Raw genomic sequence first — 56,355 nt, forward strand, 5'->3', positions numbered from 1 at the left:
CGGAGCCGTATACCACAAGGGCGCGGTCTAGCAAGACGGAGGCGACGCCGCCCACCACGTCCAACAGCCTCCTCTCCGACACGCCGATCAGTTGTCTCTTGACCAAGCCTGGGTTCGCGAGCGGCCCCACGATGTTGAAGACGGTGCGGAAGGGCAACTGTCTTCTCACTGGCGCGACTTTTGCAAAAGCCGGGTGGTACCGCGGGGCGAAGACGAAGGCGAAACCGATCTTCTCCACCATCTCAGCTGCCTTCTCAGGGCCCACCTCGAGGTTGTAGCCCACCGCCTCCATAAAGTCCGCGCTCCCGAAGAACCCCGACGCCGACCTGTTCCCGTGTTTTAACACCCTGGCCCCCGCCGCCGCGGCGACCACAGCGGCGAGCGTGGACAAGTTTATAGTCCCCGCCCCGTCGCCCCCCGTCCCCGCCGTATCTATAGCCTCAACCCTAAGCGGCACCTTAACCGCCACCTCTCTAGCCGATTTTACAAAACCCGTCACCTCCTCCGCCGTCTCCCCCCTACACCTCATCGCGGTGAGAGCCGCCGCGACAGCCACATCGTTTAGCCCCCCGGAGAGGATCTCACGCGAGAGGAGGTAGGCCTCGTCAATATTAAGCGAAACGCCGTTTGCAAGTTTTTTTAGTATATTTACCACCCCGAAGCCATATTGTTAATCTTCGGGGTGTTTATATATTTTCTCCCACTCAAGAGCCTTTTCATACGCGTCAACATCAAGAAGTCCATGACCAGACATGTTAAACACAACTACAGAGCCTGGCGGGAGTTTTTTTGCCAAATATATCACAGCCCTTACCGCATGTGCCGATTCGGGAGCTGGCAAAACGCCTTCTGATCTTGCAAAAAGCAACGCCGCCTCCATAACCTCCTCTTGGCCGTAGGCCACTGCCTCCACGTGGCCCAGCCGCTTAAGCAAAGAGAGGCTGGGAGCGGCGCCGTGGTAGCGCAGGCCCGCCGCGTGGACAGGCGGGGGGACGTAGTCGTGGCCTAGGGTGTACATCTTAATCAACGGCAGTATCCCCGTGGCGTCTGGGAAATCGTACCTATACTCCCCCCGCGTCAGCTTAGGGGCGGCGGCGGACTCCACGGCGAGAAACTTGGTTTTTCCAAACCCCTCCCCCCTGAGCTTAGCCCCAAGCATCGGGTATGTGAAACCGCCGAAGTTAGACCCCCCGCCGACGCAAGCCACCGCGTAGTCCGGCTCCTCGGGCAACTGTCTCATGGCCTCAAGGCCTATGACTGTCTGGTGGAGGAGGACGAACTCCATAACGCTACCCGGCAGATATTTTCTCCTCTCCCCCGAGAGGACGTACTCCACGGCCTCAGATATGGCTATGCCGAGGGACCCCGGGTGGTCGGGCCGGAAGTGCCTCCTGCCCGTCTCGGTCACCTCGCTGGGGCTTGGGTAGACGGTGGCGCCGTACGCCCTCATGAAGACCAGTCTCTGCCTCTTGCTGTTGTAGGAGGAGCGGGTCATGAAGACCGTCGCCTTGAGGCCGAAGAGCGCCGCGGCGAGAGACACAGCCATCCCCCACTGCCCCGCCCCCGTCTCAGTAGCCACCTCCACAGCCCCATCCGCCTTTGCGTAGTAGGCCTGAGCCACCGCGGTGTTGAGCTTGTGGCTACCCACCGGCAGAACCCCCTCGTACTTGTAGTATATGTGCACCTTAGTCCCAAGCGCCCGCTCAAACCCCTCCGCCCTCAGAAGGGGGGTAGGCCTCCCCACCCGCCTATAGACCTCTCTCACCTCCTCAGGTATGGGCACCCACCTCTCTGCGGTGAACTCCTGGTCAATCAGCGCAGAGGGCAGGATCCTGGTGAGAAGAGCGATTCTACTCTCCCCCTCATCTGGGTCCTTAGGAGGAGCGAGGACCCCGGGCAGATCAGCGGCGATGTTGTACCAGCGGTCTACCACCCCGACATGGCGTAGAGAAAGCCACGGATATATAAATTTATATGTAACGTGTGGCAGACCGCCGCCGACACGTGGATACAGGAGGAACCACTGCGAAAGCCTGTTCCGCACGTGGTTCCGGCCGTATTCTATATACTATGAGTTGTTCAAAACGTCTATGGAGTCCAAAACTAGGAAAATACCGCTGGCGTTGATAATAGCAGCGGCGGTGGTAGCGGCCTACGTTGGGCTTCTAGTGGCCGTCTCGTACTACATGTCACAAGGCGAAGAAAGCCACGTGGACCACGGCGTGGGAAACGTCGGCTGGCCCCAGGGGATCCACACGACGGAGGTGGGCAACCAAACCGCTAAGAGACAGAGAAAGGGCTGAGGCCCATGATGATGCCGAGCCTATTCATAAGAGCAATAGTCATAATGTTGCTCATAGCGAGCGGTGTGATTATGGCCATCTCCGGCATAGTGCTGTACTTCGCGCCCTCTGGCCCGGGGTCGGGCAACGCCGTGATACTAGGCGCCACAAAACACTTCTGGAATAACCTACATACCTACACGGGCTTCTCGATAATAGGCCTAGCAACGGCGCATGTGATACTAAACCGCAGATCGCTCCTATTCTACACAAAAAAACTACTTTTTTCCTAAACACAGCCTTGTAGAAGGCGTAAATCGCGGTCTGTCCCTAGGCGTCGCCTAGGGACTGCCCATGTCTTCACAGAGGGCTCTGCACTCTCAAGTGTGGCGTCATGGGGCATGGGGGACGATGGCACAGTCCCCTCTTTCAACGCAGTGCTCGGAGCAGAGCTCCAGCGGCTGGAGACTTATGTGTATACGTAAGCCCCTACGGATTAACGGTCATGAAACCGAAATTGGCCTAAGACAGACGATGCCGCGCGGCCTACGGCCGCGTTGTTTGTAATTTAGCGCCTCTCGCCAGCGGTAGCGCCCAGTATTAAACGTCGCTGCGTTTAATGTCTAAAAACCTTTCGGAGGGCCTTGGAAATCTTGCCGAGACAATTCTTAGTATGTTTATAGTCCTAGTTTTTTCACTCTCTTGTGTTAGTTAAGATCTGCGGCGTGGCAAGGCCAGAGGATGTGGCGCTTCTAGACGGCCTTGTGGACTACATCGGCTTCATAGTGGAGCCCTCCAGCCCCCGGTCGGTGGAGCCTAGGCGGCTCGGGGAACTGGTGCGGCTGGTTAGAGAGAGCAGGCCCGTGCTGGTGACGGCTTCTCTCCCGCCGGCCGAAGCCGTAGATCTGGCGGCGTCGCTGGGGATCCCGGTGGTCCAGCACCACGGGTCTCTGGGCGACGGCCACTTCAGCTACGCGGAGGAGAGGGGCGTGGCCCTCGCCCCGGTGGCGGTGTACAGACGGGGGGCCGATCTGAGAGCCGCCGTGTCACAGCTCCTCTCCAAGCCCCACGAGTACGTCCTAGTAGACGCAGAGAAGGGGAGCCGGGAGAGGTACGAGGGCGGCCTCAAGATCCCGCTCCAGGCGCTGGCCGAGGTGGCACACATGGGGAAGGTGGCGCTCGCCGGAGGCATCACGCCGGAGAACGCCCACCTCGTCGCGGCGCTGAGGCCCTACATGGTGGACGTAGCAAGCGGCGTGGAGTCGTCGCCGGGGGTGAAGGACCCAGGAAAGGTCAAAGCCCTCCTGAGGGCTCTCGGCCGCCTCTCCGGCTGAGGAGAACTTCGCCGCTCTCCAGCCTAATCTCGACAATACGGTGGTAGGGGATGTACCTCTCCCTCCCGCCCACCGAAACGACAACGCCGTTGGCCCCCACCTCCACCACGTCGTCGGTGGAGAGCACCTCCTCGCCGCCCGGCGACCCCCTGCTTATGAACCAGAAGTAGGCCCGCCGGCCGCTCCACTTAACCCGGTTAAAGATTTGCCTCATTGGGTTACCCACGTAGAGCCTGGGGAAGACCTATAAATAGGTGTACACCTGGATGCCCAGCGCCTCGGCGGCTTTTCTACCACGCTCGTCTATGTGGGGCGTGACCAAGGCCAGCTTCGGCTCTACGCCGGTGGCGCGGCGGTAGAGCTGGCCTATCCGCCACAGCTTAGCCACGTCGCTGTCCGTAGCGGAGGCCTTAACCTCCACGAGTATATGCACACCGTCTTTAACCAACACGTCCACCTCCACGGGCGAGGGGAAGCCGAACACCAGCCCCTCCCCGTCGAAGTAAGACCACCGCACCACCTCCCCAACCCCCAAAACATCCTCCACAATCCCCCGCACCGCCTCCCTAAAAGCCTCCTCCGTCTCCACCCCCCAGCGGGCGCCCAGAAGGACAAGCCGCCTATCCAACCTCTGGAGACCCCGCTCAAGCGCCTCAAACCTCTTAAAAGCCTCACGCCACCTCCTTTCGTTGGCCCTCCACCGCCTCTCGTTCATCCTCCACCTCCGTTCGTTTTCTCTCCACCTCTTCTCTTGTTCTTTTATGTAGGTTTGGAAGTCCTCCCTCAGCCTCCTCAGCTCCTGTAGCACCTCCCCCAGCCCTATGAGGCCGGCTACAGCCAGCCTGAACTCCTCATCCTCCCGAAGAAGCCTTAGGAACTCCCTCTTCAAGTTGTCCACGAAATATGCCAGAGGTATAAAAATAACTTTATCCGCTGGTTATATATTTCCAGTTGCCGCCACAAGTATGGATCCCAGGGGGAACGTCTGGGTTAAGCTCCTTAGGGAGAAGGCGCAGAAGATATACGTGGTGGAGTACCACTGAGTGTGGATTTCGAGGACTTCCTGAGGAAACTGACCGCGTGTAGGGCCTGCCCCCGTCTCGTTGAGTACAGAAGCTCGTTTCCGCCCGGCTACTGGGCCAAGCCGGTGCCCCCGTGGGGGAGCGGCCCCATAATGGTGGTTGGTCTCGCCCCCGCCGCCCACGGGGGGAACCGCACTGGCCGGATGTTCACCGGCGACCGGAGCTCCCAGAACCTCTTCAAGGCGCTCTACGAGGCGGGCCTCGCCTCTAGGCCGTACAGCATCTCGCGGGACGACGGGGTGGAGCTCTACGGCGTATACATAACCTCCGCCGTCAAATGCGCTCCCCCCGGCAACAAGCCCACCGCCGAGGAGGTGAAGAACTGCAGCCGGTGGCTGAGGGAGGAGGTGGAGATAGTCAAGCCCAGGGTGGTGGTGGCCCTGGGCAGAGTGGCCTGGCGAGCTGTGTCCGAGATCCTCGGCGTCCGGGGGGAATTTAGACACGGGGCGGTGGTCGAGAAAGACGGCGTGTACCTAGTGGGGGCCTACCACCCCAGCCCCCGCAATATAAACACCGGGAGGATCGCTGTGGAGGAGCTCGCCGAGGTGTTCAAGCTGGCGAAGAAACTGGCTAAGGAAGAGATACAACACTCCTAGGTTATGTCTTTTATAAGGCGCGTATACGTCTCTCTCTTATGACTACTGGAAGTTTATTTTGTCCACGTTTTACAACATGGAGCGGGTGTATGTAGTCGAGGTATTCCACCCGGCGAGGTTGGTGTTGAGGGGGCCTGTGGTTCTAGAGAGGGAGGGGGTCTACGGCAGGGAGCACTTCGCCTGGCTAGGCCCGGCGGCTATGTACATATCTAGGAGACACTTCGCCTTGAAGAGGGCTGGGGGCGCCCTCTACATTCTCGACTTGGGTAGTACCAACGGCACCTACGTAAACGGCGTAGACATAAGGGGGGAGGGGCTCGTGGAGCTGTACAGGGGAGACGTGGTGAACGTGGCGGGGGTCGTGGAGTTTATCGTTGAGGAGGAATAGTTATTAACTGGCTTTTATCGTGGCTTGTGGCTAGAATCGCCAGATACTACAGGGAGTACGGCCTGAGGATCGTCAAGGGGCTCCTCCAGTACGTCTGGGACGACGGGGGCAGGCGCTATCTAGACTGTAACACCAACCACGGCGTTGCCTTCCTAGGCCACGCCAACCCCAAGATAGTGGAGGCCGTGAGGAGGCAGCTGGAGGAGGTGTGGGCCGTGCCCCTCAACTTCTCCACCCCCGCCAGGGAGCGGTTTATAGAGGAGTTCTCCAGACTCCTCCCCGCCAAATTCGGCGTTGTGTTTCTACAGAACACGGGAACAGAGGCCGTGGAGACCGCCGTCAAAATCGCCAAGAAGATAACCAGGAGGCATACCATCGTCGCCTTTACCAACAGCTTCCACGGGAGGACTATGGGCTCCCTCTCCATAACCTGGAACGAGAGGTACAGAAAGGCCTTCGAGCCCCTCTACCCCCACGTGAGATTCGGCAAGTTCAATGTCCCCACAGAGGTGGACAAGCTGGTGCAGGAGGACACCTGCTGCGTGGTGGTGGAGCCGATACAGGGAGAAGGCGGCGTCAACCCCGCCACCCCCGAATTCCTAAAGGCCCTCAGAGAGGAGACCCAGAGGAAGGGCGCCCTCTTCATAATAGACGAGGTGCAGACGGGCTTCGGCAGAACAGGCGCCGTCTGGGCCTTCCAGAAATACGGCGTGGAGCCAGACATCTTCACGGCAGGAAAGGCTGTGGCGGGAGGCCTACCCATCGGCCTGGCGGTGGCCCGGGAGGACTTCGGCGACGTGTTTGAGCCCGGGGAGCACGGATCTACCTTCGCCGGAAACGCCGTGGTCATGGCGGCCGCCGCGGCCGCCTCCCGTCTCCTCAGGGAGGAGGACGTCCCGGCCAAGGCCGAGAGGGCCGGCGCCGAGTTGGCCAAGGCGCTGGGGGAGGTGGAGAGCAGACTCGCCGTTAGGGTGAAGGGGATGGGCCTCATGCTAGGCCTAGAGCTGAGGGTCAAAGCCGACCAGTTCCTCCAGCCCCTCCTGGAGCGGGGGGTCCTCGGGCTGACCGCCGGCGTCAACACCCTGAGGTTCCTCCCGCCGTATATGATAACTAGGGAGGATATAGAGCTGGTACACGCCGCGGTCTCCGAAGCCCTCAAGAGGGCCCAGTGAGGAGACGCCAGCTGTTCACAGCCGCCGGCGCCCTACTTCTGGCCGGCGGGCTCGCCGGTGGCTTCTACACTGAGGTCACCACACTGGAGCTGGGCCTAGGGAGACGGGCGGCCTTCCTCTCCGACCTCCACATCCACACTCCGAGGAGACTTGAGCTCCCGCCCTACGACATCCTGTTGATAGGTGGAGACACCTACGACGAACTCACCGCCGATCTCGCGGCAGTGACGGAGACGCTACGCCACCTGCCCAAGCCCAAAATCGCCGTGTTGGGAAACCACGAGCACTGGGCCTCCCGCTGGATCCCCCTCCGCCGCGGCGTTGCGGCGCTAGAGGAGGCAGGAGTCTACGTCCTCGCCGACGACTGGGTTCAGATAGGGGGCCTCCGGATATATGGACTGGACTGGAGAGACGACCCCAGAGACTACCCCCCGGTCAAGGACGCAGACGTTGTGCTGGTCCACTCGCCAGACGCCTTCCATTTGGCTGTCGGTGGCCTCTATCTCGCGGGCCACACCCACGGCGGCCACTTCTGCTTGCCCGGCAACGTCCCCTTGTACACCAACAGTCGCTTTGGATACACCTGGGGTCTCTACAGGAGGGGCGAGGCACTCATGTATGTCACGAGAGGCGCCGGGGAGATGACGCCAAGGGTTTTCTGCAGTAGAGAAATTGTCCTACTTACCTAAGCCACATACAACACACCACAGCGCCGGCGCTTGGAGAAATGCTCATCTTATCAATGGGGCCACCCGCCGTAGGTAGAGAGTGATTACTACAAAGTCGGCGAGGATAAAGGCGTGCATTATAGTACAATAAATACAGACGGCCTTCAACACGGCGAACTCCAGATAGACGAGATAGGGCAGTATGGCGAGGCCGAGGAGACGCCACCAAAAGACAAAGCGGGCGGCCCGCCTAGACAGAGTTCTGTACAGCCACAGAGCCGCCCCGATGTTTACTACAAACCAGACGGCAGCCGCCGCGTCCAGCGGGACGGGGCCTATGTAGGCGTAGCGGCTAGTCAACACTTTGATACAATCTAGTGTGACCCCCGGCAGAAGCTCTACATTGGCGTAGCAGCCGGGCGGGAGGGTGCCGAGGAGGTAGAAGAGGTATATCACCAGTAGAGACGCCACAAGTCCGCCGATGGAAAAAGCCACAAGAAACACAAGCCACATATCCACCACTTGGCTAATAACATGCATTTTAAAACTGTACTTATGTGCAGAATTGGCATATATTTAGGAGACGAGATAGACATGTGAAAATATACGAGATAAGAGTACGCCGCGCCCTAACCCCCTCCGGGCTACCGGAGTACGACTACGCCCTCAACCCCTACGTCGGCTGTCTCCACGGCTGTCTCTACTGCTACGCCCAAGACTACACCAAGGGGCCGCCCGGCGCCGCCTGGGGCCACATCGTCTACGTAAAGGCCAACCTCCTGGAGGTCCTCAGGCGGGAGGCCGCCCAGCTCAAGCCCGGCGTCGTGGGGCTCTCCACTGTGACAGACCCCTATCAGCCCCCCGAGGCCAAGTACAGACTGGCCAGAGGCGCCATCGAGATATTGGCGGAGGCGGGCTTCCACATCTCGGTACAGACCAAATCCCCCCTCGTGCTGAGGGACCTAGACCTCTTCAAGAGATACAGGGAGTCGGTAGACGTGGGCATCACCATCACCGCAATGGGAGACAAAGCCCTGGAGCTGGAGCCGGCCGCCCCACACCCCACAGCCAGGGCAAGAGCCGCCGCGAGGCTAGCCGAGGAGGGGGTAAAGGTGTGGATCTTCCTAGGCCCAGTGGTGCCGGGCTACAACGACAGCCGGGAGGACCTCGCCGAGGTTATAAAACTCGCAGCCTCCATAGGCGCCGAGCTTATATACGACAGATACAGGCCCAAGCCCAAGGCACACGCGAGACTACCCCCCGCCTACAGACAAGAGGCCGGCACGCAGTGGTGGACACAGGTAAAGAAAACCATAGAAGAGCTCTGTAGAGAGGCCGGGGCGAGGTGTCTAGACGTGGAAGAGGAGTGGAGAGCTAGACGCGGGCGACCTCCCTTAGAAGCCGGGCTAGATGGGGCGCCCTAGCCTCCAGCTTTTTCACGGCCGTTTCTACGTCGTCATAGGGGTCTACGCCGTATCTCACGAGCGTATACGCATGAGCCCCCAACACGTCGACCACCACCATGTGTACGACATACATCCAGTTTAAAAAATCCTCCGTAGCGGCTTTCAATTATGCTTCGGCGGCTATTGTGCGGCTAGTTTTACCTGATGGATATATAACTGGGCACTTCTCTTGACCTGTGTTCTATGTATACGTTAACAAGAGAAAGCAGAGAGTATTGATAACTAGAGAAAAGATTAGAGATCCCCACTGGAGACTAGCTGGGACACACTCGACAGTCACAGCGGCGAAAAGACATGCAAGATTTATCGCCGACGCCCGCGACTACATACTGGAGTGGGACCTGCTGACCTTCTAGCCTTTCAGCTTCTTCTAAGTAATGTAGGGGCGGGTAGTTCTCACCTCTTCGCATATCGAAGACAAAACCGGAGACAATATTGACAATTTGTCATCGAAGTGTTTGGACGCTATTTTTAAGAGCTGGAGGGACACGTAATGCTTGCGAGGGTCTCGAAATTCTTACAAAGACTATATCAGTCCATTTAGTCTATAATTTCAATAGCAGTGTAACATAACTTTTGAAGAGACAAATCGTATGTTTGGTGAGGATATGTTCCAATGTTAACAGCATACGCTTTTACAACATAAAAGAGTCTAAATTTCCACTACGTCGCTTTGGCAGCCTTGGCGCTTATTTCAGTACATTAATACCGTAGTTATTGTAGCGAGAGTTCCTCATTTGTGTTATATCAAGGGGTATCTATGTCTTACTTACCTACGGCGGCGGTTTACTACCGCAATCTCGGGAATTTAGGAATAATAAATGTTTTGTAGGTATAAATGCATTAAAAATTACATATGACGTAACTAAATGCTTTGTCTTAAGACATAACAGAGCCGTCTTGAATTAATCTATCATGGATTCTCCTGGCTAGATCGGCTAATTTGATAAGTCCTCTACCCTCTAGGTCCAAAGTGAACAATTCAGCCCACCTCCCGTACCTTTCTATACTCCAACGCCTGAATTTGAGAAGGAGCGGCAGGTAGAGCACAGCCTGAGGGTTTGGAATTACAATCCATAGCATATTCACGCGGCCATACCTACTCTCTACCACTTCTCTAAGTTTATGAATCACAGCGCCTGTTCCGTACAAAGTCTCCACCTCGACGGCTAAATCTCTGTACGGCCCTTCGCACTCCACATACACATCAACTCTAATACTGCCCAGTCCGCGCTCGGTATCGACACAACTCAGCGCTCTTTCCCACGCAGTCTTGTCGTCATGTTCTGTCTGTTTTAACTCTTCTGATATTTTCCCCGCTAGATAGCTTACGACAAACGCTTTAACGAGGTAATGCATTTTAGATTCACTGCCGCTATCATCACTAGGTTTAGTCCTTAGTAATATGTCAAACACCCCTGTAGCTCTTTCTAACTCCTTCCAGAACCAATCCTCTAGGTAAACTATACGTTCATCAAGATCGCCATATGGCTTGCCAGAAAGAGACGACATTCCCCACATGGCGTCCGCCAATACATTGAGAATCTGAATGTCCTCTCTTGCTAGGGCTATTTCTATAGGTCTTGGCGTGTCGGACATCCCCTTTTTCCAGAAGTTTTTGACCTCTCTTAACCTCTCCCCGCTCCCGTAGAACACGAAAAAGCCCAGACGTTGTGAATAAAGCTCTCTCAACCTATCAAGAATGCCGTCTCTTATCAACTCTATTCGAAATCTTCCACCCCGCAGATCAAATACAAAGATCCTACCCCCGGCGCTTACGTCTACCGGCATGATCTTTTCAAGATCGTCCGAGTTGCTAATGTGTTTGGAATTTGTAGGGAGACTCCCAGCTCTGACCAAATATATCTCTCTTAACACTCTCTTAAGAAATTCGATATAGTCTTGCGACTCCCTCTCGGCTAATATCACAAGGGGTCTATCGGCTAAGATTGAGCTCAGTCTCAAGACGGGGTTCCGCGCGTAAAGGTCCTCAAAGAAGCTGAAGAGCTCTATATCGTAATCTCCTCCAGACGCCTGCGGCACCCCCGTCGTCGAGACGCGTGGAGCTGAGATCTGAGGCACGTCGGAAGACAGAGGAGACAAGAAAAATGAAGGTTTCTCAGCCCAAGAGACCGTAGCCGGCTGAAGATGTGGCTCTGCCGTTTTGATCTCAGGTACTACGTCATTAAGAGCTAGAGGGCCGAGCCTCTGAGCCTCTTTGAACACGACATCGACAAACGCTAGTTTAGGGGCTACACCGGGAAGTTGAGGAAGGTCAGTCGCCAGGTCGGGAACAGTTATGCGAGGCCTCTGGTGTATCTTCACCACGACGGGCTCTAAATATAGAGCCTTTTCACCGAGTTGAGGCACCTCTGACGTCAAAGAGAGACTATATGTCTGCGGCGACCTAAAGGTCACCGCGGGCATATCAAAGTTCAATGCCGTATTAACTACTACTCTATCGCCAACTCTTTCAACAGTAGCCGATTTAAAGAACTTTACAACTCTCTCGACTTCTCCTTCTCTCAATTTAAGCCAAGCTAAGATTATAGTCTCGTCGCCGCGCTTACCGCGAATCTCTACTTGGACATAGCGCTGAGAGGACATATCAAATAAATACGTATAATACCCCGTTTTTCAAATCTTTTGTCTCAAGCCGGGCCAGGCCTAAAAACAATAGCTGAGAGAAGACCTCAAGGAAATTACTATAACTGATAGTTCTAAGTCTTAACCTTAGTCGCGCGCCGTCACGCGGTCTAGGATTTTCACAGAACGAAGTTTTACATCCTTTAACAAAATCCCCATCTGAATCCGAGATATTTACAATGCTTGCTTTTACTTCCAGTTTAAAACCTAGATAATATATCAATGGACTTTTATCTAGTTGTTTTTCTATATATCCTGTTGCATAAGAAGAATGATAATAATAATACGCTAAGTATTCTGTTGAAAACCTATCTATATATGAAGAGTAATGGGTTACGTATTCTCTCAGCTCATCTCTTGACAAGTTATAATCTCTTGACAAGCGATACATTAAGTCGTATACTACGTCTAACAAGCGTAAGACTCTATTGCCAACGCTGTCGGCTGTATGGCCTACTACTGCAAGCTCTCTATCTAGTTCGCCGCCTAAGTCTGGCACTAGCTTGACTGTTAGCTTTATGCCAAATCTCTCCATAAGTGCCTTTGTCTTATCGCTAAAGAGCTCTTCGCCATACATAAGTTTCAGATATGGTCTCGGTGTTGAGCCTAAAGACTGTAGGAAGAACGTAAACGGGTTATAGAGCGGAAGTATGCCAACTGCGGCGTTTATAACATCAACAAACGCATTAACAAGATCTTGGGCATCCTTAACATCGTACTTTTCCGCATTTACCCTCATATTAGTTCGCAAATATAGATAATCCAATAAGTTATATATTTCTATTATCCACTCCATTAGCGTGTGTTCTGACTTAATATGCTGAATACGGAACCCTTTGGCCGCTTCTTCCAGTAATGTGTGTCTCGCTTTAGCTAAAAGTCTGTTTCTGTTATCTATGTCGGCCTTAAGATCGTCGCCCAGCCCTATTCCCAACACTTGCCGATAGAAATAGGCCATTGAGTTCTTCGGTATACACTCTTCCCTCATTACGCCAGATTTTACACAGTCTTGACTTACGCCTCCTAGGAGGATTCTTAGGGCAAGTTCTCTATGTGGGCCTTTGAGCACTTGGCCTAGGTCGTCTGAGAGTATACGCAAAAGGTTTTCTCGTGCGCTTACAAAGCCCAAGACTTTGGCGTACAAATCTCCCAAGGTTGTATATTTGATGTCGCAACCCGTAGCGCCTCTTGGCAAAAGATGACATCTCCACCAATTCTCATCCCAATACTGGATATCCGGCACCTTGGTTTGCGAAGGCATGCTCATGTCTCCTCAGGAGGCCCTTCCATTAGCCGCGCCCCCTCAAACCCCCTAAGGTTGAGAACCTCCGCCATGAACTTAGGCGCCGTATACCCTGTAGGCAAGACGCTGTAGAGCGCCAACGGCCCCTTCTCATCTCTAGATAGTGCGACCACGCCGTCTATTAACAAGCCGCCGCGATTTTCGCCAAAGAGCATCCCTGAAACGGCGTCTAGTATGAACACGTAACTAAGGGTATAGGAGAGCAGAACGCTCAGCGGAGCATAGAACCCGCCCTCTCCCACTGCGTAATCTCGATAGTATTTAAATTCATCGTCGTAAGCCGCAAGAGACCACACCTCTACATGTCTCCCGTCCTTAAACAGCTTGATTATAATATTATAGATCGGCGGCTCAAAGAAGTCGAAAATATAGGATTCGTCATTTTCACACCACCTCCTCCAAGCGGTTGGCTCGTGTTCACACGCGTCAACACGTAGGGCCTCCCTTGTCCACCCTAGTTTATCTAGCAACACTCCCAAGTCTACAGGCTTTGCGAAGTGTCCCCTTATGCGGATTGCATCGATATCATCCATAATATTGCCTACCTTCTCACGAACCTCGTGAGCCCACATAAGGTCGGCCAACTGCGGCGGCTTCTCCTCCGTCGAGGGGCCGAAGTCGGGGTTCCAGCCTTCGAAGGTCGCCCTTGTGAAGCCCAGGGCGGCTACCCACTTAGCGAGTTCGGTTTGAAACTCCGCTATATAGTACTGGGTCTTTTTCAATTCTTCCAAGCCCTTCTCAGTAAGCTTGTAACACCCCCTTTTCTCCTTTTCTAGAAGGCCTTTCTTTATGAGATTTTTCAGCAAATTCCCGATAGCCCCCTTTGATCTGCCGAGTTTCTTTCTTACGTCAGATGGCCTTAGACAGTTGCCATTTTTTGTTGCGTTGTAGGCTAGTTCGAGAATGAGCAAGCTTGTCCTTATTTGATACATGGAGACAAGTCCCGAGAGATCTTTTAAGTTTTACGCTAGAACTTTAAGTTCGAATAACCTAGAACTTTGATTTTTGCTCAAGTTCTAACAAAAGTAATAAATAGGCCAGTATAGAAAAATTTCATGCCGAAGTGGGAGATTCACAACGAAATCTGCAGTCACATACTGGGCCTAGACAAGCGCCTGTGCAACAGAGTGAATGAGCTTATTGACGCGTCCACCAAGTATCACGACATATTGTGCAGGCCGCCCAGCGATCCTATTACTGATCCTATTAATAGAATGTTGGTTATACGCATAGGATATCCTCCTTGGACTTCTGCCTGTGAGCTCTTCAAAGAAGACAAGCTCTGTGGACGCAGTCTCTGGGACTGTCTGAGGGCGGGGATCCTACACTGTCTCGCAGACAGGGCCTACGAGTCTCTGAGGAGAGGATGGCGTATGGATTTAGCTAAGGCAAGCCCGTCGGAGTACGTCGCCGATTTAGTAGATCGGTATTTGGCTGATTTGATGTATTACGAAACATCTCTTGGCGGCGCTTTTCGTTGCGAAGCCTATGAACTCACATCAGTAGTGGAAAGCGTGGTGAGATCTCTATTGGATAACGCAGAGTTCTTTGTCAATACGATCTTGAGAGAAGCACAAAATGTGGGAATACGAAATGTAGAGGGCGTTAAGAAGGCGCTAGAGAGATGTCTAGGGAATTCTAAAAAGTTTGTGTGTATGTTTTTTGAAGACCTCATGCCAGGGTTCCGCCCTTTGCCATTGACGGCGGCCGCTAATAAAATTGAGACTATGCTTGGGCGCGGCGAGAAGGTCTGTATAAAATTTATAGCTGATGACTTTTTCTTACAATGCGACCCTGCCAAAACTATATGTTTTAGTAACCTAGACGAATTACTGGTTCAATGCATCCGCCTGTCTGTAACATAGAAAGCTTATCATTTTCAATATCCACATGATGTGCCATTTTCCGTAAGACCCCACCTTCCAGGGATCTTAAGAGTACCAAGACATCACGTCATGTTTTGACTAACCAGCGGCAGACTCGCGTTGATCTGGTACCGCGCCACCTCCCGCCCGTAGTACTGAGGCGGGAGGTCAGGAGAGACCACCACCTCAGCCGGCAGATCCACACACTGGCCCGCCCCAACTCCGGAGGTCTGTGATTCTTCTTTTTCCGTAGGCGCGGTATAGGGCCCAGCCGAGGAATCCTCTTGCTATTCCGCCGCCGGGGAGCTTTACTGTGGCTACGCAGCGGCTGTGGCAGCCGAGGTCGGTGAGGGCGACGTAGGTGTAGACCCAGCGGAGGAAGGGGGCGCCTAGCTTGGTGAGGCCTAGGGTTCTGCCGTGTTTTACGGCGGATTTGAAGAGGGAGAGGGGGCGGGGGTAGAACTCGTAGGTGGGTTTGCTCCTCCTGTAGAGGGGTGGGGTGGCGAACCTCAGGGGGCTGAGGAACTCCAGCTTGAAGCACTGCTCCTGGGGGAGGTCGTGGTGGGCGTCGCGCACCTCCACGGCCTCAGGGTCTAGCCTGGCGCCGAAGAGCTGTAGGCCGCCGGCGGCGGCCGCGGCGAATTGACTGGCCATGTCGTCGTCGGCGAAGCCCATCCTCACCTCGACGGGGTCTCCGGGGGCTACGGCGGCTCTCCAGAGAACCGGCCTCCCCCTGTGTAGGAGGGGCCACACGGAGAAGGGCTTCACCTTAGCGTCGTGTAGGTCGGGCCTGCCCAGGGTCTTGAGGACGAGGGACTCCACGACTGTGCCGGAGAAGCCCGAAACGGCGAAGGCCGACCGCCCTGGCCTTTATAATGACGATCCTCATGTCTAGGAAAAGGTGGGGGTAAATAACTACTGGCCCGCGGCGGCCTTCAACAAGTCTCTCACCTCCTTCTCGAAGGCGTCCATCTCGCTTGCTATCCACAGGAGGAGGATGAAGGCGGCGAAGGCGAGGTGTGGCACGAAGAGGAGGACCAGGGCGAGGGGCCAGGGACCGCGGGTCGAGACCGTGCCCCTCCGGCAGTCCACCCTTACCTCCACGGGGATCAGGCCGTACCTCTTCCTAACGGCGAGGTAGGGCCCCACCCACGCCGCCTCCGCCCCAATTACGGCGAAGGCGTCCCGGAGAGCCGATAGGTCGCCGGGGCAGACAACACGCCTACGCCTTTGCAACAGGCGGATGACTAAGACGGCGGCGAGGACGGCGGCGGCAACCCCGAAGATTATAACGGTTGTCGGGCTGAGCCACTCCATATATATATCAACTAGCACTCCTCTTTATAAACCTAATGGCTCCCCTCCCGTCTCCCTGCCGCGCTTTGGCTCGGGGGCTATGGCCGGGGGCTGGTTATGTCTTCTCGCGCATATCTCCTGACGACGCTTGGGATCTTCTCTATGAGGTCGCTGGCGGTGATGTGGAAGCCTAGCTGAGCGGCGGCCTCCTCGCCGGCTAGCCCGTTGACGAAGGCCGCCACGGCCGCGGCCTCTAGGGGGTCACGTGTCTTGGTCATAAACGCAGCGGTGAGGCCTGTGAGTACGTCGCCTGTCCCGCCGACGGTCATGGCGGGGGTGCCGGTGGTGTTTATCTTGACCCGCCTCCCGTCTGACGCCACGTCGTATCTGCCCTTGAGTAGTATGACAGCGCCGATCCTCCCCGCCCACTCCCTCACCGCCTCGGCCCTCTCCCTTAGCCCCCTCGGCGGCTCTACGCCTGTCAGCGCTTTGAACTCCCCCGCGTGTGGGGTGTACACCACCTGGGGCCCCCCCACCGGCGACCCCCCGAGGGCTTTTATGGCGTCTGCGTCGACGACAAGCGGTTTTTTGACCCGCGCGGCTATTTCTTTAACCGCGTCGGGGGTCTCGCCCTCCAGCCCCAGCCCCGGGCCGATGGCCACCACGTCGAACTTCTCCGCCAGCCTCAGCACCTTCTCCACGTGGCGTAGGGAGAGCCTAGGCCCCTCCAGCGGGACGGCGATTATGTCTGGGCTGTAGGCCTTAGCCGCCTGCGCCGCCGGCTCAGGCGCCGCGATAACCGCCAGATCCACGCCAGACCTCAGCGCGGCCAGCGCCACGTACATAGGCGCCCCCGAGTACTCGAGGGACCCACCCACCACCAGCACCCGGCCGTGGTCTCCCTTCTTCGCGTCGGCCCGCCGGGAGAAGTCTAGATAGGCGAAGTCCCCCGGCCCAACTACCACCTCAGCCTCCGGCGGGATGCCGATGGGCTCCACCACCAGCTCCCCCACGTACCTCCGCGCCCCCTCAGCCAGGAGGCCCCTCTTTGGCTTGTGGAAAGTGACGGTGAGGGCGGCCCTAACCGCCTTGTCCCGCACCTCCCCCGTGTCCGGGTCCAGCCCGCTGGGGACGTCCACAGCCACCTTCGGCGCAGGAGCCGCGTTCATGAGGTCGACCGCGGTGGCGTGCGGCTCCCTAAGCGCCCCCCTCACCCCAGTCCCCAACACTGCGTCTATAATTACATCCGCCCAGAGGAACCAGTCCTGAAGTGCAAGAAGCTCCAGGGGAGTCGCCGCCAGCGCCAGCTCCACCCCCCACAGCCTCCTCACAGCCTCGAAATTCGCCCTAGCCAACTCCTCCCTAGGCTCCCCAAGCCCCACCACCCTCACCCACAGCCCCGCCCCGTGGAGATGCCTAGCCGCCACGTAGCCATCCCCCCCGTTGTCCCCCGTCCCACACACCACCAAAACCCTCCTCGCCCCCGGAAACCTACCAACGACATTCCTCGCCACAGCCGCCCCCGCGTTCTCCATCAACACAAGCCGCGGCACCCCAAGCCACTCCGCGTTCCTATCCACCACATACATCTCAAGAGAGGAGATAGCCTCCATATCGTCTACAATACACACAGATAAAAACATACCCTCCCCAAGTTCGGCAAAATTTGCTATATGCTACACAACGCCGTGTGTCAAATAACCGGCGCTAAATACGATGGCAACGTCTCAAAATTTTTCCTGATCTCAGAGGAGGAGAGCTACTAAACCAGAGCTGGCGCGGGGAGAGAACACCTTACAAAATGCCGGCTAATGGCTGGTCAGGGTGTTTTGTATGTCGTAAGGTTTTTATGGTGGAGGTTTTGTCTTAGTGTGGCTGTAGTGTTGCCTGAGAGGTTGGTTAGGGAGGCAGAGCGGAGGGGTATTGACGTGGGGGAGGTGGCGCTGGAGGCCCTGGCTAGGGCTCTGGAGCTAGATCCGGCCGACGTGGCCGCCGCGCGTGTGGAGCTGGCGGAGAGGTTTCTCGCCGAGGCGGAGCAGTACGTCGAGAGGGGGGACGCGGTGCAGGCCAGCGAAAAGCTCTACAAAGCTGTGGAGGAGTGCGTCAAGGCGTTGGCGGAGGAGCTGGGGGTTGAGGCGCTTGGGGAGGTCAGGCGGAGGGGCCGGTGGGATACTTGGCTTCTGGGGCGGGCGGCGAGGGAAGCGGCGGAGAGACTGGGAGAGGACAGAGTTAGGCTGGCGTGGAAAGACGCCTATGATATACACGTGTGGGGCTTTCACGAGGCTAAATACGACGTTAGGGACGTGAAGGCGGCTCTGCCTCTGGCCAGGTGGCTCGTCGAGTTTGTGAAGAGCCGCGTGGCCGGCCGCCCCTAACCTGCGGGGGTTCTCCCGGCGTATGTTCGCGGGGTTGTGAAGCCCCTGAAAATGCGTTGAAGGTTTGGCCTTAACGGTGTTGACACGGGAAGTATCAGTGTGTTTAAAAATGGTGAAGGGGAAGGGACTAGCCCCTGGGAGGCCCGGACTTGAGGAGGTGGGCCGAGGCCAGGTCCAGGTGGGTCACGGATTAGATGTTTCCTTTGAGCCCTTTTCTCTGTCGTGGTTGGCTTCCTTCTTACGAAAATGTGTGTTCTGAGTGGGAGGGCCATGTGCCTTCGGCGGTGAGGGGTTGTTCTATGGAGGGCTCCGCGCCTGGAGGGGGCCGTGCCGTCGTTCACCATGTCCGACGAACCTGCGGTGGAGGCGCAGAGGAGGGGAAAGCCCCTAGGCGTGTGCGGTCAACGACTGTCGGCAATGAGCGCCCGGGACAAACGGTACACAGTGGTGGGGAGATACCGAGGTCGACGTGGTCACATCGCCCGACTTCAGAGACTACGGGGTCAGATACAGAGAGGATCGCCCCCTCGAGCTGAAAGCAGAGTGAAGGAGGTAGTCACGTTGACCAAGAGAGGGGACGGTGGCCGTCCAAGGCTTTCTCGCGGGTCTCTAGACGGCGTCCTTGCGCGCTGCTTAAGGTATTTATAAAGGTGGTTAAGTATGTGTACGTGGAGGAGGCTTGGAGAGCCCTCAGGGCGGCGTATGAGGAGCTCGAGTGGTTTGGGAAGACGGGCGACCCCGCGCTTTTGAGAGACGCGGCTGAGAAGGGCTGGCTTGCCGTGGTGAAGGCAATCGAGGAGCTGTTGAGGGCGTACGGCGTGGAGGCTAAGACGTACAGAGAGAAGAGAGACGCGCTGAAGAAGCTGGGGCTGAGGGATCTGGTGCGTAGCTTTGCGGCTATGTCGCAGTTGCTCCACGTCGACTGCTATCATGACGGCATGTGCGACGAGCAGTACGTCAGAGAGTATCTGAAAGACGTAGAGGATATCCTGGACGAGGTTCGGCGCCGGTTGCAGCGCTTAAGGGGCCTGTAGGGGGGTGGGGGCCGCAATGTTTTAAACTGCGCCACATATCACAGATATGGACGTGGGGAGGCGGGCCCTTCTGTATCTGGTGGTGTCACACTGGCGGAGGTGGGGGGAGGTGTGGGGGAAGAAGAAGGTGCAGAAGCTGATGTTCCTAGTGGAGCACTGGGACGGGGGGAGGGGGGTGTCCAAGTCGCTGGGCCTCACTGGGTACAGGTTTGTGGTGTGGCTCTACGGGCCCTACTCGCCTCAGGTGGATGAGGATTTGGAGTGGCTTGTGGAGGAGGGGTACATCTCGGAGAGGGTGTACGGATACGACTCGTACCACAGCGTGGTGGCCGACGGCGAGGTGGTGAGGCTGGGCTTCTACGACGACGACGAGTCGCCCAAGGTGATATACGTGTACCGCCCAACCCTGCGCGCCAGGTTTGTGAGGATAGGGGAGCCCCTACGGGCGAGGATAGACGCCGTGGTGGACAAGTTCGGCCGCTATACTGCGAACGAGCTTGAGACCCTCACGACAGCGATGCTGGGCGTCGAGAAGAGGAAAGCACTCGGGAAGGCAGTAGACGAAATAGTCCAGCTAGGCGGTGGAACGCGTAATACAACCTAGCACTTTTTACCCGGGTGCATACGGCTGCCCGTGGAGTTGCTACTCCGGGGGTTAAACGTGGGCGGCTTCGCCCTGAGGCCCACCTACAAAAACGAGGATAGGATCAGGGCTGTAGTGGCCATCCTGGAGCGTGGCGAGTTCCGCCTGGAGGATCTGCTCGCTGTGGCGCAGTACGACCTAGCCAGCATGCGGGCGCCGGGCTGGATCAAGGAGAAGGCGGAGCGCCTCGCCCGTCTCCTGCGGCGCCGGGGGCTCAAGACGTCTGCCAAGACGGTGTTTAGGTGGACCTCCTCAAGTTGGCTGTTCTCCCTCGCGATCTACCGCCACCTCACCGAAAGGGGGCTCCCCGGCTACTTCGCCGTCGAGCCCTACGTCGGCCTTAGCGAGGCGGTTTACCCCTTCGACTACGCCCTGGTGAAAGAGGACAGGGCTGTCCCAGTGGAGGTGAAGCGGCTGGCAAGCTGGGCCAACCTAGAGCAGTACATCGGCGACTTCAGAGAGAAGGCCCAACGAATCACCACGGCAGTCCTCCACCTGCACTTGACAGAGGAGCTCTGCCACCTGACGCCGCCGGAGGGGCTCAGAGCCCTGCTCGCACTAGCCAACACGGGCCCCGAGACGAGAGTCATCCTCACCTACCACTGCGGAGACACCTGGAGCCTAGAAGACGTCTCCAGACTCGCGGAGGGACTGTAGGCCCCCCGTCGAAACACCCAGCCGCCGGCTACCGAGGCGTCCATGCAAGCGGGGTTGAGCCAGGGCGAGACGCGCCGGCGTTGAGCGCGGTTGCCGTGGAGCGTCTTGGCCCGGCCGCCGGCGGAGTTTAAGTCGGCGCTATGTACGGCGGACGGCCCCGGGCCTGCGACGGTTAAGCCAGCGCCCTCAGCGCTATAAGCAAGGCCCGCGCGACGTCCCCCCTCGCGGAGCCCTCGTCGTAGAGCTTTAGGAGGGCCACGCCGGCCTTCCCCAACATCCTTACGGCTTGTTGGTCGATTCTGTCGCTTTCGCTGTGCGCCAAGATCTTATGTGCCCGGCCTCCCGCGAGTTTTTCGCAAGCCTCGAGCTGTGTAGGTGCATCCTTTACGTCGCCGATGGTTAAATGGCCTCCTTTCAACTCCACTAGGTAGACAGCGCCGATGGGTAGCGTGATGCATACGACGTCGCATCCGGCGTCCGACAGCGCGCCTTTGTACCTCATGCAGCAGACGATTGGGCTCGACCTAACGCACGCTGCGTTGCAGTTGGGCATATAGCTCTAGGGCCTCTCCGCTCAGCTCCTCTATCACGGAGGAGATGGACTTTATCTCGGGCACGCCCCCGCTTCTGTCGACGGGTAGCTCCTCCAGCTCGCCGTCGTGTAGGTAGTACAGCCTCAGGCTCTCCACCTCCCCCTTCGCGTAGAGGTGGGCCAGCTTCATCACCACTAGGTCCGAGTGGGTTGTCACGAAGAGAGGCCTCCGCCGCGCCTCCCGGGCCAGCAGCTCGGCCACCTGGACCTGCCTATTGGCGTGCAGGTTGATCTCGGGCTCCTCCACCACCGCCAGGTCGCCCCTCCTCACCATGAGGCCCAGCAGGAGCCCCGCCACCTGCGCCACGCCAGACGAGGCAAAAGCCGCCGGCAGCTTCAGCCCGCTCGCGTATTCATACACAATCGCCAGGGTCCCCCTGTCCACGGCCACGTCGCCGTCGAGAAGCGCAGTCTCAACGCCGCCGAACTGCCCACCCACTCTCTCCACCGCGCCGCTCCTAATGAGATTTATCACGTCGGCTGCATACAGCGACAGAGAAGGCTTGAAAAACTGCCTGGGAAGCTCCTCCCTAACCACCTGGCTAATTCCGTACAGCCTAATCAACGCCTCCACGACTCCGTAGAACGCCGTGAGGAGGGCAATCCTCTCGGCGGGAATGTAGACGGAGCGTCGCATGGGGAGAAGCCCTTTAAAGCTGAGGCTCGCCCCGCGGGCTGAGAACGCCGCCCACTCGACGTCCTCTACAGCGCGTTTTACGAAACTACTGGATATGTTTACCTCAACGCGCGGCCTCTCTCCCCTGGGAAGAAGCGCCTTAAAAGAGACCTCCAGCGATGGTGCACTAGCCTCCACAATCGCCTCCTCTTCGCCGTATGTGACAAAGTCGCTTGTCCCCAACACGGATTGCAACTCTCGCTTTAAGGCTTCTCCTGTAGACATCTTCGACATCTCCAGTGCAACCCTCTCCACCTCTTCCAGATGCTCCCTGAGACACTCGGCGCCGGCCCCGGAGCACCTCCGCATACCCACCTCAGACAGGGCGTGGTGTGCAATAGCAGGCAAGTGGAAGAAGACGAGGTTGTGAACCGCGTATATGAGGGAAGCCAGCCACGACTTACCCACGTTATTCGGGCCTATGACGGCGGTGAGGTCCCCCGCCACCAGCTCAGCCCGTCTCACCGGCCCAAAATTAGACACAGACACCCTAACCCCACCGAAGTATGTAGCCACGTCCACACCCACCTACGCCTAAAAAACATTTCCCCCGTAGCTATGGAACCGCCAACCCCAGCCCCCGCGGGCTAAGGCTCTGCGGAGGGCCGTTTGTCTCGGCGGACTGCCGGCCCCGGGGGGTCGCCGGCATAGAGGATTGAGTCGAGAACCTTGTGCGCTGTGGCGTGGGGAACACTGCTATATACCCCCGGCAACTTGTAGATGTGATTGAGGTAATTGTTTTGGATCTAGACAGAGCTCTGAGGTTTGCCCGCGGCGAGGGAGAGCTGGAGTGGGTGGGCCGGGGCGAGCTTGCGGTGGTCTACGCCGCTGGTCTCGGCCCCGTGGCTCTTGTCGCTCCGGCGCAGGGCGGCCGGAGGGCGAGGGTCAAGGCGGTGCTTAAGTGCATCGCGGAGGGGCGGGGTGGCGGCAGGCAGTGTATAGAGGGGGCCGGCAGGGCGCTGAGCGCCCGTTGCGGCAGGCCTGACCCCCCGCCTTCGGGGGCGTGCTTCTGCCACATATACAGGCTTTTCGAGGTGAGGGGGCAGGAGTACGACCCCTGTGAGCTAAAGGTGCCGGATGATCTGCGGGACGTGCGGGAGACGCTTAGGTTCTTCGGCAGGCTTATACAGGCCGTAGTTTACAGCCAGTCGCTGGACAAAGACGCCGTGGCTGAAGCCGCGTGCCGCGCCTTAGAAGGGCGGGATCTCTACTGCGACAGGGAAAAAAGGGCCTACGTCAAACCGCTCAACGACCTCCGGAGACTGGGGATCCTCACTGTTGGAGGCGGCGATTGGAAGAGAAATGTAGCCGCCAGACTAACCCCCTTGGGGGAGTTCATAAGGCGGCTGGGGCGCGGCGCGGATGCCGTGTTGGCGGGGTCGGCGCCATTTGTCCTTTGCCACAGCGGCTACGCCGCCGGGAGTCTCCATGTCGCCGAGGCGGGGTACTGCTTGGGTCTGCAGAGCGCTGTGGGCGACTCCCTCCTGGAGACGGCCCTCGCCAGCTACTGGAGGTATGTGAAGAGGGAAGCCGCCTACCAGCTCGTCCCCTATGGTTGCCCCGTCGACAAGATTCCTCTGATGCATTCAATAAATTCCTCTTCCGACTTCTCATAGTCCGGGTTTACTCTACTGAACCGAATTTCTGCCTGCGTCGAGTCTATGTTGGCTGACACCGCGGGGCATCCGCCGGCTTGATGTGGTGGCTCCAGCGCCGCCACGACCCCCCTTAGTCTGTGGTCTCTGGCCACGTCTGCTAGATATGCCACAAGCCTTATGGCGTCTGCCCTCCTCAGTCTCCTCTCGTCTAGACGGCGGTATTTAGCCTCGACGACAATCAAGTTTCTCCCGCTCTCCACAACTATGTCAGGCCTGGGCGCTATCCCTGCGATCCTCCGTATCAGCTTAGACGTAGGCGCCTTGTTGAAGTACACCCTGCCATCGCCCTCTACGTCTACAGCAATCCCGCCCCTCAGCACTTTCGCGGCGAGCCCATCCCTCTTGAGCGTTCTCACGGTGAGGGCTAGGACGTAGGTTTCATATAGCTTCGTGCTGGGGATCAAGAAGAACTCGGACCCAACTCTTCTAGCGATGGCGGGTAGATAGAAGTAGTCACCTGGGTCGAGGTCCTCCACCCAGAGGTGTGGGATCTCCTCTTCGGCGTCTTTATGGAGCACTTTTAAGGCGGACTCCAGCGAGGAGATATAGAGTTCAAGCGCCTTTCCTACCCCCTCGGGCAAGCCGGACGTGTACCTCAGTGCTCCACGGAGGAATTGGCTCAAGTTGCTTAATGTCAAGAGCACCGAGCTGGCCAACCAGACGTTGGGCACCGAGATGTTTTTGACAAGGAGCTCTCTGTCTCCTCTGACGATGAGCTTGCCTGAGCTCGCCTCGACGGCGGCCCGGAAGTACTTGGGCTCCCGCTGTATCAAGCCTCTGGCCTCCCAGATGATCCTCGTGATGCGGACTATGTTAGGCACGTTCGTGGCGACGAGGCTCTTCGAGAGCAAATATAAAGGGTAGACGTCGCGCAGAACCTCGTCGGTTCTCTCAACCATTCTGTAGTAGCGGCTTACCCTCGGCTTTATCACTAACTCAACCCCGCCTGCGTATCTATAAACGCCGACCCAAAAGCCTGTGTGCGCTCTGTCTCCCACAACGTCAGGTCTCGGAGTGTCCAAGGCTATCCCGCCTACTGCCCCCCTTCTGAAATAGCCGAGGGTCGCCCGCATGTCAAGCACCGCCTTCTTCAGCTCCTCTACCGATACGCCGGCGTCACATCCCTCGAGCGCCTCGCTTAAGGTCGGCGTCTCGCCCTCAGTTAAGACGCACCGGCGCATGTCACTCAGGCAGCTCTTGGAGTAGTGCGTCAGCGATCTTATACGATATGGAGGCCTTTCCGAAGATCTCCTGGACTCGCCTGGCGAAGTCGGCGAATAAGGCGCGGGATTTGTCGTTAAACGAAAGCAGTGCCCTGAAGCGTAGCTTGGGGACTGCGGAGGAGAATTGTGAGAGAACTAGGGAGGAGTAGGCCAAGTCGGCCAGGGCCTCTTCTCTCAAGTCAGACAGAAGGTGTCTCAAACTTACGTAGACCACCAACAGCCGGGCCAAATCGGTTAAGACGGAGGGGCCGAGCTCGAGGCCCAAGTCCTTGGCTACGCCCAGCGTCCAAGCGAGCAGTCCGCCGAGACCGAGCTTAGACCAGAGCCCCCTCACCTCCTCTTTAATCCCCGCGCGGTCGCTGAAGTTGAGCTTGACCAGCGTGGCTATGTCGCCTTCCACGGCGTCGCTGGGAGATAGCTCCTCGATTGCGCGGTCGACGAAGCGGTCTAGAGCTTCGTCAAGTTTCTTGGCAAACACGCCCCCCTCCTTCGGCGAGATCTCCCGGAGGCTGGGCTCGTAGTCCTCGTAGAAGGGCAAGACGTAGAGATAGGCGAACCTCCTGAGGAGGGCAAAGCTGAGCTTGAAGAGCTGCGCCCTATCCACGACATTCATAGTGGCGAATAGGCGGAAGGAGTAGGGCAAGGGCAAGCCCCCCAGCCGCCCCGCCAACTCTCTCAACCTATCGACTACGTCACCAACACCCCCCACGCACTCCTCTACAGCCGCCCTATCCTCCAGCTCATGCGCCTTAACCACCGGCACCCTATATCTATACGCCAGGTCAAGCGCCGTGAAAAGATCTCCAAAGATGAGATCCACATTCGCCCTATTCAACTCGTCAAACACCACGTGGCACGGCCCCACTCCCCTCAGTAGAGAAACCCACGACCGAAGCACCGCGCAGCCAAACCCACCAAACACCCGCCTAAGCCCACCACCAGCCCTCTCAAAACGCACCACAAGATCCTCAAACGAAAGGCCATCCCTACCCACCACAAGCACAGGCCCACACCCAGTCATAAACCCCGCAGACTCAAGCGCAAGCCTAGTCTTACCAACCCCAGGAGCACCCACAAACAACACATTCTTACCAGACACCAACAACAACGACACAAACCCCCTCAACACCCCCACCACCACACAAACCAACAACCACCCATATATTAACATAGACCCCCAAAACACCCCCCAGAAGCCGCCGAACCACCGCGCCGAACACCCCCACACAGAAAGGTGCGGCCAGGCGAGAGCCGCCCAGACCACCGGCCAACGCCATCAAAGGCCGTCCACGCCCCGACACACGGGGGGATCCACCATGTAAGGAGCGCAGAAGAGCAGTGTATAAACGTAAAGGTGGGTGGGAAACCGAACGCCGGCTTGAGAAAGGGCTATGAAAAAACATAAAGCTGAAGTAATAGAAAACCAAGCATTAGTAGACAATGAAACACAGTACAAACTTGATAATCAAGATAAAGTCATATAGCTACACATGCCAATTTCTAAAAGTCACAAATTTCGTCGGCTCACCGTAAGTCAAGCACATGTGAATCATCGTGTAGTTGTTTCTTATCTTTTCTTTTGATTTCTGGTTCTTTCTGTTCCGCCGCGTTATGACCAAGATATTGTACCAGATGTTTCTACTATACTTTTGATTTCTGGCATCCCGCCGGCTGAGGTTAAACCGCAACCTGCGCTTGTCTATGCGCTTGAGTTTCTACTATCTTTTGATTTCTGGCCCAGGCGGAGGCCGTGAGCGCAGTCCTCATGCCACGCGTTTGAGGTTTCTACTATCTTTTGATTTCTGGATCGTAGAGATAAGTGCGGCACTAGAAGATGCAATGATGCTGTTGTTTCTACTATCTTTTGATTTCTGGGTCTGAACAGGGTCTTCGTGGTGGTGCCCCGCCACATAGCTGTTTCTACTATCTTTTGATTTCTGGCAGAGCCGCCGGGGACTGCCCCCCCCCGGCGACCACTCGAAGAGGCCGTTTCTACTATCTTTTGATTTCTGGCCTGGACGTCATATACATGTGCCAGGGAGGGAGAGTATACGGTTTCTACTATCTTTTGATTTCTGGGCACCTCCTGCGGTGGGCGGTTAAGCGGTTGCAGAAAGACAAGTTTCTACTATCTTTTGATTTCTGGACAGCCCGGCGTGCCCCAGTCTTTGTCGACGCAGACTACCGCGTTTCTACTATCTTTTGATTTCTGGAGTGCGGCTCCCAAGTCCACGGGTCGCGGTACATGTTGCCGAAGGTTTCTACTATCTTTTGATTTCTGGTGCCATGGGGGGACAGTCGTCGTCCTCTTCACGTCTGATGGATATGTTTCTACTATCTTTTGATTTCTGGTCGACGACATCCGCCACAGCGACGGTGGCGGTTAGGGGCATACAGTTTCTACTATCTTTTGATTTCTGGGCCACTTACAGGCGTGATTATTGCGAAAGCGCCTAGGTGGTCTAGGTTTCTACTATCTTTTGATTTCTGGGAAAAATTGGTAGTGAAGGGGAGGATGGCCAAAGAGCTTATGGTTTCTACTATCTTTTGATTTCTGGGGCAGTAGTGAAAACCAGGGGTTAATAAACGTTTCGCCCTTGAGGTTTCTACTATCTTTTGATTTCTGGGGTCTTGGGGAGCGGCACAGCGGCCAACTCCGCCAAGGCCCCCACGTTTCTACTATCTTTTGATTTCTGGCCTCATCTCCCGCAGGGCGTGGTACCTCGCGATGGCGGTGACTAGGTTTCTACTATCTTTTGATTTCTGGCTGTTGACCTTCCCGCTGTCTAGAAATGAGTACGAGGGCCTGTTTCTACTATCTTTTGATTTCTGGCAATCACTGAGCTGACGACTGAGTAATCGCGGAGATAACATTGTTTCTACTATCTTTTGATTTCTGGCGTTATCCGAAAGGAGGATGCTGTAAAAGTAGCGCGGTATCTTGTTTCTACTATCTTTTGATTTCTGGAGCTATATTCCTACTAGTTGAAGCGCGTAAACTCATTAAGAGTGTGGTTTCTACTATCTTTTGATTTCTGGACCAACTATCCTTATCGGCTGTCCCACGGCGTACCTCGGCTCGTTTCTACTATCTTTTGATTTCTGGATGCAGTACCTCGAGACTACGCCGCGTGTCTCGCCGTGATTAAGGTTTCTACTATCTTTTGATTTCTGGCTTTGCCACTGCTTCAAATATCACCTTTGGCAAGCCTCTGTTTCTACTATCTTTTGATTTCTGGGCGGACATAGTCGAGCCAGACGAGCGTAACTCGATAACGTTTCTACTATCTTTTGATTTCTGGCCACGTGATTATTACACCGAGGATTTAGCAATGATGTTACGGTTTCTACTATCTTTTGATTTCTGGGCCTGGCAACAGAAGTGGCCCCCGTAGTCGGGAAAGTGCTGTTTCTACTATCTTTTGATTTCTGGGTGACAGCTGTGACCCAGCCGCTTGCCCACGTGCCCTGTAAGAAGTTTCTACTATCTTTTGATTTCTGGTCGTGGAACGTGTCGAAGCTAGGTGAACATGCCCTGTAGAGATGTTTCTACTATCTTTTGATTTCTGGGTAGTCAACTGGCTCAGAGGCCTCATTTAAGCCCAACTTAGTCCTGTTTCTACTATCTTTTGATTTCTGGTACATCTGGCGCGCACGCTGTTGCCGGGGCTGTACATTATGCAAGTTTCTACTATCTTTTGATTTCTGGTCTAAACTCTACGCTCATGCCACCTCCTCGGGTTTGTTTTTCAGTAGGTTTCTACTATCTTTTGATTTCTGGCTGGCATAAAGTTCAACTGAACGGGGGCCATTGGGTAATCGTTTCTACTATCTTTTGATTTCTGGTCAGGACTGGGACAGGGCCCAGGCACCGACGCAGGCCAGGGCCCGTTTCTACTATCTTTTGATTTCTGGGCCGATCTTCTACGCCGTCTTACCCCAAGCCGATGTTGGAGCTGGTTTCTACTATCTTTTGATTTCTGGCGCGCGTAGTCCACGTAGCCGAAGAAGTCGTACATGTGGGGAGTTTCTACTATCTTTTGATTTCTGGGGCTTGTATTTTCGGATCTTTTGGGTTTTTAAGTTTTTTCGTGGTTTTTTGTTCCCTCGGCGGTCGCTTTTCCACCGCCCTTTACATTCATACATTCTCCTGTCTGAGAGACGGCGTGCGCCATTCTTCGCCTTTACGATCGTGACAACGCCTCAGAGACGGCGTGACCCAGCGCCGTTCTTCGCGTTTGACTGTCAAGCCTCTTGTCTGAAGTATATTGCGTCCTTTACCGACATATATGGGAATGTTTTAATGTGTGGGTTTTGTGGCTGGTGTGTATCTCTACTTTGGCCGTGTGAAGATAGGCCCTCTCGTTGGCTACTTGTGGCTTTTGGGCAGGCGGCTGTACCTCAAGCTGGGCTGGCGCCCTCGCGACACTGTCTACCTCGGCTCTGTGGACGATCTTCTTGGCGTCGCCGTGAGGGTTAGGCGTCTCGTCCCGAGGCCCCTCCCCGTTAGGCAACTCGTCGCTGCGCTGGTGGACGCCCTCAGGAAGGCCTACTACGTGGCGAGCCGTTGCCGGGACTCGCCGCGTTGGAAGATACGCGCCTGGGAGGCGGCAATGGCCATAGAATACGCCGCCACCGCCCTCGCCATGTACTGGCCAAGCGCGGCTAAGAAGATACTAGACGACGGCTAGGCGTGGGGGGCTTGGGGAGGGGGGTCGTGGGTGGGCTTTGGCCGCTGTGATGGCTCTAGTGGGGGGTTGTGGTGGTGCGTGGAGGTGGCGGCTCTTTTAGCGGTTGGCTGTATCACGTAAGCGGTTGTGTGGCGTGTCTTGGTTCCCGAATTTCTGAGGGGTGGAAGCATTACCTGTGCTGTATGGAGGGCGTGGTATCTAGGGGGGCTGTTCAGTGTTTTACAGCTGTCCTGCTAGGTGGCGGGTTGCGTGGCGCTTGGCGTCGTGGGGCTTTTGGCGTATTTGGCGAGGATTTCGGCGGGGGGCGTGAGCATGATGTCTTCGGTGGTGGCTAGGTCCTGTGCCATTTTTCTTATGTTTATTTCGGCGGCGGCTGTGGCGCCGTGTTTGTCGCGGTGGATGTAGTATGTTTTGACTCCGGCGGCGCGGTCCCAGAGGGCTGAGACGAGGAGTGGGTTGTGGGTGGCGAGCACCACGTGGACGGTGGAGGTGGCCTGGGCTATGTGGTCGGCGAGCAGATCCAGGAGGAGGGGGAATATGTGCGCCTCGGGCTCCTCCAGCGCGACGACGAGGCGCCCCTCTAGGCCGTAGAGCTTGGCGTAGCTGGCGGCGGACCTCAGGGCGGCTAGGTAATACACCAACCGGAATAGGGTCTCGGATACGGAGGGCGACGTCACCTCGTAGTCGTAGTCGTAGATGGCGATGGCGCCCTCCTTGGACACCTTGAGCTCTATCTTCTCGCCGAGCCTTTCCGAAAGCGCCTCGTTGATCTCCCTCACGACGTCTGGGGTGTATCTGATGACTCGGCGTATGTTCCAGCCCAGGTCGCTTAGGATGTTGCGGGGGGTGAACCTGCCCTGGGTGGTTAGGTAGTCGTAGAAGCCGCAGTGGCCCTGTCGGCACCCCGTGGCCGGCAGGCCGTATCTGTCGTATCCGTAGAGGCGGGTCTCCACGAGGATGTCCTGGAGGGGGGCCAGGTCGCCCCCGGCGGTGAGGTACTCCATATTTATCTCGGCTGTCGCGTCTCCTGCCTTCACCTGTAGCCTTAGGCCTCGCCTGTAGTGGATGGAGACGGAGTATTTGGGCGTCTCCACGGTTGGGGTCTTGGTTAGGTCGTAGTTCCGGAAGAGGGCTCTGGGCTCTGTGTACCTGGCAACCAGTCCCAACGGCTCCAGGGCGTTTTTATCGCCGCCGTATTCCTCGTCAAGGCGTAGGAGCCTGGCGGGGTAGCCCAAGACGGCGAGGGCGTCTAGTATGTTTGACTTGCCCCCCGCCGGGGGGCCTATCAGTATGGTGAGGGGGGCTACCTCCAGCTCGGCGTGTGCGACGCTTTTGAAGTCTCTGATGACCGCCCGCATGTCTCTCCCGCCGCCCCGGTTTTTATATGAATCTCGGCGCCGTGGGGCGGCTGCCGGCCTCCGGCGGCTTCTCTAGGGGTTCTGCCCCCTTTCCTGCCTTAGGAGGTGTCTGCCCTTTCTGGTGAGGCGGTAGTAGACGTGGCGTTTCTGCACCTCGTGGCTTGTGGCGGTCCGTTTGTGGGTTTTGCCGCTCTGCCCGCTCGACGAGACCCATGGCCTCCAGCTTTTCCAAGATCTGGAGTCTGTAGGGGAGGTCTGTGTTTACCGCGGGCTTGAGGTGGCGGAGGACGGCCAGCTTCTCCACTGGTGGTGGCCGGCTTGTACAGGTTGCCTCCCGCGTCGCGCCGCGCTGGGGGGTTGGCTTGGGCCGCCGGGGGGTTGGGTGTGTTTACTCTAGTTCGCGGGGGCCTTGGGCTTTTTCGAGTTTGCCCTGGAGTAGGGCTTGGAGTGCCTCTTCTATGGGTATTAGGCCTCTTCTCGGCGGGTAGTAGTACACCTCTATGCCGGCGGCTTGTAGGTGTCTATATGCGCCGTGGCCTACCGAGAGGGCTACTACGGCTTGGACGCCTCTTGCCTTGAGCATCTCCACCACGGCTCTCCCGCGGCCGCCGCCTTCTTGGCCCGGCGGGTGGGGGTTCTGGAGCACCTCGACTATTTCGTATCTGCCGGCTTCGGTTCTGGCTATTACGAATTTTGCCGCCATGCCGAAGTGTGGAGACATGTAGTACTTACCTCCCGACTCTACGGCTGGAACAGCCACTAGCATGGCGGACTGTCTGGCCGGGTTTTTAAACACTGCCGCCGGGGGCCAAGGGGTGGTAGAGAGGAGGTGGTTTATGTTGTTGCCTGAGGGGGTTCTGAGGTCTGTGGGGGTGGTGGCTTGGTGATGGGTCTGGGGCGGCCTGCGGTCTCTAACGTGTGGGTGGTGTATGAGAGGGTGGCTTTCGGCTGGTGAGTTTTTAAGCTGTTGGTGTCTTTGGGTTGTGATTGTGGTAGTTTTTGGGCCTGCTGGTAGTGGGAAGACTACGTTAGTTGGGGAGTTTGGGAGGTATCTGTCGGAGCAGGAGTTTAGCGTGGCTTATGTAAATCTGGACTGTGCTGTTGAGTCTCTGCCCTATAGGCCGAATTTCGACGTGAGGAACTACTTTACTCTTGTAGACATAATGAGGAGGTTTGGCCTTGGGCCTAATGGGGCTTTGGTGAAGAGTATGGAGCTCCTCCTAGACCTCGTTGGCGAGGTCTCTTCTAAGTTGGAGAAGCTCGGCTTGTTATACGACTATGTATTTGTCGACACGCCTGGCCAGCTCGAGCTTACGTTGTTTCACGACGCCGTGGTGAAGCTCGTCGAGTCTTTCGCCAGGAGGGGTCTTGCGTTGTTTTTGACGCCGGCGGATATGCTCAAGAGGCCTAGAGATTTAGTCTTTCTCAACCTCATGGCGCTGGCAGTTAGAGTGAGGTTTGAGATCCCGCTTGTCACGGTCTTGACGAAGGCCGATTTGTTAGATAGAGAGTTTGTAGAGAGGCTACGCGCCAGGGTTGCGCAGGGGCTTGGCGGGCTTGAGGAAGACCTCGTGGCTGAGCTAGCCTCTATTGTAGATAGGCTTGAAAAGAAGCAGAGGCTTATCAAAGTCTCTGCCATAACTAGAGAGGGTTTTGACGACTTGCAGACAATTCTACACGAGGTCTTCTGTACCTGCGGCGAGTTGACTTAATAGCGGTAGATTTATTAGACTGTGGCAATTGGGAACCATGGATAGATTTTGGCCGTCGACAACGGCGTTGAGACGGCCTAGGTTATGTTAGCGGCTAGGCTCTACGGCCCGCGCGACTTGCGCGTCGAGGAGATTCCGGCGCCCAAGCCAGAGCGGGGGTGGGCGCTGGTGAGAACGCTGGCGGTGGGGATCTGCGGCACAGACAAGGCCTTCTACAGGGGGACCTACCGGCTGTTTAAGACGCCTCTTGTACCGGGCCACGAGGCGGTGGGGGTGGCGGAGGGGGGCGAGTTGGACGGGAGGGTGGTGGTGAGCGAGATCAACTTCGCCTGTGGTAGGTGTGAGATGTGTAGAGCTGGTCTCTACACGCACTGCCCCTACAAGAGGACGCTTGGGATAGACTTCGACGGGGGGATGGCGGAGTACTTCGTGGCGCCTCTCGAGGCCCTCCACCCCGCCGAGGGGCTGGACCCAGCCGCCGCCACTCAGGTAGAGCCGCTGGCGGCTGTGTTGAACGCCCTTGCCCAGGTGCCGCCTCCGCCGGGGGCGAAGGTGGCTATCCTGGGGACGGGGAACGTGGCCTACCTCGCGGCGCAAGTCCTCCGGGGGTTCGACCCCGTAGTGGTGGCTAGGCGGGGGAGCGCCAAGGCGCACCTCTTCAGGGGGCTGGGGCTGGAGGTGGTGGAGTTGGGCGAGCTGGGTGAGTACATGGCGGAGAACGCGCCGCTGGGGTTCGACGTCGTGTTTGAGGCCACTGGCGACCCCTCTGCGATTAATACGGCTATAGAGATAGCGAGGCCCCGCGGCGTGATACACCTAAAGTCCACCCCCGGCTCCCCCGCCCCCGCCAACCTAACGCCGGCGGTGGTCAAAGAGCTGAGGATAGTGGGCACTAGATGCGGCACATACAGAGAGTTCAGACACGCCATCAAGCTCATTAGAGAAGGCATCGTGAAGCCCCTCATCACCTCCGTAGTAACGGGGATACACAACGCGAGAGAGGCTTTCGAGAGGGCCCTCCAACCCAACGAGGTAAAGGTAGTACTGAAGCCCTAGCCCCCGGACCGGGGCCCCCGGCGCCCCCAGACCCACCTCCGCCGCACTGTATATGCCTATAAAGGCAGATTCCTACGAGGCCGGGGGAAGCCCGATGAGGGGGGATGATGTACCTCCGCTAGGCCGACCTCTGACGAACAGCGTGCAAGCCGACCCCGGAGGGCCCCCGCCGGCCCTACAATCTATGATTTCTAGCTTAAAAATCTTCCGCCTCTGGCGCGTTGGCGCGAGGGGTGAGTGTATTTAAACGTGGTTTATGTCGCATGTGATGTATGTGTTTGTTAGGAAGGTCGTTGTTAGGAACTTTAAGAGCATTGGGGAGCTGGAGCTTGAGCTGAGGCCGGGGGTAAACCTCCTGGTGGGCCCCAACGGGGCTGGGAAGTCCAACGTCTTGGAGGCGATTAGGTTCGCCAGGAGGGCTCTGGTGGAGGCGACCTCGCCGTATCTCCCACATGTGCCGGACTACCTCTCGCCGCTTGACGTAATATACGGCCGGGACCCGAGGCGGGAGGTGGCGCTGGGTCTGGGCCTGGAGCTCTACGGCGAGGTGGGCGGGGAGTGGCTGTCGGCCTACGCGGAGTTCACCACCTACCTCAGATACAGGCCGCAGCCCTACGAGACGATTGAGCCCGTCCGCCACGTGGTAAAAATCGGCGACACCCAGGCGGAGATAGACAGAGGAGGCATCGCCATCACAGCCCCAAAGGAGCACTTCGACAGAGCGCTGAAGTGGATCGAGGAATATGCGAAGCGCATACCTTTCAAACTAGCCGAGCCCAAGGAGGAGGGCGGCAGGACAGTCGTCTCGTATAGGTGGGACATGGAGGCGCCGCTACAGCTCGAGGGCCTTAGACACGTGCTGTGGCCGGGGCCGAGGGGGAGGGCGTCGGAGGACTTGCTGGCGTGTAGCCAAGTCGCCGGGGGGACTCTCCTGCCGTTCCCAGTCGCGTTGGGGAGGGCCAGGAGGCCAAGGGGGATCCGCCTTGGGCTGCCGCCGGGGTTCTGTCTGGATGATGTCTTGGAGGCCGTGAGGGGGGCTCTCGGGAGGGTGGTCTTTCTCCGGCATGTGGAGAGGCGTGCGGAGCCTGTGCCTATCGCCGGCGGGGATGTGCTTGATGAGCGGGGGCGGAACGTGGCCGCGGTGCTGTTTAGCTACAGGGGGAGGTTTGGGAGGAACCCGGAGTCTGTCGACAGAGCTCTGGCCGCCCTCTTTCCGGGCGTCGTGCTGGAGGTTAGGCAGCTTTACAACAGCGCTCTTCTTGTCGCCAGGGAGGGGGATGTGGAGCTCCCCCCCTCCAACATCCCCGACGGTCTGCTTAAGCTGGTGGTGCTGATGCTGGCAGTGGATCTGGGCCCCTCGCTGCTCCTCGTGGACGAGGTGGAGAACAGCATGCACGCGAGACTCCTGGAGTACGTCGTGGACGTGTTTAACGGGCTTGGCGTGCCGGTTCTCCTAGCCACGCACTCGCCCGTGGTTGTGGACTTGGTGGACCTTGAGAGGATCTACTTCCTGTCTAGAGGCCCCGAGGGGACTAGGGCTGAAGCTGTCCAGAACCCAGAGGAGCTGAGGAGGAGGCTGAGCGAGGCCGGGATTGCGGTTAGCGACTACTTCTTTTACACGAAGAGGTACGGCGGGTGATCGTCCCCCTACCTCTCTCTTGGCACCTCCCCGGGGGACTTAAGGGCCCGCCCCGGGTGCGCCGGGGTGAGGGGGCGGGTCATCCGGGGAATGTGGCGTTTGGTTTTGTAATAGTTTGACGCCCCCGTCTGCCGCCCCAGGGGCCAGGTGTCGTTCATGAAACAAGAAAACTTACGAGGTTAAAAATGTGATGGTCGCGCGCTTTCTATTCGTGGAAGACCACCACGGGGTCGAATTCCACCGAAGGCTTATAGAAAAGCTACAGAACTCTGGCATAGTACCTCGTAGCTTGGCTCCTAAGATCGAGAGGATACCGACCGGCCTCTGTAATTCCTCCATGGGGAGAAAAATTGTTGCGAGGTTATTCGGGTCAGAGCGGTGGCGTATATTATTCGTCATAGACTCTGAGGGGGAAGATAAGGGAGCGGCGGCCGACAAGAGAGTTCTCAGGCATTTAAGAAGCCACGAGTCACTCAGGGGTAGGCTGGATAATGTAAGAGTTGTGGTGGTTCATCCCCGTCATGAGAAGTGGCTTTGCATGGGGTTGGGCGGAGGTAGCTGTAGCGCAGATCCAGAGAGTGGGCTTGATAGAGTCCTCGGAAGGGTGTATAAGAAAGACGATTTAGGTAAGCTAGCTGACCGTATAGATGTGGAGAGGCTACTGTCGGAGGGCGACTTTAGGGAATATGTCGAGGGGCTTAGATGGCTTTTGTCTTCTTAGCCGCGTTTAGAGGTGTGGTGGCGTATAGATATTTTTAAGGTTGTTGTTTATCGTGTTGCTTGAGGTTGGAGAGGATGGCGTATATGCCTATAGGGTTGGGGGTGACGTGTTGAGGGGGCGTGTGGTGGCTGTGGCGACGGCTGACGACATTATAAAGGCGTCGAATTTGGGCTATACTTTTGTTGCGGCTAAAGTGTTTCTACCTGAGGCGGTTGAGGAGGCTGGGAAGAGGGGGATTAGGCTAGTGAGCATCGAAGAGATAGCCGAGCCGCTTTCTGTCTTGTTGGTCAATCTGTTGGCCAACAGGAGGGGCGACATGTTGATAAGGCTTTTCGACCAGTTGATACCGAGCTTTATGACCAGGACTTACTACTACTATGAGTATATGGACTACAATCGGGGCGACGTCTATGCGACGTCTTTTAAGGCCACGGTCAAGGTGCACGAGAGGTTCTACAGCGAGGTGTTTGGAGATCTCGTCGAGTTGTTAAGTGAGCTGTCTATGAGAATGGGCAAGACGAGGGGAGTGCAAGTGGAGTTTGCCACAAGGAGAGAGGCGAATAGCCACGTGGTTTCTCTAGAATTTACAGTAGAGAGACCTTCCAAGACGCAATAAGGCGCGCCGCCGTTCAGACACAAGTCGGCGTATTTAGTTTTCTGTTGGGATACTTGAGAGCTTTTCTGCCGGCGTGCTACGGCCTATTTCGTTGTGTTTATATAGGACATCTTTCTACGAGGCGTGTTGTTGGATAATGGGGTGAGGCTGGTGTTGGATAAGTTTGCCGCGCCTACGGCGGCTGTGGTGGTGGGGATTGGGGTGGGGTCGCTGTTTGAGGGGAGGGAGAGGAGGGGCATAACCCACCTGCTGGAGCACATGTTGTTCCGGGTGCCTGGGTTCGACGTAGATGAGGCTGTGGAGTCGCTAGGCGGGTCTAACAACGCCTATACAGAGCGAGACGTCCTCCTCTTGGTTTTCGAGGGGGTCTCCGAGTCGGCTGTTGGGTTGGTGGAGCTGGCCTTCCGGCTGTATGCCAACGAGCGGTTTGAAGAGGCCGACTTGGAGCGGGAGAAGGACGTAGTGCTTTCTGAACTTAGACAGATTCGGGAGGACCCCTCCGACTGGGTTGGGGAGCTGGGGATAAAGGCGCTTTTTGGCGATTCGGACTGGGGGGATCCGGTGGGGGGCACGCCGGAGGCTGTGGAGTCCATCTCGCTGGGGAACCTCCTGGAGTTTAAGAGGAGGTGGTTCACGCCAGGGAACACTTTCGTAGTTCTGTCAGGTGGGTTTGGGGAGGAGGCTGTCGCCAAGGCGGTTGAGCTTTTTGGGAGACTTGAGGGGGAGGCTCCGCCTAGGCCGAGGCCTACGGCGGGGTCTGGCCCCAGGAGGATAGTGGAGAACCGGGAGGTAAACGGGGTGTATTACGCCAGGGCTGTGAGAGTGGCTGTTGGAGACCCTGCAGAGGCCCTTGCCATGCTCCACGGGGCGGCCTTCCATCTGGAGTCTGGGACGAAGTCTGTCCTTTTTAGCCTCTTGAGGACGCTGGGCATCGCCTACTCCTATTACGTAGATTACGACGTGGTGGGGGACGTGGCCTATTTGGAAGTGGTGGTGGAGTCGGCGAGGTCTCTAGAGGAGGCGAGGAGGGCCGTGTCGGAGGCTTTGAAGCCGAGGTCGCCGCCTCCCTACAGGCTTAGGTACTTCGACTACGTCTGGAGGGTTGCGTGGAGGAGCCCTGCGGATAGGGCCGTGTCTATCGCCGAGTATGTGGCGAAGGGTGGGAGGCCGGAGGAGGCCGAGGCGGCTTTTAAGAGGGCGGCTGAAAGAGGCACTCTCTGGATTACGCCTCTGGAGGAGGCCGAGGCTGTTATAACACCAGAAAAACTTATATAATGGCTCAATCTCCACATTATGACTTCAAAAACTACTCTCGCCATAGCTATAATAGCTCTGTTTTTAGCTGTAGCGGCTTTTATACAGAGCTATTACGCAGTCCAGGGGGTAAACGATAGACTTACACAACTCCAAGCGAGAGTAGACGCGGTGGGAGCCGAGGTGTCGAGGGGCCTCGCGAGGCTTGAGGGGAAGTTGGCGTCTATAAACTCGACGGCGGCCGCCGCCTACAGAGAGGCCAAGTTGCTTAGGGAGATCTCGGAGAGGCCCTCTGGCTACGTGCCGCTGAGGTACGCCAGACTCTTCTCCATACAGTACGAGGGTGACGTCTACCTCCTGAGGGACGCCCTCGGGAGGAGGATACTCCTCCTGCCGCGGGGCATGTCGCAGGACCTCGCCGACTATTACAGGGCGAAGTACAGGCCGGACGTGGTGGTGTACTACCCCGTCAAGAGGGCCGTCTACATGGCCTCCACTGAGGTGGCCATGGCCTACAGGCTGTATAAAGAGATGGGGAGGGCCGACGTCCTTAGGTCGATCGTGGGGGTGATGTGGGGGAGGGAGTACCGGTGGTACCTCCCGGAGGTGGAGGCGATGCTTAACAACGGCACTATAGCCGACGTGGGGCCCGCCTACTCGCCCGACTTTGAGAAGATCGCCTCGCTGAAGCCCGACGTGATGTTTGTCTTCTACTACCCCGGCCCCTACGGCACTGAGTCTGTAGTGAAGAAGCTGGACCAGCTGGGGATCCCCTACGCCGTGGTAAACGAGTTCCAGGAGCAGACGGCGCTTGGGAGAGCCGAGTGGATCAAGTTCATAGCCGCCTTCTACAACGCCACTGACGACGCTGTCAAGATCTTCGACAGGGTGGAGGCGAAGTGGAGCTCTCTCGCCTCCCTCGTGGCCGACTTAGATAGGCCTAGGGTGGCGTGGTTCACCATATTCGGCGGCGTTTTGTACCCCGCAGGGGCGGGGGTGAGGGATCTAATTAGGATTGCTGGCGGGAGGTACGCCTACGCCAACTACAGCAGGGTGGACCTCGAGGTGGTGATGAAGCATAAAAACGACGTAGACGTCTTGATCTGGTCTAGCTACGGCGTCTCTAGCGTGAAGGATCTGCTCAAGGTGGAGCCGAGACTGGCGGAGCTTAGGCCGGTGGTGCTTGGGAGGGTCTACGCCTACAGCCCCGCCTTCTACCAGCTGGCCAACGCCTACCCTGAGCGGCTGCTGGAGGAGCTGGTGTGGATCATACACCCCGAGGTGGCGCCGCCTGGCAACTTCACCCTATTTGTGCATCTGCAGTGAGGCGGCTCCTCCTCCTGGCGGCTCCCGTGCTTTTTTCCGCCGAACTCCTCCTCGGGCCGGCGGGCCTAGACTGGGGGATAGTGGGCGCCGTTAGACTCCCCAGAGCCCTCGGCGCCGCCGTGTCGGGCGCCCTCCTGGGGATGTCGGGGCTGTTGCTACAGACCTCTCTGAGGAACCCCTTGGCGGATCCCTACGTTCTGGGGGTAAGCGGCACGGCAATGTTGGCGGCTCTAGGCTCTTATCTTCTCTGGCGCCTGTGGGGCCTCCCCTATGTGGGCTACTTCCTAGGCGCGGTGGTCGGGGCGGCTGTAGTAATTGTAGGATTGACGACGCTGGCTAGGAGAGCCTCTCTCTTTGTGGTGTTAATGGTGGGGATCCTCGTTTCCTTTGTCACTGGGGCGGCTCTCCAGTTGGCTCTCCTCTTGCTTCCGCCGGAAGAGCTTGGCTACATATACCTCGGCTTGCAGGGGAACTACGGGGCCTATCCGCCCGGCCTTCTGGGGTGGGCCGTGGCTGGAGCTTCTGTTGTCCTATTGGCAACGGTGTATCTAAACTCCCGGCACATCTCGGCGCTTGTCCATGGGGAGGAGGCGGCGGCTGGCCTGGGGGTAAACGTGAGGAGAGTCTCGGCGTTAGTGGTGGCGGCGGCTTCTGCGGGGGCCGGCCTTGCTGTGGCGTCGGTGGGACCGGTGGGGTTTGTGGGTCTTCTGGCGCCTCACATGGCCCGATGGGCGGCGGGTAGCCACAGGGTCGACAAGATCCTCTTCGACGCAGCGGCGATGGGGGCCGTCCTCTCGCTGGGGGCGGACCTCGCCATGAGGTTGCTCCTGCCGAGGGACGTGCCGGCGAACGTGGTGCTGTCTATCGTGGGGGCGCCGGCGGCGGCCCTCCTCATGTGGAGGTATGTACGTAGAGTTTGACGTGGAGAAGAGGTTGGGGGACTTCCTCCTGAGGGCCGCCGGCAGGCTGGAGCCGGGGGTGACTTGCGTAGTGGGGCCCAACGGCTCGGGCAAGACCACCCTCCTCAAGATCTTAGCCGGCCTCCTCAAGCCCGACGGGGGGTGGGTTAAATACGGCGGGGTGTCGTCTAGGGTGTACGTAGGCGACCTCTACGTGCCTCCAGACGCGCCGGCGGGGGAAGTGGCGCTGTCGGGGAGGTCTAGGTTCTCCCCCCGGCCTGTAGAGCGGGAAGATGTAGAGGCGGCCCGGCGGTATATGGAGGCTCTGGGGGTGCTGAGGCTGGCGGGGCGGAGGTGGTCTACTCTCAGTGGGGGCGAGAGACAGCGGTTTGTAATAGCGGCCGCGTTGGCCTCGGAGGCAGATCTCCTTTTGTTAGACGAGCCTTTTTCTAACTTGTATGGAGATTGGAGGGGGAGAGTCATGCGGGTTTTAAAAAGTTACGCATCTAGACGTATTGTAGTAGTTACTACTCATCATATGGACGTCTTAGGCTGTTGCCAATGGGTCTACGCGCTTAGAGACGGGGCTGTGGTCTGGAGTGGCGACGCATCTAGCTACAAGCCGTCTGTAGAGACTACCTGCGGCTTTGAGAATTGATGGCACTCTGCCCCCCGTCTCAGTCTTGGCATATTCCTAGGCCGGGGCCTGGCCACGGGGGCCGCCAAGTCTCTGCCCAGGGCACATATTTGGCTCCAGGCGGTCTGCCAGGCGCCTATGGGGCCCCGGAGACGAAAAATTAATATATATCCTCTCAACGGGGGGCATGTCTTCAGCTGTTAGAATTGTAGAGAAGCAGTTAGATGAAATATTAGCAATAGCTAGAAATCCGGCTCAGATTAGAAACGCGGGTACTCTCGCCCATGTAGACCACGGCAAGACGACTACAACCGATTCTCTACTCATGGGCGCCGGTCTCCTATCGCCGAAGGTCGCGGGGAAGGCCCTCGCCATGGACTACGTCCCCATCGAGCAGCTGAGGCAGATGACGGTCAAGGCGGCGAACATATCGCTTTATTTCGAGTACGGGGGCAAGCCCTATCTGATTAACTTCGTAGATACGCCAGGCCACGTGGATTTCACGGGCCATGTCACTAGGTCGTTGAGGGTTATGGACGGCGGTTTGGTGGTGGTGGATGCGGTGGAGGGGGTGATGACGCAGACCGAGACGGTGGTGAGGCAGGCGCTGGAGGAGTACGTAAGGCCTGTCCTCTTCATAAACAAGATCGACCGCCTGATCAAGGAGCTTAGGCTTTCGCCTCAGGAGATCCAGCAGCGGATCTTGACCATAGTGAAGGACTTCAACGCCTTGATCGAGATGTTCGCCCCGCCGGAGTTTAAAGACAAGTGGAAGATAGATCCGGGCAAGGGCCAGATGGCGATGGGATCTGCGCTTCACAAATGGGGCATTACCATCCCCATGGCGCAGAAGGCAGGCATAAAGTTTAGTAATATTATAGACGCTTATGAGAAGGGATATGTAGACCAATTGGCGCAAGAGTTCCCACTGTATAAAACACTCCTATCTATGATTATTGAACATGTGCCGCCGCCTAATGTAGCACAGAAGTACAGAATCCCGAGGTTGTGGCGCGGCGATTTAAACAGCGAGGTTGGGAAGGCCCTCCTAGAGGCCGACCCCAATGGCCCGACGGTGATCGCCGTGAGCAAGGTCAACAAAGATCCACACGCCGGGTTGATAGTCACCGGCCGCGTCTTCTCTGGCACAATTAGAGAGGGGGACGAGATATATATCATCGGGAGGAAGATGAAGAAGAAGGTACTCCAGACCTATATCTACATGGGCCCGTCGAGGATTATAGTGCCCTATATGCCTGCGGGCAACATAGTCGCTTTAATGGGGGTAGATGAGGCTAGAGCCGGCGACACTCTCGTCGATCCTAGAATATCTGACATTCCGCCTTTTGAAAAAATGAGATATATCGCAGAGCCTGTGGTGACTGTAGCCATCGAGCCTAAGAATCCGGCAGAGTTGGCGAAGTTAGTAGAGGCTCTTAAAGACTTAGTTATCGAAGACCCAACGCTCGATTTGAAAATCGACCAAGAGACAGGCCAGATCCTACTCTCTGGCGTCGGTACATTACATCTAGAGATCGCCACGTGGCTTCTCAAAGAGAGGTCTAAGACAGAGTTTACTGTATCTCCGCCGTTAATCCGCTTTAGAGAGACTGTGAGAGAGAGGTCGCAGGTGTGGGAGGGCAAGTCGCCGAATAAACACAACCGTCTCTACTTCTATGTGGAGCCCCTCGACGAAACCACCATAGAGCTTATTGCAACTAAGGAAATTACGGAGGATCAAGACCCGAGGGAGAGGGCTAAGATCCTTAGAGAGAAGGCAGGCTGGGATACAGACGAGGCTAGAGGCATATGGGCGATAGACGATAGATATTTCAATGTAATTGTAGACAAGACCTCCGGCATTCAATACCTCCGCGAGATTAGAGACTACATAGTACAGGGCTTTAGATGGGCCACTGAGGCAGGCCCCCTGGCGCAAGAGCCTATTAGAGGCGTAAAGGTAGTTCTAGTAGATGCAGTAGTACACGAGGACCCCGCCCACCGCGGCCCTGCGCAAATTATGCCAGCTACAAAAAACGCCATATTTGCAGCTATGTTGTCAGCCAAGCCAACGGTGTTAGAACCTTTGTTAAGACTAGATATAAAAGTAGCCCCTGATTACATAGGCGCGGTGACCTCTGTGCTTAATAAACACAGAGGGAAAATACTCGATATGACACAACAGGAATATATGGCGTATCTAAGAGCTGAACTCCCCGTATTAGAGTCTTTTACAATTAGCGACGAGCTCCGCGCGGCGGCGGCTGGCAAGATCTTTTGGTCAATGCAGTTCTCTAGATGGGCGCCTGTGCCGGAGTCTATGCTTCTCGACTTGGTAAAACAACTTAGGAAGAAGAAGGGGTTGAAGGAGGAGATTCCAAAGCCGACAGATTTCGTCGAAGTGTATTAATTCAGTTATAGAAACACTTCTTCACGTTTCGTGTCACGGCCGTTTCATCATCTGTTTTTCCAACTGTCTAGCTTAATATTTTTATAGAGATTCGAAATTTCTTGCATGTCCATTAGGACTTTATTGGCAGTTGTAATAATAATAGCCGCCCTCTTGGCGGCGCTCTTGGCTTGGCAAGCGTTTCAACAACAGTCGGCGAAGAGACTTGTGATAGTGGGCCCCGCCGGCATCAGCGATTTGGGCAAGGAGTTGGCTAAGAAGTTCAGCGAGAAATATGGCGTAAACGCCACCTTTGTCCCCCTAGGCGGCGCTGTGGAGATGGTAAACGAGTTGGTTAGAAACAGAGACAACCCGCCCTGGGACGTGACCATTGGGGTGCCTGAGTTCTACTACATGGTGCTTATCGAAAGGGGCGTGCTCTATTGTCCGGGCTTCAAGGTGGAGGGGGTGCCGGCCGAGGAGTACTGGGATCCCCACGGCTGCGTCTACCCGCTTGATAAGTCGTACATAGGGATTGTCTACAACGAGACAGCTCTCGCCGCGCGGGGCCTCAAGCCGCCTCAGACCCTCGACGATCTTCTGAAGCCTGAGTACAAGGGGCTTATCACATATCCCAACCCGGTTCAGTCCGGCACCGGCCTCGCCGTGCTCTCGTGGGTGATGTCTGTGAAGGGGGAGGAGGAGGGCTGGCGCTACCTCAAACAGCTGGCCGGCCAGATCTCTAAGATCGGCTATCCTTCAGGATTTACGCCATTGAGAAACGCATTGAAGAGGGGTGACGTATTGATCGCCCTCTCGTGGTACAGTCACGCCATCGACCCAGGCACGCCGAATATAAAGGCCGCGACGTACAGCGCCTTCTTGTATAGGGAGGGGGTGGCTGTGTTGAAAAACGCCAGGAATAGGGATCTGGCTGTGGAGTTCGTCAAGTTCGCACTGAGTAAAGAGGGGCAAGATCTTGTCGACCCATACAACTACATGCTCCCGGTTAGGCCAGACGCCGTTATTAAAAACAACAAGGGCCTCCCGCAGCCCCAGTCTGTGGTGGTGTACAACTCTGCCCTGGGCGCAAAGGCCGACGAGTGGAGGCTGAGGTGGCAGAGAGAAATCGCCTCTGGGTGAAGCCCTACGGAATCCCAGCCCTCTTTTTCTTAACCGTATTTTCAACGCCATATGTCCTACTCCTGACGCAACTCGGGGTTTCCCTCCAGCTGGACTCCTATACTCTCTGGGTTTTTCTCTTCACGGTGGTTCAGGCGGCCGCCTCCGCCATCTTGTCTATAGCGCTGGGGCTGGCGCTCCTCCCCGCCTACCTGAGGGCCCCCTGGGTGAGACCTCTTGTTTTAATTCCATTTTTCGCCCCTGCTCTATCAACAGTAGACGCGTTGGTTCGTATCCACGGCGACTTTATGTACGGGCCCTGGGGGATTGTTGTCGCACACGCAGTTTACTACAGCCCCTACGTCGCTTTGCTTCTAGAGTCTAACCTGAGGTCCATCCCCTCGGATCTTCTTGACGCGCTTATTCTTTATACAAGACGCCGCATAACTGCCATAAGGGTCTTCTTAGCAGAGCTCAAGCCATCTCTCCTCTACTCTCTATATACGACCTTTGTCTTTAGCTTCTTGAGCTTTACCACGCCGCTTCTCCTCGGCGGGCGCTACCCAACTGTAGAGCTTCTCGTCTATATATACGCTACTTCCTTCGCCACAACAAACCTAGTCTCTACGTTGGTCTTGGTTATGTTAATATCTTCAATAGCTCTCGCCATCCCCCTTTTTAAGATCCCCCCGCCGCCTGCCGCAGGCCCATCTCTCTCGGCTCCCCGTCCAAGTCTACTTATGCTGTTTCTCTCATTTATAGTTGTGTCATATTTCGCGGCGGTTGCCACATATATATTCCTCCCTCTGTCAAATCCTAGAGGTCTTGAAGCTATGGCGCAACCGCTTGCTAATAGCGTTTCTGTAGCTTTTGTTTCCTCGGCGGCGGCTATAGCATTTTCTCTCGCTCTTTTAGTTGGAGACGTAGCGATGTCTAAGACGTCGGCAGTCGCATATGTAATATCTCTCTCGCTTTCTAGAAGTCTTTTTGCACTCGGCTTTTTCCACCTTGCGCAACCTCTCTACGGCACGCTTTTTATTCTCGCCATAGCACACGCCCTGGTACTTACGCCTCTAGTATACTCAGTTATAAAGCCGGCGTGGGAGAAAATTAGGGCAGACGCGAGAGAGTCTTGCGTACTTTATCTAGGCCCACTGAGGTGTGTTTTAAGAGTGGTCACAGAGTCTCTAGGCCCCACCCTAGTCCAAGCCTGGCTTATAGCCTTTGCCGCATCTATTTCAGAAACTACGCTGGCGTTTATACTTACCGCCGGCGGCGCGTCGACACTTGCAGCAGAGACAGCACGTCTTCTCACCTCTAGAGCGCCGGATTTTATAGAAACGGGGCATTTTTACTCGGCGGTTCTTGCGGCTTTAGTTATGGCGGCTGTGGCTATCTCTAGAGTTATTAAACCGCGGCCGTATTCGTTTTAGACAGAGAAACACCTCCCCCTAACTATATCAAATGTCACAACTCCAGAGGCCGGAGGCTGCGGCAGGATTAGCCTCACCGGCTGTCCGCCGACTTCAGCCAAAACTTCGTAAAGCCCAGCCCGATACCAACTGGCTAAAATACGGCCGCTGTATTTACCGCCTGGCGTTATGTCCCAGGGCCTGAAATATAGATAGCCACAGTCGGCTCTGATCTTGTTGACGTAGCCTAAAAACTCTGCCACCTTAGGCGCCGGGGGGTTTTCAAATAGCTCTACGGCGTCTCCATCTGCTACAATACGCCCATCCATAAGGACTACGACCCGCTTGGCTATATACGTAGCTTCTTCAAAGTCGTGTGTCACATAGAGTACAGTCCGCCCTCGAGATGCCTCGTATATATATGGCAGAATCTCGCCGCGGAGCGGCGGGTCTAAGGCAGTGAGAGGCTCGTCTAATACTAAAATCGGCGGGTCTGCCGCCAGAGCTCTCGCTAATGCAACTCTCTGTTGTTGCCCTCTGCTGAGTTGTGCAGGATATCTACCGGCTAGATGCCCCAACTCAAGTCTCTCTAAGACCTCTTTCGCAATTTTAAACGCCTCTCTTTTTGCAACCCCCCTAGAGAGGAGGGGCTCCGCCACGTTTTCTAGCACAGTTAGAGAGGGGAAGAGGGCTGGGCTTTGAAATACAACTCCAACGCCGCGGCGCCACGGCTCTGTATCTGTTACGTCTACTCCGTTTATATATACGCGTCCCCTATCTGGTTTTATAAAACCCGCGACTATGCGGAGGAGAGTTGATTTTCCAGAGCCCGAAGGCCCTATGATAGCCACTCTCCCGCCGTTTTCAATATCGAGATTTATGGGGCCCAGGCGGAAGTCTCTAAAATTCTTCTTAACGTCCTTAAGGGCTATCGACATCAACTGCCCTCACCTAAACAATTTTTATACACAAGCGCCTAACCCCTCTGCGAGTGACAAAATTCCCGACCGTCCTCTGTAACATGATAACTTTTAGAGAGGTAAAGGGGGTTACTTTTTCAGCGCTTTGACGCGGAGGATTCCTGGCGCCGTTACAACTTCTTTCAGCTCGTAGCCGAGTTCCTCTAGTAGACACTGGACTGCCCTGGCGGTGGCTTGTACACTTTCTATACTATAGCCAACCCCTACTGTATCCATGGAGAACTCTCCCCCTTTGGCCTTGATTTCAAAACGTCTGGCTGGCACAACTCTAGCTAAATGTGGCGACAGCTCTACTGCTTTCTCTAGGTCTCCAAACACCGCCTTTATATATGCTGCGAGCATCCTCCCTGCGTCACACCAGGCGCGGTGTACGACCTCTGGGTTTTCTTTAGCCATATCTGTAATCATTCTATCGAGTAGTCTGCCGGGCACAGGCACGCTTTCGAGTTCTATCATAACTTTGTAAAATAGTGTAATTTCTTTAATTTGAGCCAGGCTGTAGCCTTGGCGTAGAAGTTCAAGCCCTACGCCGAGGATTTGATTCGCCAACGCATATTGCGTCATGCCGAGTTCTTCAGCTACCTTAGCCAGCTCTTCTGCGATTTCTTTAGCAACAGCTATGTTAACACGGTCTTTTCTCATGCTCATAGTCTACAAAAATCCTCAGCTTTAAAAATATTGTATAAACATAACCACAATTATATGGCATATATCCAATCTAACAAGGGGGTATAACATCTCTATGTGTTGAAGTACATACATAAACGCTTTCTCAGCCTTTATGTACGTAACATCTATCTTAGCTGTTTTAGTCGGCTAGGGCGCTGGTCTTGGGGAAGGCTATAACGGGGAAACCACGGTATTTCTCTCACATGAACCAACCGGCCTTGGGGCCCCGGCCGACTGCTACATCTGGCGAGCCCCTCCGCCCGGGCACGGCCGGGCCCCCCGCCCCCGCCCACCAAGGCGTCTGGCGGGGGCGGGCCCCGAGCCCCCCGGGGAAGGCCGGTTGTACAAAGGGGGGCATTAGTCGGCTGCTTTATACAATAATTCGACGACCCCCGTCGTCTCTGCCTTTATACCCATTGTGTTAAACACTCGTTTTAGCTGTGCTTTACATGTCGCGCAGGGCCTTACGGCAGTTGTAAATTCAATGCCGCCATATGCCCTTTTCCAATACTCCACAGCTGTATTTAACATCTCTGGCGCTATGAGTCCGCCACCTCCTAGACAACATAACGACTCTCTTGGGTTTTTCCAAAGTTCTACATATTGGCCAACCGCCGCTTTTAACAACGCCCTTGGCTCCTCTATTAGGGGTACAGCCCCTCTGCTGTAGTTACATGGGTCCATATACACAACAAGCCCTCTAGTCTCTATACGCCTAATTTTCAACTCTCCACGTGTCAAAGCTCTATGGAGTATCTGGTGGATATGGGCGGAGGGCCGCGGCGATTTTGGAGCTACAAGTCTAGTGAAGATATGCCAGCCGTGGCCGCATTCGCCAAATATCGTAATGTGTGGTGAAACGCGTTTAATCTCCTCTAAATACATATTGGCAATTTTATACATATGCGCCCCGCTTAGGTAATAGCCGTAGTTTGCTGTGTCTGCAAGCCGTAGACTAATAACAACGTCGTATCCCACTCTATTGAGCAGATATATATAGCCCTTGAGCGCGTCTTCAAATTCAAAAATGTCGGAGGAGGAGGGGAATAGCAAGGCGTATCTACCGGAGGGCTTAACCTCGGCGCCTGAAACATCGGTGAATTTCTCGCCGTCGTATAAATATAAGCGCGCCGTCTCGCCTTTTTCACTCTCAATTTTTTTCACAACAACTCGGAGCGTCGCGGCTACAACTTTCGCCGGCATGCCTATGTTATTACCTCGCCTGAGGAAATTCTCAACGACTTTAGCCACATATGGTTGCGCCATCCCCCTAGCCGCGAGGAAATCTCTAACTTGTCTAGTCACTTCTGCGACATCCAGCCCCAGGGGGCAGAAGTAGGCACATCTCTTACACATAGTACATAACGAAAAAACCTTAAATTTCTCCTCCTCAGAGGCTCCCTTCCTCAACAGCTCAAGTCTACCCATTGGCGAATATTTTATATCTCTAGTGGCGATATATGAGGGGCAAATCTCGACGCAGTTTCTACATTTAACACAAGCTCTCGCGGCTAGGGAGGCGTATGCCATATGCGTAATTCGGCGCGTGGATTTATACAGTCTGAAGCGTGCAGTATTTGCACAAAAAGCCATATAAAAAGACGCATGTATATTGCCATGTTGACGGCCTTTCTCCTAGTCTTGGCGGCTTCGGCAGTTGTAACACTCTATAGAGCCTATAGAGCTATCTCTACATCTCCAACTGCCGTAGCTCCACAAGAGTTTATGCGGTTTTTGACATTTGGCGCGGTTAGAGATAGGAAATTTAGAACTACATCATTGGCCTTTCACATTGCCATAATTACATCATTAATGGGGCACCTATTTATATTTGTAAAAGATGTACCAACGACGTTGTCTAAGGCAGGCATGGCGATTGGCCTAGTTGCCCTGGCGTCTCTAATCGCCTTGATAGTGAGGAGGATTTTTACAGGCGATGTTCTTGCGGTATCTCTCATAGCTTTGGCAACTGTGCTGACGGGGACTATGCTTGGCTTTGTCGCGCCGAGGGATTACCTAGTGGAGATAGCCCTCTCTATGCCCACGTCGTTTGATTTAGCCACGGCGTTGTTGTTGATACATGTCGCGTGTGCATCTGCATTAGCCGCCGCGTTGCCTATCACCTCTATGTGCCATATTACGGCTGTCATCACATATTTTGTCTATAAACTACGTAGAAGACAACACTTTTGACAGACAGCCGGCGGGAGGCTCCGCCCCCGCGAGTATACAAATGGCGTCGTAACTCCCGCCAAAGGCTTCTAGTAGCGTTTTCCTATCGATATTGAGCTCAGACTCTATTACAGAGACAGGGGGACATACCTCGTTTTCCAGCCAGAACCTCCTCACGTATTCCACAACTCTTCTGGCTGTTTCTGTAAATTTTATGCCGTTTATCTCTGCCAACAATTTTGCAAGCTCTAGACTCCACTCGCTACGGTTTTTGGGTATGCAGTTTTCTAGCTCAATTTTCTTGCCTGATATCACAACGGCGTTGGGACATTTCACAGCTATGTCTACAGTCTCTTCTTAAAAACTTCTAAAGGGGTGCAAAAAATGCATTAACAGATGGCGAATAACTATTTTTAATGTGGCGATAATCAGCATTTAATGTTTCCACAACTAGATGAAATACACACACTTGTTAGAAAAACAGCAAGAGAGTTTGTAGAGAAGAGAGTTGAGCCTAACGCTCGGCGTATAGACCAAGGCTGGTATCCCAAAGAGTTGCTTAGAGAAATGGGAGAACTCGGCTTGCTGGCGCCACACGCTCCGCCGGAATATGGAGGCCCTGGGCTAGATTTTAGAAGTATGGTAATTGTGGTCGAAGAACTCGCCAAGGCAAGCCCCGCTTTGGCTACAGTTACAGAAGTCCAGGGGTCTATGATAGTTTACGACTTGATACATTATGCAAGCGGCGAGTTAAAAGAGAAGTGGCTTGAGCCGGCGATTAGGGGAGAGAAGATAATTGCTTTTGCTCTCTCTGAGCCTTGTTGTGGTTCTGACGCCTTTTCGCTTGAAACTACCGCCGAGCGCGTCGGCGGCTCCTGGGTGATAAACGGAACTAAGCTATGGATAACCTCCGGCCTCTATGCCGACGCTTTTCTTGTCGCAGCTAGAACGGGGTCTCCAAAGGAGAAACACAAAACGGTAACGCTATTTCTCGTAGAGAGAGGGCGTTGTGTAGAGACCGCCCCAGTTGCAGTAATGGGCGTTAGAGGAACTGGCACAGCTGAGGTTAAGTTTAACAACTGTGAGGTAGGCGACGAGGCTATCGTCGGCGGGTTAAATGGCGCGTTTAAAGTTGTCCTCGAGGATTTAAACAACGGACGTACTTGCGTTGGGGCTATTGGGCTCGGCATAGCACAAGGCGCAATTAAAGAGGCCGAGTCTTATACAAAGAGGAGAGTTGCGTTTGACATGCCGATTATAAACTTCCAAGTGGTTCAACACTACATAGCGTCAATAAAGGCACAGATCGAGGCTGTGAGAGGCGTTGTTTATACGGCGGCGTATTTTAGAGATAAAAATAGCGAATTATTCCCACTATACGCCCAGATAGCGAAATATCTAGGTTCTCGACTTGCCGTAGATGCAACTAGGACAGCTATGCAGATCATGGGGGGCTTCGGCTATTCAACAGATTCAAAAGTAGAGATGTTATATAGAGATGCAAAAGCCACGGAGATATACGAGGGTGCAAACGAGATTGTGCTCAACACTCTCTTTAAACTAGCGGAGAAATACGGCTAAACGTCGTACACTTCGCCATTTCTAAAGAAGATTTTTCCGCCAACTGCAGTGGCGACGACTACGCCAAATGCTCTAAACCCCTCAAACGGCGTATATTTACACCTGCCGGCAAATTCCTCCCCCCTTACTGTAAACTCCTCGAGCTTGATAATTGTAAATACGCCGCCTATAATATCGTTGTTTACATTGAGGAAACGCGCGGGTCTGTGGGAATATAGCCGTACGACGTCGTCTAGTGTTAACACCCCCCTCTTCCAGAGAGAAAGCAACAAGCTGAGCGCTATGTCTAAGCTACATATGCCCGGCGGCGGGCTGTCTGACTTTTTCTCCTCCGGCGTATGCGGGGCGTGGTCTGTGGCGTATATATCCACAAGCCCGGCGGCGAGACGGGCGAGGAGTAGTTTTCTAAGTCCCGGCTCCCTAAGCCTCGGGTTGACTAGACATAAACCGCCTAGCTTACAGTTCTCTCTGTCTAGAAATAGATGGTGTGGAGTTACGTCTACCGTGGCCCAGCCCCTGGCTATATCGACAGTCTGAGGTAGAGAGACATGCGTCAGATGGACTCTGGCCTCTGTATCCCAGGCGAGACGTCTCGCCTTTTCAACACACGCCATCTCAGCCTCCGGCGGCCTCTCGCCGTCTTTAAAATAAGCCGGGTCCTCACAGTGGAAGATTAATGTACATCCAAGGCCGGCACATCTCCTCGCGAGCGCCTCTATATGCCCCCAGCCGAACTCTGCTACATCCTCTGGGTAAACCTTCACAGTAGGAGGCCTTGCTATATCTAACTCTCTAAGGTCCACAGGCACTCCCATATGCACTCTGTATACTATGGGCAACCGCGCCCCCTCCCCTAGCCTCTTCTTGTAGAGCTCTGCAGTTCTAATATGGGGTTTTGTATTTGGCATATCGCCCACGGCGACTACGCCTCCTGCCAACGCCGCCGCGGCTCCGCCTTCTAAAGTCTCCTTATGTGCCAACTCCCAGTCGCGGAAGTGGACGTGTATATCGACCATCCCGGGCAGTATTATGTAGTCGTTTGAAAACTGTACAGTCTTACACCCCTCCCTCCCCAGTCTTATCCGGACGAAATGTCCACCTATATACGCTCTGCCTTCGACTCTTATACACACGTCTAACAAACAAGGCGGGGCGCCGGCTGCGTCTCAAAACGACATACGGCCCTCCCACTGGGTGTATACACCACGGCCTGATCCCGCTTTATATACGCCACGGCGTCTGCAAAATATCCAAAGCCAAAGTCTCGCTGGGCGCTTGCCAAAATTGTAACGCCGAGGTTTTTCAACTCGTCGGTTTCAAGCCGATTTATCTCGAGGGCCTTCTTCCCATATACTAAATATTCGACGTCAACACCTTCTGACACAACTACGTCTGCGTCTGTCTCAGTCAGCGCGTCGTAGAGACTTTTTACATGGGTGAAGTGACTCAGAGGGCTAGGCGATGCCCTCTGAACCACGGCCCTCCCGCCGAATTTTTCAACAAGCTTAGAGACGATATCTATGTCTCCAGAGAAGACGCGATAGAGTATTTTTAACCCCTCTTTAGACAACTCGGCAACTGTTTTTGCAAGAAGCGGCGTCACCATCTTTCCAACTAGGAAATACACATGTCCGCAAGCCAAGGGCCCAAAAGCCGGCGAGAGAGACTCAACCCACTTACCCCACGGGTTTTTCTTATGTGGTTTTGGCAGTTCGTCTATAAACACCACGCCCCGCCCCTCTAATATGTCAAACTCTATGTAATACCCAGCGCGTCTCCCCCTCGCCTTGATTATATACATCCTTCTCTCTGCAACGCCGTTTTCCATCCGGAGCTCTAGACGTATGAGGTTATCTGCTATATAATCCAGAGGTGTTGTAGTCTCTTCTTCGGCGATTCCTATAAAGTCTATTTTTGCAGGCTTAAATACTCTATATACGGCGTTTGTAAGCCACTCTCTGCTCTGAGCCCCCTCTATAAGAGCTGAGATAGAGTCTGCCACAACCAGGTGATACTCGTTTTGAGAAACGGCTGAGACTATCTGGTTTAATATAGCATCAGTCTTTACAAAAATCATATCCCAAAATTCGGCATTTGAAAGATCATACCCAAGCCTAGCCGCATTTTCAAGGAAGGTCTCTCTGTCTTCATATAACGAGACCCACAAAACTCTCTTCCCTCTTGTCAAATATTCGTGGGCGATACGCATGGCGAGACTAGTTTTACCAGTTCCCGGCCTTCCAGAAATTGCTGTAACACCCCTAAAGTTAAACTCCATACTTAATATAACACCTATAAAAACTTGTGTTCTATATATCTCTCGGTATTACTCACTATAAGTTTATTTATGCCAACGGCGACGTCTACAGCCCCCCTGTGTATAACGAGCTCAGAGCGCCTTGTCTCAACCCACGCAGGCCCTTTGTAAAGAGCTAGTTCTCTCCTCGTCGTGTATAATCTCTTTAAAAACTCCCTAAGTGGGGAGTCGGGACAGGGGCTGTAAGGCCTTCTATTAGTGTGGTCTTCTGCTCTGCCGACTTCTCCACATTCGCCACCTGCGTAAATAGAGGGGACTCCCGGCAGTGAGAAAATCAGGGCATACCCTCTATATAGCGTATTTATGTCAAAAATAGAGGCGGCTCTGTCTGTATCATGGTTTTCAAGAAAGGTGTTCATATATGGCAACGCCGCCGGTGGCGTAAGCGCTATGTATAAGTTCGTCCACTTCACAAATCTATCTAGGTCTTTAGCCAGCCAATCTACCGCCGCCTTGTAGAGTAAATACGCTGTAAACCCTGGTACTGCCCAATAGAAAGGCGCTGGGTTTCCCATGTGTTCTCCAAATATATAAAGCCCTTCCGCCGGTTTTAAAATCTCCGCCCAGGCGCCAGGCGGAATTCCGTGAGCTACATCTAGCCTAAATCCATCTACGTGGCTTTTCCAAAACTCGACGACTTTCCTCCCGTATTCCACAGCGCTAGGCTTTGAATAATCGAGCTTTGGCATTAGCCAGACGTCTAGAAAAGTCTCATATGGCGGCTCCCCCCTAAATAATTCGCGAAGCGCCTCCATAGGCATCTTCTCTGCTATCTTCTTGACAAGATGTGTATAGTCTAGGCTTTTAAAAACAAAGGGGCCCTCTGGAAATATGGCGTTTCGCAACCCCACGTGGTAAAGCACGATATCTAACACAAGCTTCATCCCCCGCCGTCTCAATGTCTCTCTCATCGTCACAAAGGCGCTCCAGCCGCCTAGTTTTTCGTCTACCTGTAGGTGGTCAACTACGTCGTAGCGGTGATAGCTCATTGCGGGGTATATCGGGTGGAGATAGAGCGTATCTGCTATATCAAGCGCCGTAATTGCAAGCTTAGCCACATCTCTTAACGTCCCGCCACAGTAACCCCGCCTGAGGTCTCTACAGCCGAGTCTATCGGCGGCTCGGTCTGGCAGAACTTCATACATCGCAGTCACTCCAGGCGCATTGGCCACCGGTGGGGATTTAAAACGCCTAGTTTTACCACAACAACGGAGTGTATATCTCCTCCCTTTGACTAACCCGAGGTAGATAGAGAAGGGCCCTAGGTCTGCAAGCTTTACAACTCTGCCACGCCCCACCTCGGGCTCCTCTGGGGCGTATATACGGATTTCTACAACATCTCCCCAGTCCACCGCCATGTAGGGAACTACGAAATGCCATGGGTATTCAGGCGGCGCCACTACACACTCCTCTCGTCTGTCGTCTACAACAACCTCATAGACCCCCGGCGGGAGCTCTACGTACTCTCTAAAAGCCCCGCGGATCCAGCCTGAGAAATCGCCTATAGTCTCGCCGCCGGCTATTCGTACTTTAGCAACCTCGCCGTAGTAGGGATGCGCCCTCCAGCCCTCAACTACGCAAGTCACGTACACAAGTTCAAATAGTGTTAAATATGATAGGTTATGCTCAAGCTTTCTAAAAACCCCTCTCTAGTCCGTTTAAAAACACGTGGCGAGTCTATATGCCCCATTAGCAAAGTGGTAGACTCCTTTGAGATATCTCTAGAGTATATCCCAAGAGGCGTCGCGTTGTCTATAGAGGAGTTTAAAAAAATGGTAGATAGCTATAGAGGCAGAGAAATACTTCACGAAGAACTCGCCGTAGATATAATGGAGAGAGTAAAAGCGGCTGTCAACCCGCCGTATGTCAAAGTAGTTGTAAAGTCTATATATATGGGCGTTGAGGTTGAAGTTATAGCCGAGTCTGGGGGCGTCCCGCCGGTGTATATCTAAGGCTCCCGCCACTTAGCCAGCTTAATAAGGAAGTAGAGGCCAGATATGCTCTGTATAGCTAATGCAACCGCCGCGGCGGCAGTCAGCCAAATATCATAAGCCGCAAGGCCGGCGGCTTGTTGTATAAGTATGCCGGCGGCGCCCGTGGGCATCACCACGCCGAGATACGGACTCGGCAAAAGACTTGCGGGGTAGTAGACGGGGGCGGCCACTGTGAAGACTGTAGATAGTATCTGCGGCAGAGACCAAGCATATCTCATGTGTTTAACAAGAGAGGAGAGAGTGAAGCCAATTCCGGCTGAAGCTAGCCACAGCGTTATTAAGGCATATGCGGCGGGCGGCGTGAGGAGCCCCAAGCCAAGCCACAGCGAGATAGCTACATACGCCGCTAGCGTTGGCAGAGAGAAGACAAAAGAGCTGAGGGCAAGGCCTAGGGCGTAGCCGATGGGAGATACAGGGGCCGCCGTGAGCATACTCTGGTATTTAATAGCTAAGCGGTAGTAGGCGGCGTCGCCAATAAGAGAAATTCCGTTGGAGGCCACAGTCCACACCAAGCCGCCTGCCAGCCCCCACCTAAGGCCCTCGGCGCCTCCATAAACGGCGAGAATCACTAAGAAAGACAGCGGCGTGATGGCATTTGTAACTACCCACACCCAGCCCCTAACTGCGGCAATCCACCCATTTATCCAAGCTATGACGAGGGCGTCTCTAATCGCCTTCATGACCCCCCACGGCGCCTATCTTAAGGAGGATGTAGTCTTCCAGCGACTTAGGCCTTACAACTGCCCCCTCTACATAGGCGGGGGTTTCGACATAGTAAAGCCTCCTATCTCCCACCTCAGCAACTGCGAGACTGTTTAGCTTAGTTCCATCTCTGCCGTAGATCTCCACGACGT

General features: G+C 55.5%; 61 protein-coding genes and 1 CRISPR repeat array (2 of these 62 only partly in view). Of the genes, 33 read left to right on the forward strand and 28 right to left on the reverse strand.

Annotated elements, in window-relative coordinates; genetic code table 11:
- On the reverse strand, positions 1–655 hold the 5' portion of the coding sequence (trpD, locus tag PISL_RS09865; RefSeq protein ID WP_011763637.1) for an anthranilate phosphoribosyltransferase. 335 nt of this gene lie to the left of the window's left edge; only the first 655 of its 990 coding nucleotides appear in the window; it begins with the start codon at positions 653–655; its stop codon lies off the left edge, out of view.
- A 15-nt stretch (positions 656–670) separates the two neighbouring features.
- Positions 671–1,933: a TrpB-like pyridoxal phosphate-dependent enzyme gene (locus PISL_RS09870; protein WP_011763638.1), complete on the reverse strand. Its 1,263-nt coding sequence runs from the start codon at positions 1,931–1,933 to the stop codon at positions 671–673.
- A gap of 157 nt (positions 1,934–2,090) precedes the next feature.
- Between PISL_RS09870 and PISL_RS09875 the strand changes: the two genes are divergently transcribed.
- The 3 genes from PISL_RS09875 (at position 2,091) to PISL_RS09885 (ending at position 3,616) form a co-directional block, all read left to right on the forward strand.
- On the forward strand, positions 2,091–2,303 hold the full coding sequence (locus tag PISL_RS09875; protein ID WP_053240502.1) for a hypothetical protein: 213 nt from the start codon (positions 2,091–2,093) through the stop codon (positions 2,301–2,303).
- Between the two features lie 44 nt (positions 2,304–2,347).
- A complete protein-coding gene (locus PISL_RS09880) occupies positions 2,348–2,575 on the forward strand; it encodes a DUF4405 domain-containing protein (protein WP_280531790.1) in 228 nt (75 codons plus the stop codon).
- 411 nt (positions 2,576–2,986) lie between these two features.
- Positions 2,987–3,616, forward strand: a complete 630-nt coding sequence (locus PISL_RS09885; RefSeq protein ID WP_011763640.1) for a phosphoribosylanthranilate isomerase — start codon at positions 2,987–2,989, stop codon at positions 3,614–3,616.
- On the opposite strand, the gene PISL_RS09890 is transcribed toward PISL_RS09885, so the two are convergent.
- Both PISL_RS09890 and PISL_RS09895 read right to left on the reverse strand, forming a co-directional pair.
- Positions 3,576–3,830, reverse strand: coding sequence for a DUF504 domain-containing protein (locus PISL_RS09890; RefSeq protein ID WP_011763641.1), 255 nt, complete (start codon positions 3,828–3,830; stop codon positions 3,576–3,578). The genes PISL_RS09885 and PISL_RS09890 overlap by 41 nt on opposite strands.
- A gap of 30 nt (positions 3,831–3,860) precedes the next feature.
- Positions 3,861–4,514, reverse strand: a complete 654-nt coding sequence (locus PISL_RS09895; protein WP_011763642.1) for a PD-(D/E)XK nuclease family protein — start codon at positions 4,512–4,514, stop codon at positions 3,861–3,863.
- Here PISL_RS09895 and PISL_RS11115 point away from each other — a divergent pair.
- The 5 genes from PISL_RS11115 to PISL_RS09915 all read left to right on the forward strand — a co-directional run bounded on the left by PISL_RS11115 (position 4,507) and on the right by PISL_RS09915 (position 7,543).
- Entirely contained in the window at positions 4,507–4,659 is a 153-nt protein-coding gene (locus PISL_RS11115) for a hypothetical protein (protein WP_167827687.1), read from the forward strand. The genes PISL_RS09895 and PISL_RS11115 overlap by 8 nt on opposite strands.
- Before the next feature lie 2 nt (positions 4,660–4,661).
- Positions 4,662–5,294, forward strand: coding sequence for a uracil-DNA glycosylase (locus PISL_RS09900; protein WP_011763643.1), 633 nt, complete (start codon positions 4,662–4,664; stop codon positions 5,292–5,294).
- A 76-nt stretch (positions 5,295–5,370) separates the two neighbouring features.
- The gene (locus PISL_RS09905; protein ID WP_011763644.1) at positions 5,371–5,682 is read left to right on the forward strand and encodes an FHA domain-containing protein; all 312 of its coding nucleotides are present in this window, start codon (positions 5,371–5,373) and stop codon (positions 5,680–5,682) included.
- A gap of 26 nt (positions 5,683–5,708) precedes the next feature.
- Positions 5,709–6,854 (forward strand): aspartate aminotransferase family protein, encoded by a 1,146-nt coding sequence (locus tag PISL_RS09910; protein ID WP_011763645.1) that lies wholly within the window; start codon positions 5,709–5,711, stop codon positions 6,852–6,854.
- Positions 6,851–7,543, forward strand: coding sequence for a metallophosphoesterase (locus PISL_RS09915; protein ID WP_011763646.1), 693 nt, complete (start codon positions 6,851–6,853; stop codon positions 7,541–7,543). Before PISL_RS09910 ends, PISL_RS09915 begins: the two co-directional genes overlap by 4 nt.
- Positions 7,544–7,585: 42 nt before the next feature.
- Here the strand turns inward: PISL_RS09915 and PISL_RS09920 are convergent, their stop codons facing one another.
- Complete coding sequence (locus PISL_RS09920; protein WP_425331207.1) at positions 7,586–8,035, reverse strand: vitamin K epoxide reductase family protein; 450 nt, start codon at positions 8,033–8,035, stop codon at positions 7,586–7,588.
- Between the two features lie 83 nt (positions 8,036–8,118).
- Between PISL_RS09920 and PISL_RS09925 the strand changes: the two genes are divergently transcribed.
- Positions 8,119–8,946 carry an SPL family radical SAM protein gene (locus tag PISL_RS09925; protein WP_053240504.1) on the forward strand — a complete coding sequence of 276 codons (828 nt, stop codon included), beginning with the start codon at positions 8,119–8,121 and terminating at the stop codon, positions 8,944–8,946.
- Here the strand turns inward: PISL_RS09925 and PISL_RS11120 are convergent.
- Entirely contained in the window at positions 8,897–9,046 is a 150-nt protein-coding gene (locus PISL_RS11120; protein ID WP_167827571.1) for a hypothetical protein, read from the reverse strand. The genes PISL_RS09925 and PISL_RS11120 overlap by 50 nt on opposite strands.
- Before the next feature lie 118 nt (positions 9,047–9,164).
- Here PISL_RS11120 and PISL_RS09930 point away from each other — a divergent pair, with 118 nt between their 5' ends.
- Complete coding sequence (locus PISL_RS09930) at positions 9,165–9,344, forward strand: hypothetical protein (RefSeq protein ID WP_011763649.1); 180 nt, start codon at positions 9,165–9,167, stop codon at positions 9,342–9,344.
- A 523-nt stretch (positions 9,345–9,867) separates the two neighbouring features.
- Here PISL_RS09930 and PISL_RS09935 read toward each other — a convergent pair.
- The 3 genes from PISL_RS09935 to PISL_RS09945 are packed head-to-tail and all read right to left on the reverse strand — an operon-like array spanning position 9,868 to position 13,869.
- Positions 9,868–11,595 (reverse strand): hypothetical protein, encoded by a 1,728-nt coding sequence (locus tag PISL_RS09935; protein ID WP_011763650.1) that lies wholly within the window; start codon positions 11,593–11,595, stop codon positions 9,868–9,870.
- A gap of 1 nt (position 11,596) precedes the next feature.
- Positions 11,597–12,901, reverse strand: coding sequence for a hypothetical protein (locus tag PISL_RS09940; RefSeq protein ID WP_011763651.1), 1,305 nt, complete (start codon positions 12,899–12,901; stop codon positions 11,597–11,599).
- Complete coding sequence (locus PISL_RS09945; protein ID WP_011763652.1) at positions 12,898–13,869, reverse strand: helix-turn-helix domain-containing protein; 972 nt, start codon at positions 13,867–13,869, stop codon at positions 12,898–12,900. Before PISL_RS09945 ends, PISL_RS09940 begins: the two co-directional genes overlap by 4 nt.
- A gap of 123 nt (positions 13,870–13,992) precedes the next feature.
- Here PISL_RS09945 and PISL_RS09950 point away from each other — a divergent pair, with 123 nt between their 5' ends.
- Entirely contained in the window at positions 13,993–14,802 is an 810-nt protein-coding gene (locus tag PISL_RS09950; RefSeq protein WP_011763653.1) for a hypothetical protein, read from the forward strand.
- A 186-nt stretch (positions 14,803–14,988) separates the two neighbouring features.
- Here the strand turns inward: PISL_RS09950 and PISL_RS09955 are convergent, their stop codons facing one another.
- The 3 genes from PISL_RS09955 to PISL_RS09965 all read right to left on the reverse strand — a co-directional run bounded on the left by PISL_RS09955 (position 14,989) and on the right by PISL_RS09965 (position 17,711).
- Complete coding sequence (locus PISL_RS09955; RefSeq protein ID WP_011763654.1) at positions 14,989–15,624, reverse strand: CRISPR system precrRNA processing endoribonuclease RAMP protein Cas6; 636 nt, start codon at positions 15,622–15,624, stop codon at positions 14,989–14,991.
- A gap of 93 nt (positions 15,625–15,717) precedes the next feature.
- On the reverse strand, positions 15,718–16,137 hold the full coding sequence (locus tag PISL_RS09960; protein WP_011763655.1) for a hypothetical protein: 420 nt from the start codon (positions 16,135–16,137) through the stop codon (positions 15,718–15,720).
- Between the two features lie 59 nt (positions 16,138–16,196).
- The gene (locus PISL_RS09965; RefSeq protein ID WP_053240506.1) at positions 16,197–17,711 is read right to left on the reverse strand and encodes a bifunctional ADP-dependent NAD(P)H-hydrate dehydratase/NAD(P)H-hydrate epimerase; all 1,515 of its coding nucleotides are present in this window, start codon (positions 17,709–17,711) and stop codon (positions 16,197–16,199) included.
- Positions 17,712–17,969: 258 nt separating this feature from the next.
- On the opposite strand from PISL_RS09965, the gene PISL_RS09970 reads away from it, so the two are divergent.
- From PISL_RS09970 to PISL_RS09985, 4 genes are all read left to right on the forward strand, one after another.
- Positions 17,970–18,473 (forward strand): PaREP1 family protein, encoded by a 504-nt coding sequence (locus PISL_RS09970; RefSeq protein WP_011763657.1) that lies wholly within the window; start codon positions 17,970–17,972, stop codon positions 18,471–18,473.
- Between the two features lie 662 nt (positions 18,474–19,135).
- Positions 19,136–19,507: a PaREP1 family protein gene (locus PISL_RS09975; protein WP_245218388.1), complete on the forward strand. Its 372-nt coding sequence runs from the start codon at positions 19,136–19,138 to the stop codon at positions 19,505–19,507.
- A 46-nt stretch (positions 19,508–19,553) separates the two neighbouring features.
- Entirely contained in the window at positions 19,554–20,111 is a 558-nt protein-coding gene (locus PISL_RS09980; RefSeq protein WP_011763659.1) for a Panacea domain-containing protein, read from the forward strand.
- A 30-nt stretch (positions 20,112–20,141) separates the two neighbouring features.
- A complete protein-coding gene (locus PISL_RS09985; protein ID WP_011763660.1) occupies positions 20,142–20,807 on the forward strand; it encodes a hypothetical protein in 666 nt (221 codons plus the stop codon).
- A 172-nt stretch (positions 20,808–20,979) separates the two neighbouring features.
- On the opposite strand, the gene PISL_RS09990 is transcribed toward PISL_RS09985, so the two are convergent.
- Both PISL_RS09990 and PISL_RS09995 read right to left on the reverse strand, forming a co-directional pair.
- On the reverse strand, positions 20,980–21,309 hold the full coding sequence (locus PISL_RS09990) for a hypothetical protein (protein WP_245218390.1): 330 nt from the start codon (positions 21,307–21,309) through the stop codon (positions 20,980–20,982).
- 22 nt (positions 21,310–21,331) lie between these two features.
- Positions 21,332–22,591, reverse strand: a complete 1,260-nt coding sequence (locus PISL_RS09995; protein WP_011763662.1) for an AAA family ATPase — start codon at positions 22,589–22,591, stop codon at positions 21,332–21,334.
- Positions 22,592–22,797: 206 nt separating this feature from the next.
- Here PISL_RS09995 and PISL_RS10000 point away from each other — a divergent pair, with 206 nt between their 5' ends.
- Complete coding sequence (locus tag PISL_RS10000) at positions 22,798–23,691, forward strand: hypothetical protein (protein ID WP_053240507.1); 894 nt, start codon at positions 22,798–22,800, stop codon at positions 23,689–23,691.
- Here PISL_RS10000 and PISL_RS10005 read toward each other — a convergent pair.
- Complete coding sequence (locus PISL_RS10005) at positions 23,625–24,914, reverse strand: hypothetical protein (RefSeq protein WP_011763664.1); 1,290 nt, start codon at positions 24,912–24,914, stop codon at positions 23,625–23,627. The two genes, PISL_RS10000 and PISL_RS10005, sit on opposite strands and share 67 nt — an antisense overlap.
- A 1-nt stretch (position 24,915) precedes the next feature.
- Positions 24,916–26,097 (reverse strand): AAA family ATPase, encoded by a 1,182-nt coding sequence (locus PISL_RS10010; protein WP_245218392.1) that lies wholly within the window; start codon positions 26,095–26,097, stop codon positions 24,916–24,918.
- 570 nt (positions 26,098–26,667) lie between these two features.
- Positions 26,668–29,007: a CRISPR direct-repeat array (repeat unit 25 nt; unit sequence GTTTCTACTATCTTTTGATTTCTGG).
- A gap of 274 nt (positions 29,008–29,281) precedes the next feature.
- Here PISL_RS10010 and PISL_RS10015 point away from each other — a divergent pair.
- Complete coding sequence (locus PISL_RS10015; protein WP_053240508.1) at positions 29,282–29,647, forward strand: hypothetical protein; 366 nt, start codon at positions 29,282–29,284, stop codon at positions 29,645–29,647.
- A gap of 233 nt (positions 29,648–29,880) precedes the next feature.
- On the opposite strand, the gene PISL_RS10020 is transcribed toward PISL_RS10015, so the two are convergent.
- The 3 genes from PISL_RS10020 to PISL_RS10030 form a co-directional block, all read right to left on the reverse strand.
- Positions 29,881–31,005, reverse strand: coding sequence for an AAA family ATPase (locus PISL_RS10020; protein ID WP_011763667.1), 1,125 nt, complete (start codon positions 31,003–31,005; stop codon positions 29,881–29,883).
- A gap of 22 nt (positions 31,006–31,027) precedes the next feature.
- Positions 31,028–31,309, reverse strand: coding sequence for a hypothetical protein (locus PISL_RS11740; RefSeq protein WP_011763668.1), 282 nt, complete (start codon positions 31,307–31,309; stop codon positions 31,028–31,030).
- A gap of 84 nt (positions 31,310–31,393) precedes the next feature.
- On the reverse strand, positions 31,394–31,771 hold the full coding sequence (locus PISL_RS10030; RefSeq protein WP_167827689.1) for a NifB/NifX family molybdenum-iron cluster-binding protein: 378 nt from the start codon (positions 31,769–31,771) through the stop codon (positions 31,394–31,396).
- Between PISL_RS10030 and PISL_RS11600 the strand changes: the two genes are divergently transcribed.
- The 13 genes from PISL_RS11600 (at position 31,770) to PISL_RS10090 (ending at position 45,809) form a co-directional block, all read left to right on the forward strand.
- Positions 31,770–31,892 carry a hypothetical protein gene (locus PISL_RS11600; protein WP_280531766.1) on the forward strand — a complete coding sequence of 41 codons (123 nt, stop codon included), beginning with the start codon at positions 31,770–31,772 and terminating at the stop codon, positions 31,890–31,892. The genes PISL_RS10030 and PISL_RS11600 overlap by 2 nt on opposite strands.
- A gap of 96 nt (positions 31,893–31,988) precedes the next feature.
- Entirely contained in the window at positions 31,989–32,717 is a 729-nt protein-coding gene (locus PISL_RS10035) for an ATP/GTP-binding protein (protein ID WP_053240509.1), read from the forward strand.
- Positions 32,718–32,801: 84 nt separating this feature from the next.
- Entirely contained in the window at positions 32,802–33,773 is a 972-nt protein-coding gene (locus PISL_RS10040) for an MDR/zinc-dependent alcohol dehydrogenase-like family protein (protein ID WP_011763671.1), read from the forward strand.
- A 268-nt stretch (positions 33,774–34,041) separates the two neighbouring features.
- Positions 34,042–35,412, forward strand: coding sequence for an AAA family ATPase (locus PISL_RS10045; RefSeq protein WP_053240510.1), 1,371 nt, complete (start codon positions 34,042–34,044; stop codon positions 35,410–35,412).
- A 190-nt stretch (positions 35,413–35,602) separates the two neighbouring features.
- The gene (locus PISL_RS10050; RefSeq protein ID WP_011763673.1) at positions 35,603–36,133 is read left to right on the forward strand and encodes a hypothetical protein; all 531 of its coding nucleotides are present in this window, start codon (positions 35,603–35,605) and stop codon (positions 36,131–36,133) included.
- Positions 36,134–36,185: 52 nt separating this feature from the next.
- A complete protein-coding gene (locus PISL_RS10055; protein ID WP_011763674.1) occupies positions 36,186–36,749 on the forward strand; it encodes a hypothetical protein in 564 nt (187 codons plus the stop codon).
- 123 nt (positions 36,750–36,872) lie between these two features.
- Positions 36,873–38,024, forward strand: coding sequence for a M16 family metallopeptidase (locus PISL_RS10060; RefSeq protein ID WP_011763675.1), 1,152 nt, complete (start codon positions 36,873–36,875; stop codon positions 38,022–38,024).
- 18 nt (positions 38,025–38,042) lie between these two features.
- Positions 38,043–39,329: an ABC transporter substrate-binding protein gene (locus PISL_RS10065; RefSeq protein ID WP_011763676.1), complete on the forward strand. Its 1,287-nt coding sequence runs from the start codon at positions 38,043–38,045 to the stop codon at positions 39,327–39,329.
- Entirely contained in the window at positions 39,266–40,249 is a 984-nt protein-coding gene (locus PISL_RS10070) for an iron ABC transporter permease (RefSeq protein WP_245218393.1), read from the forward strand. The genes PISL_RS10065 and PISL_RS10070 overlap by 64 nt, the downstream gene beginning before the upstream one ends.
- Positions 40,233–40,886 carry an ABC transporter ATP-binding protein gene (locus tag PISL_RS10075; protein WP_011763678.1) on the forward strand — a complete coding sequence of 218 codons (654 nt, stop codon included), beginning with the start codon at positions 40,233–40,235 and terminating at the stop codon, positions 40,884–40,886. The genes PISL_RS10070 and PISL_RS10075 overlap by 17 nt, the downstream gene beginning before the upstream one ends.
- Positions 40,887–41,052: 166 nt before the next feature.
- Positions 41,053–43,275 carry an elongation factor EF-2 gene (locus tag PISL_RS10080; RefSeq protein ID WP_011763679.1) on the forward strand — a complete coding sequence of 741 codons (2,223 nt, stop codon included), beginning with the start codon at positions 41,053–41,055 and terminating at the stop codon, positions 43,273–43,275.
- A 105-nt stretch (positions 43,276–43,380) separates the two neighbouring features.
- A complete protein-coding gene (locus PISL_RS10085) occupies positions 43,381–44,397 on the forward strand; it encodes a thiamine ABC transporter substrate-binding protein (RefSeq protein ID WP_011763680.1) in 1,017 nt (338 codons plus the stop codon).
- The gene (locus PISL_RS10090; RefSeq protein ID WP_245218395.1) at positions 44,358–45,809 is read left to right on the forward strand and encodes an ABC transporter permease family protein; all 1,452 of its coding nucleotides are present in this window, start codon (positions 44,358–44,360) and stop codon (positions 45,807–45,809) included. Before PISL_RS10085 ends, PISL_RS10090 begins: the two co-directional genes overlap by 40 nt.
- On the opposite strand, the gene PISL_RS10095 is transcribed toward PISL_RS10090, so the two are convergent.
- From PISL_RS10095 to PISL_RS10105, 3 genes are all read right to left on the reverse strand, one after another.
- Complete coding sequence (locus PISL_RS10095; protein WP_011763682.1) at positions 45,806–46,726, reverse strand: ABC transporter ATP-binding protein; 921 nt, start codon at positions 46,724–46,726, stop codon at positions 45,806–45,808. The genes PISL_RS10090 and PISL_RS10095 overlap by 4 nt on opposite strands.
- 111 nt (positions 46,727–46,837) lie before the next feature.
- Positions 46,838–47,416, reverse strand: coding sequence for a hypothetical protein (locus PISL_RS10100; protein ID WP_011763683.1), 579 nt, complete (start codon positions 47,414–47,416; stop codon positions 46,838–46,840).
- Between the two features lie 378 nt (positions 47,417–47,794).
- Complete coding sequence (locus PISL_RS10105; RefSeq protein ID WP_167827690.1) at positions 47,795–48,967, reverse strand: (Fe-S)-binding protein; 1,173 nt, start codon at positions 48,965–48,967, stop codon at positions 47,795–47,797.
- Between the two features lie 87 nt (positions 48,968–49,054).
- On the opposite strand from PISL_RS10105, the gene PISL_RS10110 reads away from it, so the two are divergent.
- On the forward strand, positions 49,055–49,630 hold the full coding sequence (locus PISL_RS10110; protein ID WP_053240511.1) for a hypothetical protein: 576 nt from the start codon (positions 49,055–49,057) through the stop codon (positions 49,628–49,630).
- Here the strand turns inward: PISL_RS10110 and PISL_RS10115 are convergent.
- Complete coding sequence (locus tag PISL_RS10115; RefSeq protein WP_011763685.1) at positions 49,607–49,945, reverse strand: TusE/DsrC/DsvC family sulfur relay protein; 339 nt, start codon at positions 49,943–49,945, stop codon at positions 49,607–49,609. The genes PISL_RS10110 and PISL_RS10115 overlap by 24 nt on opposite strands.
- Positions 49,946–50,047: 102 nt before the next feature.
- On the opposite strand from PISL_RS10115, the gene PISL_RS10120 reads away from it, so the two are divergent.
- Positions 50,048–51,190 (forward strand): acyl-CoA dehydrogenase family protein, encoded by a 1,143-nt coding sequence (locus tag PISL_RS10120; RefSeq protein WP_011763686.1) that lies wholly within the window; start codon positions 50,048–50,050, stop codon positions 51,188–51,190.
- Here the strand turns inward: PISL_RS10120 and PISL_RS10125 are convergent.
- From PISL_RS10125 to PISL_RS10135, 3 genes are read right to left on the reverse strand one after another with little or no spacing between them, the layout of a single operon-like run.
- Entirely contained in the window at positions 51,187–52,323 is a 1,137-nt protein-coding gene (locus PISL_RS10125) for an amidohydrolase family protein (RefSeq protein ID WP_011763687.1), read from the reverse strand. The genes PISL_RS10120 and PISL_RS10125 overlap by 4 nt on opposite strands.
- Positions 52,324–52,325: 2 nt before the next feature.
- Positions 52,326–53,468: an RAD55 family ATPase gene (locus PISL_RS10130; RefSeq protein WP_011763688.1), complete on the reverse strand. Its 1,143-nt coding sequence runs from the start codon at positions 53,466–53,468 to the stop codon at positions 52,326–52,328.
- Between the two features lie 14 nt (positions 53,469–53,482).
- A complete protein-coding gene (locus tag PISL_RS10135) occupies positions 53,483–55,093 on the reverse strand; it encodes an alpha-amylase family glycosyl hydrolase (protein ID WP_011763689.1) in 1,611 nt (536 codons plus the stop codon).
- 36 nt (positions 55,094–55,129) lie between these two features.
- On the opposite strand from PISL_RS10135, the gene PISL_RS10140 reads away from it, so the two are divergent.
- Complete coding sequence (locus PISL_RS10140) at positions 55,130–55,459, forward strand: tunnelling fold family protein (RefSeq protein WP_011763690.1); 330 nt, start codon at positions 55,130–55,132, stop codon at positions 55,457–55,459.
- Here the strand turns inward: PISL_RS10140 and PISL_RS10145 are convergent.
- Together PISL_RS10145 and PISL_RS10150 are read right to left on the reverse strand one after the other, a co-directional pair.
- Complete coding sequence (locus PISL_RS10145; protein WP_011763691.1) at positions 55,456–56,181, reverse strand: ABC transporter; 726 nt, start codon at positions 56,179–56,181, stop codon at positions 55,456–55,458. The two genes, PISL_RS10140 and PISL_RS10145, sit on opposite strands and share 4 nt — an antisense overlap.
- Positions 56,168–56,355, reverse strand: the end of a protein-coding gene (locus tag PISL_RS10150; RefSeq protein ID WP_011763692.1) for an ABC transporter ATP-binding protein. The gene runs 679 nt beyond the window's last position; the window shows 188 of its 867 coding nt (coding positions 680–867); its start codon lies off the right edge, out of view; its stop codon occupies positions 56,168–56,170. The genes PISL_RS10145 and PISL_RS10150 overlap by 14 nt, the downstream gene beginning before the upstream one ends.

It is taken from the genome of Pyrobaculum islandicum DSM 4184 (genome assembly GCF_000015205.1).
Classification (GTDB): domain Archaea; phylum Thermoproteota; class Thermoprotei; order Thermoproteales; family Thermoproteaceae; genus Pyrobaculum; species Pyrobaculum islandicum.

What these genes read in the sequence shown, in the direction of transcription:
- PISL_RS10105 (WP_167827690.1), bottom strand. Translation starts at nt 48,967, where the DNA reads ATGGCATACGCCTCCCTAGCCGCGAGAGCTTGTGTTAAATGTAGAAAC.
- PISL_RS10045 (WP_053240510.1), top strand. Translation starts at nt 34,042, where the DNA reads ATGTATGTGTTTGTTAGGAAGGTCGTTGTTAGGAACTTTAAGAGCATT.
- PISL_RS09920 (WP_425331207.1), bottom strand. Translation starts at nt 8,035, where the DNA reads ATGTGGCTTGTGTTTCTTGTGGCTTTTTCCATCGGCGGACTTGTGGCG.
- PISL_RS10145 (WP_011763691.1), bottom strand. Translation starts at nt 56,181, where the DNA reads ATGAAGGCGATTAGAGACGCCCTCGTCATAGCTTGGATAAATGGGTGG.
- PISL_RS10050 (WP_011763673.1), top strand. Translation starts at nt 35,603, where the DNA reads ATGGTCGCGCGCTTTCTATTCGTGGAAGACCACCACGGGGTCGAATTC.
- PISL_RS10040 (WP_011763671.1), top strand. Translation starts at nt 32,802, where the DNA reads ATGTTAGCGGCTAGGCTCTACGGCCCGCGCGACTTGCGCGTCGAGGAG.
- PISL_RS10110 (WP_053240511.1), top strand. Translation starts at nt 49,055, where the DNA reads ATGTTGACGGCCTTTCTCCTAGTCTTGGCGGCTTCGGCAGTTGTAACA.
- PISL_RS10075 (WP_011763678.1), top strand. Translation starts at nt 40,233, where the DNA reads ATGTACGTAGAGTTTGACGTGGAGAAGAGGTTGGGGGACTTCCTCCTG.
- PISL_RS10030 (WP_167827689.1), bottom strand. Translation starts at nt 31,771, where the DNA reads ATGCTAGTGGCTGTTCCAGCCGTAGAGTCGGGAGGTAAGTACTACATG.
- PISL_RS10140 (WP_011763690.1), top strand. Translation starts at nt 55,130, where the DNA reads ATGCTCAAGCTTTCTAAAAACCCCTCTCTAGTCCGTTTAAAAACACGT.
- PISL_RS10020 (WP_011763667.1), bottom strand. Translation starts at nt 31,005, where the DNA reads ATGCGGGCGGTCATCAGAGACTTCAAAAGCGTCGCACACGCCGAGCTG.
- PISL_RS09880 (WP_280531790.1), top strand. Translation starts at nt 2,348, where the DNA reads ATGTTGCTCATAGCGAGCGGTGTGATTATGGCCATCTCCGGCATAGTG.
- PISL_RS09875 (WP_053240502.1), top strand. Translation starts at nt 2,091, where the DNA reads ATGGAGTCCAAAACTAGGAAAATACCGCTGGCGTTGATAATAGCAGCG.
- PISL_RS09905 (WP_011763644.1), top strand. Translation starts at nt 5,371, where the DNA reads ATGGAGCGGGTGTATGTAGTCGAGGTATTCCACCCGGCGAGGTTGGTG.
- PISL_RS09890 (WP_011763641.1), bottom strand. Translation starts at nt 3,830, where the DNA reads ATGAGGCAAATCTTTAACCGGGTTAAGTGGAGCGGCCGGCGGGCCTAC.
- PISL_RS11600 (WP_280531766.1), top strand. Translation starts at nt 31,770, where the DNA reads ATGGCGGACTGTCTGGCCGGGTTTTTAAACACTGCCGCCGGGGGCCAA.
- PISL_RS09990 (WP_245218390.1), bottom strand. Translation starts at nt 21,309, where the DNA reads ATGAGGTACAAAGGCGCGCTGTCGGACGCCGGATGCGACGTCGTATGC.
- PISL_RS09950 (WP_011763653.1), top strand. Translation starts at nt 13,993, where the DNA reads ATGCCGAAGTGGGAGATTCACAACGAAATCTGCAGTCACATACTGGGC.
- PISL_RS10065 (WP_011763676.1), top strand. Translation starts at nt 38,043, where the DNA reads ATGACTTCAAAAACTACTCTCGCCATAGCTATAATAGCTCTGTTTTTA.
- PISL_RS09935 (WP_011763650.1), bottom strand. Translation starts at nt 11,595, where the DNA reads ATGTCCTCTCAGCGCTATGTCCAAGTAGAGATTCGCGGTAAGCGCGGC.
- PISL_RS10095 (WP_011763682.1), bottom strand. Translation starts at nt 46,726, where the DNA reads ATGTCGATAGCCCTTAAGGACGTTAAGAAGAATTTTAGAGACTTCCGC.
- PISL_RS09945 (WP_011763652.1), bottom strand. Translation starts at nt 13,869, where the DNA reads ATGTATCAAATAAGGACAAGCTTGCTCATTCTCGAACTAGCCTACAAC.
- PISL_RS10120 (WP_011763686.1), top strand. Translation starts at nt 50,048, where the DNA reads ATGTTTCCACAACTAGATGAAATACACACACTTGTTAGAAAAACAGCA.
- PISL_RS10080 (WP_011763679.1), top strand. Translation starts at nt 41,053, where the DNA reads ATGTCTTCAGCTGTTAGAATTGTAGAGAAGCAGTTAGATGAAATATTA.
- PISL_RS10130 (WP_011763688.1), bottom strand. Translation starts at nt 53,468, where the DNA reads ATGGAGTTTAACTTTAGGGGTGTTACAGCAATTTCTGGAAGGCCGGGA.
- PISL_RS09965 (WP_053240506.1), bottom strand. Translation starts at nt 17,711, where the DNA reads ATGGAGGCTATCTCCTCTCTTGAGATGTATGTGGTGGATAGGAACGCG.
- PISL_RS09980 (WP_011763659.1), top strand. Translation starts at nt 19,554, where the DNA reads ATGGACGTGGGGAGGCGGGCCCTTCTGTATCTGGTGGTGTCACACTGG.
- PISL_RS10085 (WP_011763680.1), top strand. Translation starts at nt 43,381, where the DNA reads ATGTCCATTAGGACTTTATTGGCAGTTGTAATAATAATAGCCGCCCTC.
- PISL_RS10005 (WP_011763664.1), bottom strand. Translation starts at nt 24,914, where the DNA reads ATGCGCCGGTGCGTCTTAACTGAGGGCGAGACGCCGACCTTAAGCGAG.
- PISL_RS10100 (WP_011763683.1), bottom strand. Translation starts at nt 47,416, where the DNA reads ATGAGCATGAGAAAAGACCGTGTTAACATAGCTGTTGCTAAAGAAATC.
- PISL_RS11120 (WP_167827571.1), bottom strand. Translation starts at nt 9,046, where the DNA reads ATGGTGGTGGTCGACGTGTTGGGGGCTCATGCGTATACGCTCGTGAGA.
- PISL_RS09940 (WP_011763651.1), bottom strand. Translation starts at nt 12,901, where the DNA reads ATGAGCATGCCTTCGCAAACCAAGGTGCCGGATATCCAGTATTGGGAT.